This window comes from Gloeocapsopsis crepidinum LEGE 06123 (assembly GCF_015207655.1).
In the GTDB taxonomy this organism is placed as follows: Bacteria; Cyanobacteriota; Cyanobacteriia; order Cyanobacteriales; family Chroococcidiopsidaceae; genus Gloeocapsopsis; species Gloeocapsopsis crepidinum.
The window spans coordinates 56,746-113,337 of record NZ_JADEWN010000009.1 but is presented as its reverse complement, the minus strand read 5'-3'; the positions used below and the strand labels follow the sequence as shown (position 1 = coordinate 113,337).

The window sequence follows — 56,592 nt, the reverse complement described above, 5'->3', positions numbered from 1 at the left end:
TTGAAACGCTTCTAACTCATTACCATCTGGCGCAGACACCCCAGCCGATGTCAGCATTCCGCCTAACCAAGAAAATTCACTCACCAAAATAGTATTTGCACCGCGACGCGCTGAAGAAATAGCCGCAGCAGTTCCACCAGTACTACCCCCTACTACCAACACATCAGCTGTCAATATCTGCATCACTGTTTTGGATATTGCGTGTATAGATGACGATATGCGATCGCACTCAAATTATTATGTTAAGCCACAACGCTCAAACAGATAAAAGCAATTATGGAAGTACCTGATGAACTAGTTGCAGTAATGACACATCCATACAAAGTATTGATTGATTAGTTGTACGCTGCTCAATAGTGTTAAATCTAAGATCGTTGAGTGGTAAAGTGGCATGAAAGCACAGGTATATCGCGGCGTTAAACAGCTAAGTTATGAGGAATTGCCAGTACCTACTCTAGAAGCTGATGAGGTGTTGGTACAAGTGCGTGTTGTGGGCTTGTGTCAGTCGGATATCAAAAAGATTCTTTATCCTTTATATGAACCGCCACGGATTTTTGGACATGAAACAGCAGGAGTGATTGCAGCAGTTGGAGAAGACGTGAAAAACTGGCAAGTGGGGACGCGCGTAGTTGTGATGCACCACATTCCTTGTATGCGCTGCGGTTACTGTCTCAACGACAATTTCTCCATGTGTGATATGTATAAAAATATTTGCACAACGGCTGGATTTGCCCCAAGTGGCGGTGGCTTCGCAGAGTATGTTAAGGTTCCTAGTCATATTGTCCGTAATGGTGGGTTAATTCCAATTCCAGACGATGTGAGTTTTGAAATTGCCAGTTTTGTTGAACCGACAAATTGTTGTCTTAAAGCCGTAAAAAAAGCTCAAATTGCACCAGGACAAACTGTCTTAGTGACAGGTGCAGGACCAATTGGGTTAATGTTTATTATGTTAGTGAAGTATTTCGGTGCCAGAGCGATCGCTACTGATTTACTTCCTTCTAGAATTGCGAAAGCTTTGAGTGTTGGTGCAGAAGCTGCGTTTGATGCACGCGATGCAGAATTAGTAGCAAAAATTCATGCCGTTACAAATGGCATGGGTGTTGATACGACACTACTTGCAGTTCCTAGCGATAAAGCCTTTTTTCAAGCTTTAGACTGTACGCGCAAAGGTGGTAAAATTTTGTTTTTTGCAGAATTTCCCGATGAAGTCGAAATTCCACTTAATCCTAATATTCTTTACCGTCGCGAAATTGACTTGATTGGTAGCTACAGTTCTTCGTTTCGGTTGCAAAGTCTTGCTGCGGATATTGTATTTAATTCTCGGATCGACGTTGCTGCATTGATTAGCGATCGCTACCCTTTACATGAATTATCTCTGGCAGTGGAACGCGCGATCGCCCCTACTCAAGAAACTTACAAGATCTTGATTTATCCCTCACCTGAATGCTGAATGCCACACTGATTTTTCACCCAAAGCTCTTCTATTAAGAGTATAGTTGAATTTGTGTGATTATCTCGTTAGGTAATTCAACACCCTGAGGGTAGATTTTTTCATCTAATTAACTTACTTATCTTCATCTAATAATCATGGATTCTTCTATTCCTACGCGTGGGCAAATTGAACGTACTTTATCCCAGCGAATTCAAGCTTTATACCGTCATCAATTAGAGCATCAACCCAGCCGCATCACTTGTCAGATTTTTGATGAAAAAGTCGCGATTATTTTGGAAGACTCAATTACGCAACCTGAGCAACTTCTAGTAAGTACTGGTCAAGAAGAGTTAGCCCAAGAAGTCCGTTCTGAGATTGATGAGGCATTAAAACCCCAAATTAAGTCAATTATAGAGGAGATTGTTGGAGTTAGTGTGATAGATTTGTTGAGTAATGCAAAACTCGATACGGGTCGTACTGCAACTGTAGCTATTTTGGCTGAAACACCCAAGCTCCGAAACATGGTTTGAATAGCTTATCTCTACGCTCTTGATTTTGTTTTTAAATCAGTTATTGTGAATTTATTATTTAACATTAAAACTTTAACTTTTGTATGATTGAATTGTTTGTGCCTAGTCAATAATCACTAAGTATTATAATTGCCAATCATTAACAGACTCTTGATCTTAATAAAGATTAGCTAAGCAAGACAACGACGAATCGTTGCTTCTAACTCTTCAATAATGTAAGGTTTTTTGATATATTCCTTGCATCCTGCTAGCAAAAATCGTTGTTGATCCTCTACTCTTGCCATTGCAGTGACAGCAACAATAGGAATGTCCATTGTTTCTGGATCTTGTTTTAAGCGACAGACAACCTCAATTCCATCTAAATCTGGCAGCATCATATCCAGCAAAATTAAATTTGGTTGATAATTTTGCGCCATAAGTACTGCTGTATGACCGTCGGTTGCAGTGATGTGAGAACATTCAATCAACATCAATAGTTGAGCCAGTAGCTGCAAGTTGTCTTCATTATCGTCCACAGCTAAGACTAAAGGTTGTCTCAGCCTATCTTGCTGAGGACTACTAGAACTTTGCAAATTCATATTCATAGCTTAGAAAAAGTCGCAAAAGCGTATAACCAATTTATGTGACCGCTTGAATGAGGCTTTCCCCAAGTGGTGTAGACGACAGCACTTGTAGTGGACTGGCTCGTAAATCCACCAATTTATTAATTTGTGTTCATCGTTGGCGGAGAACATGCAACATAGCAAAGAAAATCTGACTTTTTCAATTTTACAATACTCTTATCAAGAAATACATCTTTAGATATAAAAAAAACACTACTAGGGTAGGATTGACATTAATTTATAGTTTTATTTCATGCTTTTGCTAGAGACAGGGCTGGAGTTTCTCAACTTACAGAGAACTTATGAAATTAACTATCTGTCTTTAGGGTGTTTGAAGAGGATAAAAGAATCTGATACCTTGTTTAGGCACTCTGTATATTAACACCCCTTAATCTACTGATAAGTTTATGGAGGAAAAAATACCAGCTAGTTTTACTTCTTTAGAAGAGACTTTGTCACAACAAATTCATGCACTATATACTAGTCAGTTGGGGCACTCCCCACAAAAAGTTATTTGCAATTTGTTAGACAAGAGTTTAACAATTGTAGTTGAACATCCAACTACCCCACCCGAACGACTTTTGATTGAAAGTCATAAAAATGATTTAGCAGAAGAAGTCAGCTGGAATTTGTACAAAGCTATTGAGCCATATATGAAAGCAATCATTGAGGCTGTAGTGAGAGTTCCTGTGGTAGATTTAATCGGAACCTCAAGTATTGATTCAGACCGCACTAGTATAGTTGCAGTCTTAGCTGATAAACCTCAGTAATATTAGTAATAACAGAAATAGATAGTCTTCTTCCAAGCTACGCTGTAGCTGCTGTGTGGCATAAATGACTAAACATAACGTCTTCTAGATCGTCCAACATATAAGGTTTGGTGATGTAACCGTCACATCCAGCCCCCATAATCTGATGGTAATCTTCTTCTTTCGCTAATGCTGTTACTGCAACAATGGGAATTAACTGCGTTTGAGGACTTCTTCTCAAGTGATGTACAACTTCTATGCCATTTAAATCAGGTAACAGTATATCCAGTAAAATTAAATCTGGCTGATACCGTTGCGCTAAGGACAAAGCATTTTTACTGTTTTTTGCTGTAATACATGCGAAATTGTTTCCTCTGACTACTTCTGTCAACAAAAATAAGCTATCTTCATCATCATCTACTGCGAGGATAAGCGGCTGATTAATTGCCTGCTTGCTAGTTGCTAAGAGTGCTTCCAACTTTCTACTCCATCCAGGAAGGTCTTCAATCTGTGAGAGAGTCCTCACACGAATATTAAGATCGAGGCATTCCCTAAGCGGCGATTAACGGCGCTTACAGCGGACTGGCTCGTAGATAACTAACCTCATTATGTTATTTTCTGCGCTATGAGTTGAGGAAAAGCGGGATAAGTCAATACGACTTTAGAGTTTTGTCTTCTTAAGCTCAGTTTAAATCGAATTGGTGGCTAGAATGAGAACATTGTAAACTAACTCAACACATCCTACTGAGACATCAAAACTTGTGTAAATCGTATACTTGAACACTTTTTACTAAATTACATAAGTTTTTTTCTTTACATCTTGTTACTGTATTTAACAATTATTTAATATCTTACATTCTACATAGTCTTTTTGCAACCGCACAAGCACATATAAAAAATATGTTATGCGTCAGCCGCGATCGCCAAATCATCAAAGTTGTACTCAATTTTGTAAGCAAAATTACTTATAAGTGTTCAGCAGTCCTTTACAAAATCTTTTTATAATTCAAGCTGTAAAAAGAAGCGATAATTGAAGTAAGAAAAGTAATAATTTCGGGAGCAAAATTTAAAAAACATCCCGCGATTGAATTGATTAAAGAGGTCAGGTAATGGGTATCGCTACAATTAATCCCGCAACAGGGGAAACGCTCGAAACGTTTCAGCCGCTGACCGATGCCGAAATTGCAGCTAAACTGGAACAAGCACAAACAACATTTGAAAAATATCGTTGGTTGTCAATTGCAGAACGATCGCATTTTATGCAAACTGCAGCAGATATTTTAGAAAAACAAAAAGCAAAATACGCTGAATTGATGACCCTAGAAATGGGGAAACCATTACAAAGTGCGATCGCTGAAGTTGAAAAGTGTGCGCTAGTATGTCGCTATTACGCAGAACATGCGGCAGAGTTTCTTGCAGATGTAGGCGTTAAAACTGACGCGAGTCAGAGTTTCATCCGCTATCAACCGCTAGGAATTATCCTAGCAGTGATGCCGTGGAATTTTCCCTTCTGGCAAGTTTTCCGGTTTGCTGCACCAGCGTTGATGGCAGGCAATGTTGGCTTACTCAAACATGCTTCTAACGTACCGCAATGCGCGTTAGCAATTCAAGAAATTATCCAAAGTGCGGGTTTTCCCACAGGAGTCTTTCAAGCTTTGTTGGTAGGTGCTGACAAAGTCCCCGCATTAATTGCCGATGAAAGAATCAAAGCAGCAACTTTGACAGGAAGCGAACCCGCAGGCGCAAGTTTAGCAGCCGCTGCTGGGAAACAGATCAAAAAAACGGTACTTGAATTAGGCGGAAGCGATCCATTCATTGTGTTAGCAAGTGCTGACATTGAGACATCTGCTAAAACAGCAACAACAGCCCGAATGCTAAACAACGGTCAATCGTGTATTGCCGCCAAACGCTTTATTGCTGAAGAAGCGATCGCTAACCAATTTGAGAAACTGCTGATAGAAAACTTCCAAGCATTAAAAGTAGGCGATCCGATGGATCTCAATACAAATATTGGGCCATTAGCAACGCCACAGATTCTGCAAGATTTAGATCAGCAAGTCCAAAATTGTATTGCCAGTGGAGCAAAAGTTCTGGTGGGTGGAAAACCATTATCACGTCCTGGAAACTACTATCCACCAACGATTTTGAGTGAAATTCCTGCAGGTTCAGCAGCGTATAACGAAGAATTTTTTGGTCCTGTAGCACTGTTATTTCGCGTTCCCCATATCGATGCGGCAATTGAACTAGCCAACAGCACACCTTTTGGCTTGGGTGCAAGTGCATGGACTACAGACGAACAACAACGCGATCGCTTAATTTCAGAATTAGAAGCTGGAGCCGTCTTTATTAACAGTTTAGTTAAATCTGATCCGCGTATGCCTTTTGGGGGAATTAAACGCTCTGGTTATGGCAGAGAGTTGGGAATTCAAGGCATACATGAGTTCGTCAATGTTAAAACAGTGTGGGTGAAGTAGAGGTATGGCACTACCATACCTGTTAGGGAGGAAATTTCAATGAATACAGCAGAATTATTAGTGCAATGCCTAGAAAACGAAGGCGTGCGCTACGTTTTTGGCTTGCCAGGAGAAGAGAATTTACATGTATTAGAAGCACTTAAAAATTCTTCTATCCAATTTATCACCACGCGGCACGAACAAGGTGCAGCGTTCATGGCAGACGTATATGGACGCCTAACCGGAAAAGCAGGGGTGTGTCTTTCGACATTAGGTCCTGGTGCAACAAATTTGATGACAGGAGTCGCTGATGCCAACTTAGACGGTGCGCCATTGGTAGCAATTACCGGACAAGTGGGAACGGATCAAATGCATATTGAAGCCCACCAGTATTTAGATTTAGTGGCAATGTTTGCTCCCGTTACAAAGTGGAATACCCAAATTGTTCGTCCTAGTAATACTCCAGAAATTATCAGAAAAGCTTTTAAGCGATCGCAAAGTGAAAAACCTGGTGCAGTTCACATTGATCTACCCGAAAATATTGCTGCAATGCCCGCTACAGGTCATCCTTTAAGAACCGATAAGTTAGAAAGAACTTATGCGGCATTTCACAGCATCACCGAAGCAGCAACCGTGATTTCACAAGCTACTAACCCGATTATTCTTGTCGGTAATGGAGCAATTCGTGCTGATGCAAGCGAAGCAGTAACTGAGTTTGCAACACAGCTTAACATTCCTGTTGCTAATACATTTATGGGAAAAGGCGTAATTCCTTATAAACATTCATTGGCATTATGGTCAGTTGGATTGCAACAACGCGATTATATTAATTGTGGTTTTGATAATACCGATTTAGTGATTGCAATTGGCTATGATTTAATTGAGTATTCCCCGAAAAAATGGAATCCCGATGGCAAAATTCCTATTATTCATATTGGGGAAACTCCTGCAGAAATTGATAGTAGTTACATTCCTACTGTTGAAGTTGTTGGTGATATTTCGGATTCATTATACGAAATTTTAAAACGAGCAGACCGCGACGACAAAGCTACTCCTTATGCTTTGGAATTACGCTCAGATATTCGCACAGACTATGAGCAATATGCTACTGATGATGGATTTCCCATTAAGCCACAAAAACTGATTTATGACTTACGACAGGTGATGGGACCTGAAGATATTGTGATTTCTGATGTTGGAGCGCATAAAATGTGGATTGCTCGACATTATCATTGCGATCGCCCAAATACTTGTCTCATCTCTAATGGGTTTGCCGCAATGGGAATTGCTATTCCTGGGGCAGTAGCGGCGAAACTAGTTTATCCTAACCGGAAAGTTGTTGCTGCTACTGGTGATGGTGGTTTTATGATGAATTGCCAGGAATTAGAAACAGCTTTGCGAGTTGGTACGCCATTCGTTACGTTGATTTTTAATGATGGCGGTTATGGGTTAATTGAGTGGAAGCAACGTAACCAATTTGGCAGATCTTCTTATGTCCATTTTGGTAATCCAGATTTCGTGAAATTAGCTGAAAGTATGGGACTAAAAGGCTATCGTGTAGAAGCGACAACTGATTTCATTCCTATTTTGAAAACAGCTTTAGCTCAGGATGTACCTGCAGTCATTGATTGTCCGGTTGACTATCAGGAAAACTATCGGTTTACACAACGGTCTGGTGATTTGAATTGTATTGTGTAGGAAGTTTGACGGAGGGTGAACAGACTAGTTCAGATGCAGAGAACACAGAGGAATAAAGAGGGTCTTCTGGTATTGGCTATATGTTTTTGCTGTAGTTGACGAGCATTAATTGAGCAAAAGTATTTTTTAATACATTTTCTCGGATAAGTTTGTATCAAAAATAAAGCCGATAAGTAAAAGTGTAGGCAACAAAATTGTGCAATTTGTTGTTTAGAACGGCTTTGTGGATGGTGTGGGCAAATGAGGAATAATGTAGGGTTGCGGTTTAAGATCAAAAGAGTCTTGGAAAGATTAGTTCATAAATGGCAGGTAGTAGGAGTTGTCGCAGGAATAGGGTTACTTTTGTGTAGTTTGAGTGGGATAGCTTGGTCTTCACCTACAGCTACACCCTTACGAACGCATCGCATTATGTCTACTCCGGACAATGTAATCTGGGGAGAATTATTTAAGCCTGACTCTCGTCCGATTGCGCGGGTGCGTTCAGGCGATCGCATCATCATGCAAACGGTGTCGCATGAAGGAATATTACCCGATCAAGGAGATACTGCTGCCTTTTTTAATCAAGGTGGAATTCCGCAAAATACCAAAAGTAAAGTGACTCAAAATAAGATTTTACCAGACCAACTTAAAGTAAAATCTGCAGTCAAGAAAACAGGTCCTGGTCCTCACGTCATTACAGGTCCAATTTATGTAGAAGGTGCGCAACCAGGAGATACTTTAGAAATCAAAACGCTGGCAATTGACTACCGCGTTCCTTACGGTGTCATTTCTAATCGTCACAGTAGAGGCGCACTACCTGGAGAATATCCCCTAAATAATGCTCCCATTTATTCGCGAGTAATCCCTTTAGATATCAAGCGTGAAATAGGGATTTTTCAGCCAGAAAACAACTTGCCTCCAATTCAACTACCTCTAGATCCTTTTATGGGTATTATGGGCGTCGTTCCTGCTGATCGAGAAGAAGCTGTAAACTCTGTACCCCCAGGTAACTACGGTGGCAATATTGACATCAAGTTGCTTGGTCGTGGTTCGAGTTTATATTTGCCAGTTCAAGTACCTGGAGCTTTATTTTATGCAGGAGATCCCCACTGCGCGCAAGCTAACGGTGAAGTTGCTTTAACGGCAATTGAATGTTCTTTAACTCCCACATTTGAGCTTGTTTTACATAAAAATATGAAGTTAAATGCACCAATGGGAGAAACTAAAGATGCTTGGATTGCAGTTGGATTGGATGAAGATTTAAATGAGGCAATGAAGAAATCTGTCCGCGAATATTTAGACATTGCTAATAGTAAGTATGGCATAACAAAGCAAGATGCTTTATTAATTGGTAGTGCAGCAATTGACTTTGAAGTTTCACAAGTTGTTGATATTGTGAAGGGAATTCATGGCGTAGTTCCTAAAGAACTATTTCGCGATGTTAAACCTAAATAGTTAACTAAGATATCTTTTGTCTCCTTGATTCTGTCCATTTCAAGCGAGTGCTGTACTTGAATCATCGTTCATGTCCTCATGTATATTAGAATACGACTTGGTTAAATGGTATCAAGTAAAAGCCTACTCAACAGCAGCAGTATTATCTTGGCTTAAGCGTTATTAATTTCCATCACACCTTTCTTAGTTCATAGACTAGAGGTGTGATTTCTTGTATTGTTTGTTTATTATTTATGCTGTTGTAAGGAGAATAAGATGCCTAATGACACGGAAATAAATATTGTTGAAGCAGCTTCTCCAACAAATGATAGTGCTAAAGAAGTATTAGTCGAAATTCTGCTCAATGGGGGATTTCGGTATCAAATTAAAGTCAAATCGGATAATCCATTACTTCGTAGCTTGATTGCAGCTTTCCTAGCGCGAACCCAAGGAAAACAAGACAGCTTTTTATTTCAAATTCCAATTGAAGAAAATAAATCGAGTCTTTGCTTCACTAGCGATCATCTTGTAGGATTGATCACACAGCCGCCAATTTTACTACGCAGAAAGCAGGAATTAGAAATTGAATAATAATTAATCGGTAAATATAAATGTAACTTAAAGATTGGAAACTAGAGTCATGTTCTTACCCAGTCACCAAATCATACAGTTTCCTTGTCCTCCCGTTTCTCGGTTGAGAAACGTGCGATACATAAATTATGCGCACCGAATTAAATAATCTGTAATCTAGTCCCAATGGTGTGGCAGACTAATAGGCTAAAGATAGCTCGTGCTTATTGCAAATTACTTGATGCAAATTGCCACTTGGAACGTTAACTCAATCCGGACTCGTCAAGAACACGTTGTTGCTTGGTTGCAGCAAAACCCCGTTGATGTACTGTGTTTGCAAGAAACTAAAGTTGTCGATGCAGATTTTCCGCGATCGCCTTTTGAGCAACTTAACTATCACGTTTATGTCTCAGGACAAAAATCTTATAATGGTGTAGCGATTCTCAGTCGTTCCCCTTTAACGGATGTCAGTACAGGTTTTACACCAATTTTAGGTGAGGCGATTGCCACATCACTTTCAGAAATTGATACGCAAAAACGCCTGATTACTGGTGTTATTGCAGGTATTCGCATTATTAACCTCTACGTACCGAATGGTGCAGCGGTAGGCGGTGAAAAATACGAATATAAATTGCGCTGGTTGCAAGTGTTGCGCGAATACTTACAGTCACTTTTAATTGTATCAGCTAACATTTGTATTTGTGGTGACTTCAATATTGCACTCGAAGACTGCGATCTGCACGACCCTGTTAACCTTACAGGAAATATTATGGCATCAGAACTGGAGCGGCAAGCACTGCGCGAAATCTTAGCACTAGGTTTTAGTGACGCTTTTCGTAAGTTTACTTCTGAAGCAGGACACTATAGTTGGTGGGACTATCGTGGTGGAGCTTTTCGGCGTAACTTAGGTTGGAGAATCGACCATCATTATCTCACTGCTGATCTATACAAACAAGCAAAAAGCTGCTTTATTGATATCACGCCACGAAAGTTATCCAAACCGAGCGATCATGCTCCCGTAGTTGTTGAAGTTTAAATTTTAGCTTTTAAATTTGAGATTAAGCTTGCAGGTGGTATCTATTATCCAAAATCTTCAGGGAAAATGCGGCTATGTTTCTAGTCACAGGAGCAACAGGACAAATTGGTCGAAGAGTGGTACGATTGCTGCGACAACAAGAACTACCCGTACGTGCTTTTGTCCGCCTCAATTCTCGCTACGGTGAGTTAGAACACCGAGGTGCAGAAATTTTTATTGGTGACTTGCGCCAAGAAAAAGATATTCAAAAAGCTTGTCAAGGAGTGCAGTACATCATCAGCACTCATGGTTCAGATGGCGATCCTCTGGCGCTTGATTATCGTGCAAATATTGAGTTGATTGATCGTGCCCTAGCACAACAAGGAAGGCATTTTGTGTTTATTTCGGTGTTAGGTGCAGATCGCGGCTACGAAGATGCTCCTACATTTAAAGCAAAACGAGCAGTAGAACAATATCTTCAAAGCAGTGGTCTAAATTATACAATCTTTCGCCCCGCTGGATTGTCTTCAAATCTGCTATCACTTGCAGAACGATTTCGCCAAACAAGAATGTATTTATTAATTGGCGATCCCAAAAACCGCACATCAATTGTTAGTACAGACGATTTAGCCCAAATGGTAGTAAATTCGATTTCAGTTTTTGGAGCAAAAAACCAAGTTTTATCAGTGGGAGGACCAGAAATTTTACAGAGGGAAGACATTCCCCGCATTTTTGGTCGCGTTTTTAATCAAGAGCCTATTATTATTAATTCACCTTTATTAGTTGTTGATGGTTTGCGGACAGTATTAGGATTGTTAAATCCTTCAGTGCAAAAAACTCTGGGTACTTTTCGCACTTTACTTGCTAATGAGTTTTTCTGTACGCATGATGAAATTGCACACTTGGAGTCAGTGTTTAATTTAAAACTAGAAACTTTGGAAAGTTTCTTAAGGCGCTATTTAGCAGTTTAAAATAATCCATTAAATCGATGGCGGATAATGTTGATTCCAACTTAAAATCATCGAAGCTAAGCGCAATTGTCTTAGCTGGTGGGAAAAGTTCGCGCATGGGTAAAGATAAAGCCTTGATCCTCATTCAGGGTGTCCCGTTGTTGCAATTAATCTGTGATATTGCTGGTACTTTATGCAACGCAGTTTATGTGGTGACACCAACACCAGAAAACTATCAGCATTTATCTTTCAAGCATTGCCAATTTGTTCGTGAAGTACCGCTGCCTCAAGAAACTGTAGGTAACTCGTCTTCAACCAAAATAACTTTACCGTTACCGCATGGTCCATTAGTTGGGTTCGCTCAAGGACTCGCTGTCGTGCAAACTGATTGGATTTTGTTACTGGCTTGCGATTTACCAAAATTGCAAGTCGAAGTGTTACAAGACTGGGCAAGAGAACTAGAAACTATTCCTCAAAATGCGATCGCTGCTTTACCTCGTCATGCAAAAGGCTGGGAACCTTTATGCGGCTTCTACCGCCGTAGTTGTTTACCTCTGTTAAATGATTTTATTGCCCAAGGAGGGCGATCGTTTCAAGCTTGGTTAGCGCAACACCCTGTACGCGTTTTACCTTTATCAGCAACGGAAATGCTCTTTAACTGCAATACACCGGATGACTTAGCTTTTGTCATCGATGATAAACAGTCATAGGAGAGAAGCATGAATGAAGTATTTAAGGCGCCTTGGGCGATATCGCTTATTGCTATCACCACGGTAATTTCTGCACTGCTGCTGGGAGTTATTCTAGTTGGGCTGTTGAGTGGTCCTCGTAGTGATATTGCATGGATAGTGGCGATGGTTGTGATTCCTTTGGTGATTCTGTTGACGTCTGTATTCTTCAGTATTCGTGGCTATGCGATCGCCGACGATACACTTTATATTCAGCGCATTGGTTGGAACACAAAAATTGATTTAAGGAACTTAACTGCCGCTGAGGTAAATCCACAAGCAATGCGAAACTCGCTACGTAAGTGGGGAAATGGTGGGTTATTTAGTTACTCTGGAAAGTTCTACAACCGGAAATTGGGCAATTACCAAGCTTATGCGACAGATCCGAGTAAAGCAGTAGTTCTGAAGTTGCGCGATCGCACAATTATTGTTACTCCAGAACATCCAGAAAGATTTGTATCTCAAATTTTAGCGATATCTAGTAAATAGTGTTGTTCTAAACTCTTGTCATTCAGTACATTTTCACTATCAAATTAAAGAATTGAAGAACAAAGGCAAAGTAATACGTATAGAACTAATTTTTCTATACATAATCTTCAATTTACAAATTAATAATTAGCTGTATATAAACCTAAATGAAACCCTCCTCTTTTTGCGAATAATCTATTCAAAATTTTGTAGGGAAAACGCGCTATAAATATGTGTAAAAACCGCTCCAGTTATCGTTTTAAAGTAAAGTTTTATTGAAGGATAATAGATATATGTGAAAGAAAGATTATTTGATTAAATTAAATGAGAATACAATCATCAGTATTAGTACATCTTGGCTTTGGAAAATACGTGCGATCGGATCAAGTAACAGCAGTTATTCCTATTGAAGAAGAACGCGGACCAGGACGACGTACGTTTATACATCTCCAAGGACAAACAGATCCTATTGTTGCTTCTCGTGCTGAAGACTCAATCGTCCGCGACTTAGTGCAAGAACCGCGTGAAGTCACTCAATCACGTCAACAGCAGGAGATTCTACACGATTTACTTATGGATTTAAGTAATGTTAATCCAACAGTACGTAGAATTGCTCGTGACGAGGGTGGACTTGACTTAGAACGCTTAGAACAGCGAATTCGCGAGGTTGTAGAAGAGTAGTCATACTAGGGATGCTATAACTAGCATCCCTGTTTAGTTTAAACTTTAGATTAATTGATTCAGCTAGCTAGGGCTATGAATCACAGATGCCCCGCGATTGAAGTCGGTACTACCTAAACAAAGTGTTAAGAGTCGTGAAGTGTTGAGTTTTGAGTTCTAAATTGTGTTTGTGCAGTGTGCTGGAGGCATTTATTTTAAGTTTTGAATTTTGAATTTTGAATTATGAGTTATGAGAAGACCTTGATGGCATTCTTAACTTAACACTTCACGACTCTCTTAAACTCAACACTCAACACTTCACGACTCATAACTCTAAATTGGTGGATGAGGTTTGTTTAGCTGCGAATTTATGCGCCAAGCACTCAAATTTCCAAGAAATTGTCAATCATTACCCCGATAATGAATAGAGTTTAGTATCAGAGTAAATTATTATGAGTAGTGCCACTGTTCTCCAAAACTACATTAATGGCGAATGGTGTGAGTCTAGTGCTACTACGTATTTGGATGTAACTAATCCTGCAACAGCAGAAATACTGGCTAAGGTTCCCATAGGAATAGCAGCAGACGTAGAACAAGCAGCAAAAGCCGCAGCCACAGCATTTGGCATCTGGCGGCGCACTCCGCCTGGGGAACGAGTGCAGTATTTATTTAAACTTAAAGCACTGTTAGAAGAGAACTTTGAGGACTTAGCAACAACAATTACACAAGAGTGCGGTAAGACTTTAGCAGAATCAAAAGGGGAACTGCAACGGGCAATTGAAAATGTAGAAGTTGCCTGCGGAATTCCAATTTTGATGCAAGGCTACAACTCGGAAGATATCGCTAAAGGGATTGATGAAATTTTAATTCGACAACCTGTAGGAGTTGCAGCAGTTATTGCGCCATTTAACTTTCCAGGGATGATTCCCTTTTGGTTTATGCCGTATGCGATCGCCTGTGGTAACACGTACATTATTAAACCCTCCGAGAAAGTGCCACTAACGATGCAAAAAGTGATGCAGCTTTTGGCACAAACAGGATTACCAAAAGGAGTTGTCAATCTCGTTAATGGCGCTAAAGAAGTGGTCGATGCAATTCTCGATCATCCAGCAATTCGTGCAATTAGCTTTGTCGGTTCGACTCCTGTAGCGCGTTATGTTTATAGTCGGGCGACAGCAAATGGTAAACGCGCTCAATGTCAAGGTGGTGCTAAAAATCCGGTCATTGTACTACCTGATGCTGATATGGCAATGACAACTCGTATTGTTGCTGATAGTGCCTTCGGTTGCGCTGGACAACGTTGTTTAGCAGCTTCCTTAGCGGTGACAGTTGGAGAAGCACGTCAAACATTTACCGCAGCGATCGCCGAGGCGGCGTCTACTCGCGTTGTTGGTTACGGATTGGATCAAGGCGTACAAATGGGACCTGTCATTACAGATGAAAGTCAAGCCAGAATAGAACAATTGATTCAGCAGGGAATCGCTGAGGGTGCAACGCCGCTTGTTGATGGTCGGCAAACAAAAATTACTGACTATCCTAAAGGTTATTTTATTCGACCAACGCTACTTGAGAATATCGAGCCTACCAGTACAATTGCCCAGACTGAAGTTTTTGGTCCTGTATTAGGATTAATTCATCTCGATACAGTTGATGATGCGATCGCTTTTGTAAACAGCGGTCAATACGGTAATATGGCGTGTTTATTTACCTCAAGTGGGGCTGCTGCACGGAAATTTCGCTACGAAGCTGAAGTTGGTAATCTTGGAATTAACATTGGCGTTGCTGCACCGATGGCTTTCTTCCCTTTTAGCGGCTGGAAGGAAAGTTTCTTTGGCGATTTGCACGGACAAGGACATCACGCCGTTGAATTTTTTACCCAAACGAAAGTTGTTGTTGAGCGTTGGTTTCAAGATTGGTCAAGACAATTTTAGCCTTGGCTAAATTGTCGGCATGAGCGAATAAATTCGCGGCTAAACAAACAAAGTCCACCTGCGTGGACTAGCTAACAAGCTATAGTTTTATTCCCTCAACACTTTTAACTCTAGTGTGCGGAGGCACACTTGGTTTAAATAGCCCCGACTTCAGTCGTAGGGCATCCGCTATTTATACAGATTCGCTGAATTTAGCTCTTATAGTTTCAACTCGACGCCGATTGACTCCCAAATCGCCCTCGCCTAACCGCGAAGCTGAACGAACATGAATCACTTTGGCATTTTTGTCAAGCAGAAATTCAACATCATCAACAAATCCAACAACAGGAATTGTAAATTCGCTATAAATGTAATCTTCTGTTTGGGCGATCGCTTTTACGCGTCGAAAAGATTGCAGCACTGTTTTGAGGTGAGCCATTGCCGCTTGATCAGTTGAGTTGTAAGTTAAAGGTAAAATTTGATGTGCTGCATCCTGGCTTTGACTATTGACACAGTTAGGAGTACTAGGACAAGGTGCTAATTGACCAGCATGAACACCAATGTTATCAGGGCGCGTTCCAGCAAATAATTGCGGTTCTCCAGAAAAGGCAATTTTTGTACCTAATGCACAGATAGTGACGAAAAGTAATGCAATGAAGGTAAAAAGAACTCGTTGGAATACAGAACTTGATTTTGTCTCAACTGTTGACATGATTTCAAACCTTATTGCATTTGGCATTAACCAAAGACGATTGTACTGTTCTTTGCTAGTGTAGTCCCCCTGATCTCTACATATAGACAATATGCCTTTAACTCACTTGATCTTTTTAGTAGTTGGTATCGGACTCGTCTGGATAAGTCTAAAATTCAAAGACGATGTCTATCGCCTAGCAACAGCAATATCAGGCGCAATCTTCATTGTGTGGGGGTTTGCCCTAACCCCCTTGCAGTTTCAACTGCCAATAGAAGCACTTGTGCTGATTTTAGTTTTTCCTCTTTGCTTGCGTTGCCTCAGAGAATAAAGATAAAATCGAGAAATCAAGCAGATAACGGTGCATCGGTAGCGCTAACACTCTTTTGTTGTTGTGCTTTAGTAGAAGACCAAGGTGCAGGATTTAAACTAATAGCTTCTGTAGTCCGAGGATGTCGTGTGGGCATTGTCTGCCGAAACATCTGATAGTAGTCCTTGCGCGATTCTTCAAATAAATAGCGTAGTTCCGCAATCGGGTTGTTATGGTGATCGACGCGCAGATCGAGATAAGGATAGACATCTTGATTGACAACATAAATAGCTGCCGATTGACGACCCCGTTTATCACCACCCGCAGCTTCCCCAGCTTCTAAAGCTTGCAGTAACCGTTCAGAAAACTCCATACCTTCTTTTGCCTGATATGCTTCTGCCATTGCCAGCAAGGTTTGTTCGCCGACAAGCATATTACCAGCTACCGAGAAGTAGGGAAACGTAAAATGTCCTGCCCAATCGATGCACTCTTTCCCCGTCCAAGCCGCAGTGTGACCGTTATGATCGACTAAATGTAATTGCCGATGGTCGCGATCTTTGTCGTCTTTAAGCAACAGGTAAATAATATCTTCGACAGAAATTTCGTCAAGAGTCCCTTCGCTAATTGCTCGTTGTTCTAGTAATTGAATACCCCCAATTCCCAACAGCGGGTTGGTTTGTGCTTGAGTTGCGATCGCCCCAATTGTTGCTTTGGCATGAGGCACTAATGCCCCTACTGCTAGATGCTTTGTTGCGACTGCAACCCCTGTCATTTGCGTTGTTGAATCCCAAGCCACAATTGAGAATGTCATGATTCCCTGTATTTACCTAATGAGTCCTGTATAGAAACATTATTTTTCTATATCATTTATGTACTGGTGTGTACTGTCGTGTATTTAACTATTCCCAAGAATCTCGCATTGCTAACATCAGCTGCAATCTGAATTAAATTGTTGCTGAATAAGAGCAGTTATCTCATGTTGTAAGCCAAGGTATTGTTATGTGCGGTATTGGTGGCGTCATGCACCACGATCCGGCTCGTCCCGTGAATCCAGATTTTCTAGTGGCGATGGCGGCAATTCAGTATCATCGCGGTCCAGATGGATTCGGTGTCAAAATTATGAGCGATTGCGGTGTTGGCTTCACCCATGCCCGATTATCAATTATCGACCTCAATCCAGAACGCGGACGTCAGCCGTTTGTTTCCGCCGACGGGCAGTACATGATTGCCCACAATGGCGAGTTTTACGACTACAAGCGCATCCGTGCCGAACTGACTTCGCTGGGTTATCGCTTTCGCAGCAAGAGCGATACGGAACTGACAATGCACTTAACAGATCGCTACGGGTTAGAAGGTGCGTTACCACATCTACGCGGCGAGTTTGCCTTTGCGCTTTACGAACGTTCCAAAGATCGACTGACGCTAGTGCGCGATCGCTTTGGTGTCAAACCTTTGTATTGGACAATGACGCCCGAAGGTCTAGTCTTTGGTTCAGAAATTAAAGTACTACTTGCACATCCAGCAGTCCAGCGCCGCTTTTCCTCTGAAGGACTTTATCATCAACTGATGCAATTGATTGTACCAGGAACATCGGCATTTGAGGGAATTTACGCAGTTGAACCTGGGCAAATGGTCATTGTTGAGCGTCATGATGGACAACTACAGGTTAAAACCAAACAATACTGGGATTTGAACTTCCCGCGTCAATCTGAACGCGGAGCAAGATTAGCAGATGAAGAGTACATCGAAGAACTACGCAGCCGTTTTATTGAAGCTGTCCAATTGCGACTTGAAGCTGATGTTCCTGTAGCGTGTTACTTATCTGGCGGTATCGACTCGTGTACGATTATGGGTATTGCCGCTGCAAGTCAGCAATCACCTGTCAAAGCCTTTACGATTGGATTTGACGATCGCGACTACGACGAAACTGCGATCGCCCGCGAAATGGCGCAAGCAACAGGTGCAGACCAAGATGTCTTGATGGTCGATGGCAATCAGCTTTACGACCACTTTGCCCGTACGCTATGGCACACAGAACGCAGTATTTATAACACTTTTACTGTTGCTAAGTTGTTGATGAGCGAACACGTCAACAAAGCCGGTTACAAAGTGGTTGTTACGGGGGAAGGATCGGATGAACTGTTTGCTGGGTATCCGCAACTGCGACTTGATATGATTTTGCACGGTATGGATGATGCCTCACCGGAAGAACGCGCCGATTTGGAAGATTGGCTGGCAGAAAGTAATCGCCTGTTTAAAGGCAATCTCTTAGCGGAAAAAGCTTTAGACGATCCAGCACTCACAAGCTTAGTGGGCTTTACGCCAAGTTGCCTGCAATCGTGGTTATCCGCATCTGCCTATGTTCCGAGTTTACTTCATCCCGATCGCCGTGCTGCACTGCAAAATTACTCGCCAGGGGAAGCTGTTGCCAATGCCCTTGATGCTGACCAAATTGAGGGACGTCATCCCCTTGACAAAGTGCAATATATATGGATAAAAACTCAGTTTGAGTCACAAGTTCTCGGCTGGGCAGGCGATCGCGTCGATATGGCAAACTCGATGGAAGCACGTCCGCCGTTTCTCGATCATCCCTTAGTCGAATTCGCCGTCACGCTACCGCAAAATATGCGCTTACGGGGACGTAAAGATAAATATATCCTACGCGAAACAATGCGCGAGCTTTTACCAAAAGCACTTTACGAGCGACAAAAGTTTGCGTTCATGGCTCCACCATCGCATACCGATCCGGTTAAACAACGGGCGATGCAGGCGTTATCGGCAACTTATTTATCAAAACAAGCGATCGAAGAAGCAGGGTTACTCGATGTTGCAGGCGTACAAAAGATTCTGCAACGTCACAGCGATGCAAATACACCAGTGTCAGACCGAGTGCAACTCGATGCGATTATTAATCATATGCTCAGCGTGCAAATGCTGCACAAGCATTTTGTCGGCAACGATGTTCCTGTAGTAGCACGCGATCGCGCTCAAGAACGCGGTTGGTATGCTAAAGATCAACTTGTTGTGGTAGCTTAGCAGTTGAAACTGACAAAACCTGCCTTCACAGGTTTCTAATTTTCTTATGAGTCCACGAAGGTGGACTTAGTTTATGTAGCTGCGACTTCAGTCGCCAAGCGCCGGATCGAATTTCCCCAATGCATCAACAAGATGACACGCGACATAGTGCCCATCGCCTACATCGCGAAATTCTGGTTCTATTTGATGACAGCGTTCAATTGCCCAAGGACAGCGCGTGTGGAAACGACAGCCACTCGGAGGATTTGTCGGACTAGGAACATCGCCTTCTAAAACAATTCGCTGGCGCTTTGCTTCTACAGTAGGATCGGGAATCGGAATTGCAGAGAGTAAAGCTTGCGTATACGGATGCAGCGGATTCTCGTATAGCGATACGCGATCGGCAAGTTCGACAATTTTACCAAGATACATCACCGCAATGCGATCCGAGATATGCCGAACAACGCTCAGATCGTGCGCAATAAACAAATAAGTAAGTCCTAATTCGCGTTGGAGTGACTGCACTAAATTAATGACTTGCGCTTGAACCGAGACATCTAATGCGGCGATTGGTTCATCACATACTAAAAAATCAGGGTTAACAGCTAACGCCCGTGCGATCGCAACTCTTTGGCGTTGTCCCCCAGAAAATTCGTGCGGATAACGATAAGTAAACTCTGGACTTAAGCCGACGACTGCTAAAAGGTACTGAACTCGCGCTTGTTTCTCGCGCCCTGCGGCTAAACCAAAAATTTCCAGTGGTTCGCTAATCACATCACCAATCGTCATGCGGGGATTGAGCGATGCATATGGATCTTGGAAAACCATTTGCATCCGTCGGCGCATTTGGCGTAACGGTTCGCCGGATAATGCCGTCAGTTCAGTTTCCTCAAAATAAACCTGTCCTGCACTTGGTTGTTCGATTTGCAGAATCGCGCGTCCTGTCGTACTTTTACCGCATCCAGATTCTCCTACCAAGCCCAAAGTTTCGCCGCGTTTGATATCAAAAGATAGCCCATCGACGGCTTTTACCGCCCCTACTTGTCGTTGGAGTAACCCGCGTAGAATCGGAAAATGTACTTTAAGGTCGCGCACGCGCAATAAAGTGTCGTTTCGCTGTTGCGTTTGAGGTTGCACCATGAATTTTGTTGCTCGACATTAGGCGGTTGCTGATTGAGATGCTTGCAGAATGTCTGCGCCTTCAGGTTTTACCCAACACGCGACTTGGTGGTTCACTCCCACCGGTTCTAGCGGTGGATCTTCACTATGGCATTTGGCGATCGCAAACTCGCAACGCGGCGCGAACGGACATCCTTGCGGATAGTTGACTAAACTGGGGGGTAATCCATCGATTGATTTGAGGTGTTCTTGTCGCTGTTCGTCTAAACGCAGAATACTTTGCAGTAGCCCAATTGTATACGGATGACGTGGATGGTGATACAGTGCGTGTAGTGGCGCTTGTTCCACAATTTGCCCTGCGTACATCACTAAGATGCGATCGGCTAAACCTGCAAGTAGTGATAAATCGTGCGTAATCCAAATAACCGCCATTCCACGTTCTTCTTTTAGTTGCTTGACAATTTCAACAATTTGTGCATGAATTGTCACATCAAGCGCCGTCGTTGGTTCATCGGCAATCAGTAAATCAGGATTACACGCTAGTCCCATCGCAATCATCACGCGTTGGCGCATCCCTCCAGAAAATTGGTGCGGGTAGTTGCGAATACGATCGCGCGCCCCAGGAATTCCAACTTGCTCTAAAAGTTCAACTGCTCTTGCTTTAGCCTCGGATCTTGCCATACCTAAATGCAGTTGAATTGCTTCGGTCATTTGCTTTTCCACCCGCAGCACCGGATTGAGCGATGTCATCGGGTCTTGAAAAATCATCGAGAGACGATTTCCCCGCAGCGATCGCATTTCGCGCACACTCAACTTGAGCAAATCGCGTCCCTGAAACATCACCTCACCACCCACAATTTTGCCAGGAGGCGATGGAATCAACCGCATTGCCGATAACATAGTGATACTTTTACCCGAACCTGACTCGCCAACAATACCCACAGTTTCCTGCGCATTGACATGAAACGAGACATCATTAACCGCATGAACGACACCATTTTGAGTAAAAAAGCGCGTTTTCAGGTTTTGAACATCAAGCAATCGAGCCATAATACTGTTTTGCTTTAAGTTTGGTACGTATGGGTCAGCAGAGGAAGCAGAGGAGAAAATATTTAATTAAGAGCGCTTAAACAAACCTCTGACCTCCGACCTCCGAACCCTGACCTCTTCATCAAGACCGTCGTTGTTGTGGATCGAGGGCTTCGCGTAATCCATCACCGAGGAGATTGAAACCTAAGACTGTAATTGCGATCGCCAAACCAGGAAACGTTGTCACCCAAGGCGCACGGCGAAAGTAATCGCGTCCTGCGGCTAAAATTGCTCCCCATTCGGGTGAGGGGGGTTGCGCGCCTAATCCGAGAAATGACAGCGCGGATGCCGAAAGAACTGCTACCGAGACTCCTACAGTTGCCACAACAATAATTGGTGAAAGAATATTGGGTAAGATGTGACGGAAGATTAGGCGAAAGTGCTTTGCACCCACAGCTTGAGCGGCTTTAAAATATTCCTTATTTTTCTCTACCAGCACAGCACCGTAGGTAACACGCGCATAGAAAGGAATAGAACTAATTCCGACAGCGATCGTTGCATTAGTTAAGCTAGGACCAAGTACTGCTACGGCTGCGAGTGCAATCAGCGTTTCGGTAAAAGAGAACAAAACATCGACGCCCCGCATTAAAACGGCTTCGACCCAACCTCCGGCGTAGCCTGCAACCATCCCCAGCAAAACTCCCGCCGTCATTGAGATAAAAACGGCAACGAGTCCAATCCGTAATGTTAGACGACTACCGTAAACGATGCGGCTAAACAAATCGCGTCCAAAATCATCCGTACCAAACCAATGTTCCGCACTCGGAGGTTGCAGCGTCGAACCAACTCCCATTTCCAGAGGATCAAAAGGTGCGATCGCCGGAGCAAAAATCGCAACGATCGTCGTTACTAGTAGAATAACGCCGCCAATCTTAGCACCAGGGCTGCGAAACAGAACCTGTAGAAACCGCCGAAATTCCCTATTTTTAGATGGAAGTGGCGCAACAGGTGGTGTTGGTGTGGTAATTTGCTGAGTCATCAGTTATATGTAATTCGAGGATCAATCCAGGCGTAAAGTAAATCCAAGACGATAGAAACGATGACAACAACAGTAGCGAAAATCAGAATAAAGCCTTGAATTGTCGGATAGTCGCGCTGAAAAATCGACTGAATTGCCAAACGTCCAATACCATTCCAGGCAAACACATTTTCTACAACAATCGCACCGCCCATCATGTAGGTAAACTGTAGCCCTAACATATTGACGACATTGATCATGCCATTGCGAAACGCATGACGCGACAGCACCAGAGTTTCTGCTAATCCTTTCGCCCTTGCAGTCCGCATATAATCTTGCGACAGCACATCAAGCATTGAAGACCGCGTTAAACGCGATACCGATGCAGCATTAGCCAATCCTAACGTCAGTGCAGGTAAAACGAGATTATTCAAATTTGTCCCTGAAACAGGAAACCATCCTAGCCGCACAGAAAAAATCGAGATCAGCATTAACCCCAGCCAAAAGCTAGGAACTGAAATCCCAACAATTGCACCCGTCATCAACGTCGTATCAATCCAAGTACCGCGCTTATACGCTGCAAAAAAACCCGCCGTCACGCCGACAACCATCGTAATAATCAAGCTAGTTACAGCAAGCAACAACGTATTTGGTAGCCGCACAAGCAATAAATCCAACACGGGCTGATTACCCCGAATCGTAGTCCCGAAATCTCCCTGCAACACCCGCCCCATATACATGATGTACTGTTCATAAATTGGGCGATCGAGTCCCAGATTGCGGCGAATTTGTTCAATTTGTTCCGGCGTTGTCGATTGCGACTGCGCATACATAATTTGTACCGGATCGCCAGGCACAAGATGAATCAACAGCGTCACCGCGATCGTCGTAATCCAAATCGTAAACAAACCACCCAGTAGCCGTTTAATAAAATAACGTGTCATCAGTCCGTACGATAAAACTCCTCAAAATTGCAACTCCCCATCTCTTCTCTTTGCGACCTACTCTACGAGAAGCCGCCCTACGGGCGTCTATGCGCCTTTGTGGTTCGTTTCAAAAACTCCCACCAAAAATGTATCTATTGCAGCCTCACATCATTAAACACAGGTCGATTAAAAGGACCAATCTTAAAGCCTTGCACCTGCGATCGCGTCGCATAAACCCACAATGATCCTGGTGTATACAGTGGAATGTGTACAGCATTCGACAGCAAATATTCCATCACATCATTAACAGCTTCTCGCCGCTGAGTTGCATCAACCGTCGTGCGCGTTCGCTCCAATAATTTATCCAATTCTGGCGATTGATAGCCGCTGTACGCCCCAGGCGAATGCCAAAGTTGATAAAGAATATCCGGATCGAACCATGCCCAATCCATCATGTCAAACGTACTAATCCCAGAAGTTCTTTCATTTTCTTGTTTGACACGAGCATTGAGCGTACCAATGTCCATCGTTTCAATTTTGGCGTTAATCCCGACTTGCGCCAATTGACTTTGAAAAACTTGTACCATGCGTTCGCGGTTGTCACCCGTCGAAGTCATCAAAATCACTTCCATCGGTCGATTCGCACTATAACCCATTTCCGCTAACAGTTGTCTGGCGCGATCGGGATTATGTTCATAGCTATATTGTCCGCAAAACTCTTGATCGTTACCAAAAACACCACGGCTGATGGGACAGCGTTCGCGTTCTACCAACCCTTCATCAAAAGCGACTCGCAATGCAGCATCAATATCGATTGCATAGGCAACGGCTTGACGCGCGCGGATATCATTAAATGGCGGACGAGAAACAGTAAATTCAAAGAAAAAGTTCTGTCCGGTATTTTCTGCAACGTGCAATTCTAAGTTAGAGTTGCCACGTATCGCATCTAAGTCATCGAGTGGTGGGTTAACAATGAGCTGTACTTCTCCAGTTTGTAAACCTGCAAGTCGGGTTTGGGCTTCAGGAATTTGCCGCACCACAAGTCTATCTAAATAAGCTGCACCCTCATTTTGTACTGGACGACCATATCGAACGTAGTCGGGATTTTTATCTAACACAATTTCATCACCGCGCGTCCAACTGACAAGCTGCCAAGGACCGGTACCAACTGCTTGCGAAACACCAAACTGATCGCCCAATTCTTGATTGCTATCGCAAATCATACTTGCGAAAGGATCTGCCATAAAGGAAACAAAAGCGGCAAACGGCGATTGAAACCTAAATCGAACTGTCTGTGGATCGACAACATCCACAGCTTCAATTGGACCCCATGCACCGCGCGTTACGCTAGGATTCTGACTATCAATGGCGCGATCGGCAGTGTATTTTACATCATTCGCGTCAAACGGCGTACCATCGTGACACGTCATTCCTTCATTGAGAACAAATGTAACTTCTGTGCCATCATCGCTTACTTGCCACTCGCGAGCAAGGTTAGGCACAATCTCACCACTGTCATTAAATGCTAGTAGCGTGTCGTAAATCTGGTCAAAAATTTGCCACGATAGCGTTGTTGTTGTGCGATGCGGGTCGAGGGAATCAGCATCTCCATATCGTGCCCAGATTAGTGTTCCACCCTCTGTTGCTGTTGTACCTGGAGATGGACTAGTAGTAGTAGTAGTCTGCTGATTATTACCACAAGCACTGACTAGAATTGCTGTTAATGCTACGCCTAATAGCGATCGCCTTTGGCGCTGCGCTGTTCTCTTTGTCAGTTTAAATTGCCAAAACATTAATTACCTTCGGTCTCAACAGTGCCCTAAATGTTATGAAAGCAAGATATTCATTACTACGAAATAGCTCTGATGATGTTTTGTGAAAAGCTGATTATTCCTCGTGAATTGAGTGTTCGGCATACAGATGTTCAGTCGTAGAAAGTTAAACCAAGACACCTTTAGCTAAATAAAACATTGCTGAAAGTGCTTTCCCCAGCTTGCTTTTAGGCGTAATCTACTCAGAATCATCATAAAAAATGAGAGCTAACAAAGTTTACTCATAAAGTAGAGAATGCTTTTATGACGTCATCTTACATAGCTTATATTAAAGGGCAATTGTGATTTGAAATACAAAAAATTTAGGAAAGTTTAGGTAAACATTCTCACGGCAAGTATCTAAAATAGCGAATTAATGAGTTTTTAAGCCACTAATTAACATCAAACAACTTACAGCCGTAATTGATCTACTAATGGGTAGCAAATTGAATAATCAAAAGCTGTTATTTGGAATACTACTCTAGAAAACTGCAAAAATATCGAGCGATCGCTTAAATCAACTTTAAACTGCTTTATAGTTTGAGCCATTCACAGACTTGATAAATAGCTGAGATAATTCATGCAGCTTCCTTCTTGCCTAAACTTTGACTAAAAACAAAGGAAGATTTCGCTACAAAATAGCGGTAAACAACTTATGCTGACGTACGAGCAATCTGCTCAACAGATAGTACTTGAACATCTACGTATTGGCACAAGCTAGTAAGTTTAGGAATTACCTCACCATGCAGCAGCATTCCCTCCAAGTGAAACGCGATCGCCTCTTGTATCTGTTGTAAAGTCTCCTCTACGGTTTGACCTGTCGCGACACATCCAGGTAAGTCAGGAACGTAGGCACAATATAGTAGTTACCTTCTGCTTTTTCAACACGATTGCGTATTTCATAACTTCAACCTTTTAATGCAGCTTGTCTCAAAAACTATTTAGCAATCCAGAGGATAAATCATGAGATGGCTTTCGAGGTATCGTAACCGTTTCAAGCTTCTTTGAATGATGGTACTGTCAGTGACTTCCTCTGGTACGTGTACTAGTACCCAAGCATCAGCCTCTATGAGCTTGATGACCTCACGTACCTTCAACAGATTCTCCTATCTTGAATATTGTCACCATAGCGATTGCTCGCGTCATAATATTTCTTGCCTAAAATTAGAGTAAAAACTTACCCTGAATGAGCAATAATCAACTCAAAGCAATGGTAATACTTCAAACGGCAGTAATCATGAAAAGCTTACAACACCGACTTTTTAATGCTTTGATGTATGATAAAAAATGGCTCAAGGCAGATTTGAACTGCCGACCTTGGGCTTATGAGTCCCCTGCTCTAACCAACTGAGCTACTGAGCCAAGTATTAGACAACGATTTATAAGTATAGCATACACTATAAGCGATCGCTAGCCTTACTGAAATTAAACAGAAACAGCACAATTCTAGTCAAAGGTGAGTATTCACCAGAGAAAATGTGAGATTTCCTAATTTTTACCTGATTTACATCAGCGACGGAATTCCCTTAAGGCAGTAGCATATTGATTTATATAGCGATCGTGCTTGTGTAATTATTCCCAGTAAGGGTTGAATTATTATAGATGAACCTGTACGGATTTCTCCAATCCCTCGGCATTGCCAACCCTAGCGGAACCGGCTGGCTAGCGGTAATCTTTACCTTTATATTAGCCTGGGTAGTCACCTGGCGATTGACTCCGCCAGTGCGATCGTTTGCGTTACAAGTTGGTTGGGCAGATCAACCCAACGAAAGGCGGCTGAATCGAGAACCTTTGCCTAATGCTGGAGGTTTAGTAATTTACTTCGGAGTGCTTGCCGCACTAGTACTGGCTACTCTCTTACGACCAATTGTGATTGAAGGTGTACTTGCTGAAGTACTCACAATCTTACTGGGAGGGTCAATACTAGTACTTGTAGGTTTTATTGACGATCAATTTGGCTTACCGCCGTGGGTACGTTTATTAACTCAAATTCTGACAGCACTGCTATTGATTAGCAGTGGAATCAAAATAGAAGCACCTTTGGGAACTCCGATTGACTCACTACTTGCGATATGTCTAACTGTGCTGTGGGTAGTTGGAATTACTAATGCTATTAATTTGATGGATGGAATGGATGGCTTAGCAGGAGGGGTAAGTTTTATTACTGCTATGAGCTTACTTGCAGTTTCTGCTCAATTTGAGACACGGGCAGCAGCAACTTTGCTTTTAGCTGCATTAGGAGGAGGCGCACTGGGATTTTTACGCCACAACTTTCATCCTTCACGGATCATTATGGGTGATGCTGGAGCCTATTTTTTTGGATACGTTTTAGCTGCGACAACTATTTTAGGTAATCTAAAAGTAACAACGGTGTTTGCTCTAGTGCCGCCTGTCTTGTTTCTGCTCTTGCCAGTCATCGATACGACTCAAGTATTCGTATTACGGTTGATGGCAGGAAAAAATCCTTTGAGTAATCCTGGAAAAGACCATTTGCACCACCGTTTACTAGCTTGGGGCTTTTCTCAAAGGCATACAGCAATCACGTTATGGACTGTCACAATTGTTTCTAACTGGCTAGCTATGCAGCTACAAGGAATGAGTGCAATGGCAGCATTAGTTACAATTGCGAGTGTTGTTGCTCTATTAAGCTTTACAATTTGGCGCAGAATTAGATCCCTGTGACACATTGCTAGTTAAGCAAGGAGCTAAGTTCAGCGATCCTGTTGCCTTTCATTCTCGCTCATTTGAGTTTTAGCTCACAAGAACGAGTAGTTGGCGTGTAGTTCACTGCATCTGCCGCTGAATACGACAACTTAAAGTGCTGTGCTTTGAAGCTAAGCGAGCTTTTCCTGCCGCAGCCCATTCTTGGAGAAACTCGATTTGCTCTTGCGCTGTCCTTGCCAAAGGAATAATTTGACTAGCGGCTTCTAAAATGTCATCCGTAGTAAAGTCACGGTTTTGACTAAAACCAATATGCATTGCTTCAATGAGCGTTTGCTCAATTTCTGCACCGGAAAAGTCTGGTGTTTCGTAAGCTAATCGTTCGATGTCATAGTTTTTGACGTTGTGAGGACGCAGTCGCAATAGATGAACTGTAAAAATGGCTTTGCGTTCTTCTTGGGTGGGTAATCCAACAAAGAAAATTTCATCAAGACGCCCTTTGCGCAGCATTTCTGGTGGTAACGACTGAATATCATTAGCAGTAGCTACAACAAATACTGGTGATGTTTTTTCTGCTAGCCAGGTGATGAACGTACCAAACACGCGGCTTGTCGTACCAGCGTCACCTTTGCCACCAATACCAGAAAATGCTTTATCAATTTCATCAATCCAAAGAATGCATGGAGATAAAGCTTCAGCAACTTGAATCATTTGTCTCGTACGCGATTCAGATTCACCGACTAAGCCGCCAAACAATCGTCCGACATCTAACCGCAGTAAAGGTAAATGCCAATGATGTGCGATCGCTTTTGCAGTCAGTGACTTGCCTGTTCCTTGAATTCCTACTAACAATAAGCCTCTTGGGTGCGGTAAGCCATAGCTGCGGGCGCGTTCAGTAAATGCCCCACCTCGCCGTAATAACCAGTCTTTAAGATTATCTAATCCACCAATATCAGAGATCTTTTCCGTAGCAGGGTAAAAGTCGAGAATTTGAGTTTGGCGAATTGTTTGCCGTTTTTCCTGTAATACGAGTTCGACATCTTCAGGTTGAATTTGTCCGTGGGTTGCGATCGCCCTCGCCAAAACTCGCCGAATACGCTCCATTGATAGTCCTTGGCACGAACGAACTAATTCATCAAGTACCTTTCCTGTCAGTGATTGCCCTGTTGCTGCTAGTAACCGCTCGATTTCTGCTTTAATTTCTGGTGCTGCAGGTAGAGGAAACTCCAAGACGGTTAAAACTTCACTCAAGTCTTCAGGAATCGCTACTTTTGGCGAAAGAATAACTATATTTTTTGGTTGAGACTTTAACAGCTTTGCTAAATTACGCAATTTACGGCAAACGGACACATCTTCCAAAAATCGGTGGAAGTCGCGCAAAATAAATACTGCTGGTGCTGACACAGGCAGTTTTTCAATTAATTCCAGCGCCTGTAGCGGGTTACGACGACCAAAACCCGTATCATTAGGATTACTTGTGTATCCATCGACAAAGTCCCAAGTATAAATTGCCCGATTTCCTTGACGCTGTGCAACTTCCCGAACTGCTAGTTCTACTCGTTCTTCTTCAAATGTTGGGATGTAAACTAGTGAATAGCGGGCGCGGAGTAGCAGTTCAAATTCATCATGGAAGCTCATGGTAGTATTGGGGGCTAGACGCTATTAAGGACTCGTTTGCATTTTAACTATTAGAGTTGTTTTTGAGCGATTGCAGAGAAGCCCAGCGCTTGTCAATAAGTCCAGCTGAAGCATCGTTATTGTCCGTTTGAATTCCGAGACATTCAGTGTCACACAGTTGCCTTTGCGGAATTTCTAAACACAACTGCTCGTAAAGCCACTGGGTAGGATTGAAGAAACCGCGAGGTGGTAATGTTTCTATCAAGTCTTCCAAAGCTAGTTCTCGCTCAACCAAAGGCGTATCTGTTTGTTGTGCATCGTCTAACCAAATAATTTCTGAGGTATCGACGACCAAACGATGATTATATTGTTGCAAGCAGCGATGGCAAGTTAATGTGATGATTGTTTCGGCAGTTGCTGAAACTTCTAAATAGTTGCCGCAGTGTTTAACTTTTATCCAGCCGCGAACGGGTGTCAGGGTTTCTAAATCTGGTAAAAACTCCTGAACTTGAATTGCCTCAGTTTTCTCCGGCGCTTTAATTAGCTGCGGAATATAAATTGCTTCCATCATAATTTTGCGCCACCCTTTTAAACACAAGTATTTCCGGCACAGGTTAGTATTTCAATAACAGTCTAGCTGTTGCTATCACTTGTTAGCTATCAATTATGTAAGAGGGGCGCAATAACGCCCCTAGACTCTACACTAATTTTATGGCAACTGCCGCACAACTAAATGACGGTGCGGCTCTTTACCTCTACTAAAAGTTTCTAAATCTGAGAAACCTTTCAAAAACGTGTGGACTTGACGGCGTTCTGCTGACGACAGAGACTTGATTTCAACTTCTTGACCTGAAGCACGGACTTGTTCTGCTGCAGAGGAGGCGATCGCTTGCACTTCTGCTTGGCGACGTATGCGATAACCGTCTAGTTCTACAGTATATGATGCTTGTTCGCCTTGTGATTGATGTAAATTGAGTGTCGCATTAGCCAAATACTGAATTGCGTCAAGTACGTTGCCTTCGGAACCAATGAGAGTTTTTATTTGTTCTGAGCTAAGTTTAGTTTCATCAACTGTCAACCAGTAGTTGTCAGGCTCTTGAGCAGCACCATCTTGAATTTGACTTGCTTCTAAGTGTGCTTCTACATTTGTAGACACACTCATAAGTTTGAGCAGCGATTCCAACCAAGTTTGACCCCGCTGCATTCGCGTATCTTCTGTCATACTTATCCTGAAGCTTTTTTCTTAGAACGTCCTGGCTCGAAAGGAAGTGCTTCACGTCCTTTGGCTTCTGACTCTTTCGTCTCTGATGCTGCGACAATCTTTTGGAGATTTTCAGGCAGTGGTTCGCGGGAAACAACAAAAGTTTGCAATGTTTGGAAGATATTAGCAATGAGCATGTACATCAGGACTCCAGCAGGTAACGGGAAAAACAAAAACATCCCCGAAAAAATGACTGGAGTAATTTTGTTAACTGTATCTTGTTGAGGATTACCTGAGGCACCTTGACCAGAAAGAACTTGGCTAAGATATAAACTTAAACCGAAGCCGATCACCATTGCCACGATATCCCAGTGAATTTTGCCATCGGCATCAAACGCGCCAACTCTACCTAAAGCATCAATAAACAGAAAGCCTTTGTCCGCAGCGATTCCTGGAATCGTCCCTTGAATTGTTGCTTCACCTGGTTGCAAGGCTTCAATATTGCCTGCTTCATCTATCTGTATCCGCTCTTGACCTTTGGTGATGCTCCAACGTGGCTTGATACTAGTTTCTGGATGTTCAGCCACTAATTCTTTGAGTGGCTTACCCTCGACTGTTTGAAATTCAAACTTTGTTTTTTCTCCAACAGCTAAGCTATTACCACTAGGTACAATTGCGCTAATGCGATAATGCTCTCCATCGGCAATGTAGATATTTTGAGGTGAAGTCGCAAAGGCTTTTGGTTGAACTCGTTCGATTTGTTCCTGGGGTACAATTTGCAGGTTGACAGTATAGTTGATATCAGAAAACGGCGAACCGCGCAGCGTCGCAAATAAAGCAAACAGTACTGGCATTTGCAACAGTACTGGTAAACATCCAGCTAACGGATTACCAAATTCTTTGTATACTCCGCTCATTTCTTCCTGCAACTTTGCAGGATTATCTTTGTGTCGTTCTTGAATTTCTTTAACCCGCTTTTGCATTAAAGGCTGCGTAATTCGCGTGCGCCGCATATTGCGAATTGAGCCAGCACTAAGAGGGTAGACTGCAAGGCGAATGACGAGTGTTAGCGCCACGATCGCTAATCCATAGCTGGGCACGATCCCATAGAAGAAATCCAGGATCGGCAGCATTACGTTGTTAGAAAGAAACCCGATACCAAAATCCATTGGTGTTAAGTCAACCTGAACTACTCTAATTTGTCTGAATCTAATGTATCCGAACTAAGGGTCAGGCGTTGCGAGCAGAGAACGGAGGATTGATGTTTTTCGTCATTTTACTAACACATCGATGTTCAAAATTCGTTCATATTATGAAATACTACGCTAGCATTTCATAGCAAAACCAGAAGCCTGCCCTCATATCGTTATCAGACTATGATGTTGCACCAACTTTCTTGGCAGCTACTTGCTCGTTGATATAGTCGTAAATCTCGCGAAACTTTGGAACTGCACGTAGTTCCAAGCGACTACCATCTCTAAGTGTAAGAACCATATCTCCCCACATGCCAAGACCACGAGGAACTTTTACAATCTTGACAATTTCTGCGTAGATAATATCAGTGCGATCACGCCCTTGCCATCCTCCTGTTACTGTAATTCTACGATTTGTGACGCGATAGCGTAACCACAAGGCTCTGACAATTGCGCCAACACTCAGTGGTAAACCGATTAGCGTTAATCCAATTAGCAAGTTAATAATAAGGTCTCCAATATGCGGTCCACCTTCAAAAAACACTTCTTCACGAATGCCCATCGATTACCTCAGCTTCTGTCAACAACTGCTCTAATTCTTGCAGAAATTGATCGTAATCGCACTTAGCTTGCACAACTGAAGGTTTTACGATAACCACTAATAGCCATCCAGGCGATATCTGAGGTAACAAACTGCGAAAAGCTGCTCGGATCTGACGCTTGATCCGATTGCGCACTACAGCCCGTTTACTCACCTTTGTACTAATCGAAATACCAATTTTAGTTGCCACCTCCAACTCAAAGTTTTCTGGCTCCACCTTAGAATTATTAACAATCGGTTTCGCTTTTTTGTGTAAGGCTCTCAGTGTGAGATGAGATCCATGACAGCGGATACCTTCTCGAAACACTGCTCGGAAATCGTACCGACTTTGAAGTCTATTTGAGCTATGCACTACGTTTCGTTGATTTTGAATGTCTCAACGCTAAACGGTTAACCGATGACGTCCTTTTCTTCTGCGGGCTTTAATCACGTTTTGTCCATCTGGAGTGCGCATTCTAGCGCGAAAGCCAGATGTTCTTTTTCTTTTGCGGTTAGTTCCTTCTAGAGTGCGTTTCATGAGTTTTCTTCCTTACTCAGCTGTTTCAAAAAATCACAATCTCTTATCATATCACCAAACTTGCAACTGATTGACCTGAATAGCAGCTTCTCAGGAAGATAGACTGACTGCTAGCTCAACTAATACTCAGAATCCACGTTCCTACATAGCGCAGTAGGGGTACATCACCAGGAGTTTGAATCTGGCAATTGAAATAGTACATCCCGCCAAAGGTAGGATTTCTAACATTAGAAAACACTATTTCAGTACGCGTGTTTGCTGGCACAGGTTCGGCAGGAAAAATTTCCACTACGCGGTTTTCTTGATCCCATCTCACTTCTTGTAGGGGTACGCTTTTTCCTCTTACACGTACTTCAATGTTATCTGGATCAAATTTGCCTCGATAGTTTTCTGGATAGGAAACTGTGAATTGAGCAGCAGCTAAATTTAGCCTATTTCCTGGAATGCGCAAGCGGTAGCGATCCCAACCATTAGCTTGCCCACCAAAGTCCAAGCGAAAAGGCAACTGATTTTCGCGTTTTACACCGCTAAATATTGTAAAACCAGGTAAAGACTGGGCGGTAGAAATGACAGGAAACGCAGCAATCAAACAACCACTAACAGCTAAAGCAGAAATTACGCGACGCATAGATACTTTTGTGGCTACCATCGGTCTGTATACCTAAAAAATTACTAGGTGTTTTTACTAAACTTTATCAGAAAGGGGCGAGGAGCTAGGGATGAGAGACGAGGGCACAGAAGAATCTCGTGTGAATCAGGTTTGAGGTTTAATGCTCTAGCACTAACGGCATGGAGAAGCTAGAAATTGTGTGGAGAGGAAGTAGCCCGACACACAAATCGCAATTCAATCCGCTAAATGCCTATTAAGGGGTGAGAGAACCCCTTACTCATCGCTCCTCGCTCCTGTGAGGTTAGACGTGCTGTAGTTGAAAAAAGTGCCATTTTCTTAAGATTTTGTTGAGCATATCTTAGATCAAAGAAGCTAGAGCAGGCTCAGTTTAAGTTACTCTCATCTTAGGTAATGTGCTTGACTTTGTTGATAAATGTGTACCAGTGTATCTATATCTTGGGTTTTCGTTATAAAAGTTGAGACATTTTGCCACACAAGTGCCTATCAGGTAAGCTACATTCATCAAGACATTTCCCAAAATTGTTAAATATGCTTTCTGTATGACGAAAAAAGTCAATGTTACTACGTGTAACATATAGGCTATTTTTTGTAGCTCAATTTATAAAAGAAGCTAAAGATTAGAATTTAACATTTGGGGATCGCAATAAGATGTGCAGAATTAAGTATAAGTAAGTTTTGAAAAGTATTAAATTGCAATTGCCACAATGAAGCCTCCGATAGCAACAAAGCGGATAACACGCTGCTTTGCCTTGTCCATGCAAAACTTAGGAGGAGTAAGGAGCTTTCAATTGGCTGTAGAGGGAGCTAGTAACACACATAGTTTTAAATTGCGTGATTGAGATTATCAAGAAGGAGATTGAATGAAATTAGCAGTTGCAAAAGAAATTGAAGTTGGTGAGCGTCGTGTTGCCTTAATTCCAGATACAGTTGCTCGACTAGTTAAGAAGGGAATCGAAATTTGGGTAGAAGCAGGTGCCGGAGAAAGTTCCTTTTTTACGGATACAGACTACGAAACAGCAGGGGCGAAAATTATAACTGATACAGATGCCTTGTGGCGTGAAGCTGATATCCTGCTCAAAGTAGGGATACCTAGAGAGCGCGAAGATGGGCGTTTGGAAGTAGATTTATTGCGTGAAGGCGCAGTTTTAATTAGCTTCTTAAATCCATTAGGTGAACCTGAGATCGCCCAACGTTTGGCGCAGCGACAGATTACAGCGCTGAGTATGGAAATGATCCCACGCACAACAAGAGCGCAAAGTATGGATGCTTTATCATCACAAGCATCGATTGCAGGGTATAAAGCTGTGTTAATTGCCGCAGCAGCACTACCAAAATACTTTCCTATGTTAACGACTGCGGCAGGAACAATCGCTCCAGCCAAGGTATTTATTATGGGTGCAGGTGTCGCTGGATTACAAGCGATCGCGACTGCAAGACGCCTAGGCGCTGTGGTAGAAGCTTTTGATATTCGCCCTGCAGTCAAAGAAGAAGTTCAAAGCTTGGGAGCAAAGTTTGTTGAGGTACAACTCAACGAAGATACTGTTGCCGACGGCGGATACGCTAAAGAAGTTTCAGAAGCAGCCAAGCAACGCACGCAAGAAGTTGTTGCTGAACACATCAAGCAATCTGACGTAGTCATTACAACAGCACAAGTTCCCGGTAAAAAAGCACCACTTCTCGTCACAGAAGAAATGGTTGCCCAAATGAAACCAGGTTCAGTTGTTGTCGATCTTGCTGCTGAACAAGGTGGCAACTGTGCTTGTACTGAACCAGGTAAAGATGTACAGCGCAATGGCGTGACAATTATTGGTCCAATTAATCTACCTTCATCAATGCCAGTTCACGCGAGTCAACTGTATGCAAAAAACCTTTTTTCACTCATCCAACTGCTAATCAAAGATGGCAATCTGGACGTGAATTTTGCAGATGATATTGTTAATGCTGCTTGCATCACGCACGCGGGTGAAATTCGCAATCAACGCGTGAAAGAAGCTTTAGCAACTTTAAGTAGTGCGACAGCTGGGTAAGAGGTGACAGGTAATCAAGTAATTACCAAAAATGGAGATTTTTCAATGACAGAAGCACTCATAGCGGCTTTGTTTGTATTTGTTTTGGCATCTTTTGCGGGATTTGAGGTAATCAATAAAGTTCCGCCAACATTACATACACCTTTAATGTCTGGTGCAAACGCGATTTCCGGCATTGCGGTGATTGGCGCGATTCTCGTTTCGGGTGCTAATGAGGGACAGGTATCTGTCATTTTAGGCTTAATTGCCGTCGTGCTAGCGACCATTAACGTTGTAGGTGGTTTCCTGGTGACAGATCGGATGTTGCAAATGTTTAAGAAAAAAGAGGTGAAAGCGTGAGTGAATTTCTACCAACAGGAATTCAGTTAACTTATTTAGTAGCTGCTTCGTTATTTATCGTTGGTTTAAAAAAATTAGGTTCGCCTGCTAGCGCACGTCAAGGTAATTTCTTAGCAGCAGTCGGGATGTTGCTTGCTGTAGTCGCAACGCTGCTCGATCGGCAAGTGCTAAGCTATGAAATGATTTTAGTTGGTTTGGCAGTTGGTTCGTTGATTGGTGCGATCGCTGCGCAAAAAGTCGCCATGACAGCCATGCCACAGATGGTAGGCTTGTTAAACGGACTTGGTGGTGCGGCTTCTGCACTCGTTGCAGTAGCAGAGTTTTGGCGATTAATGGGAACTTCGCAAGCTATTCCCCTCGATGCCAATATTTCCATGCTGTTGGATGTGTTTATTGGTGGTGTCACTTTTACTGGCAGTATGATTGCCTTTGCCAAGTTGCAAGGTTTAATCAGCGGTTCTCCAGTGACATTTCCATTACAGCAACCAATTAATGCCTTACTTTTAGTTGGTTTTGTTGTTGGTAGCGGATATTTATTAGTCGCCCCCGAAAATTTACCAATATTCTTGGCAGTAGTGGGTGTTTCCCTACTCCTCGGCGTATTATTTGTCCTACCAATTGGTGGTGGCGATATGCCTGTCGTGATTTCGCTGTTGAACTCGTTATCAGGTTTAGCGGCGAGTGCTGCTGGTTTTGTCGTAATGAATAATATGCTAATTATTGCGGGTGCTTTAGTAGGTGCATCTGGATTGATTTTGACGCAGATCATGTGCAAAGCAATGAACCGCTCTTTGGTAAGCGTGTTGTTTGGCTCGTTTGGCAAAGCAGGTGTCTCAGGCGGTGGTGGTACAGAAGATAAAACTGTACACAGCATTGATCCCGAAGAAGGCGCAATGATGTTGGGTTATGCGCGATCGGTAGTTATTGTTCCTGGATATGGAATGGCAGTAGCGCAAGCACAGCACAGCGTTCGCGAATTAGCAGATCAACTTGAAAAAATGGGCGTTGATGTTAAGTATGCCATTCATCCTGTCGCAGGAAGAATGCCAGGGCATATGAATGTGTTACTTGCAGAAGCGAATGTCCCGTATCCCCAGTTGCATGATATGGAGGATATTAATCCCCAATTTGAGCAAACAGATGTCGCTTTGGTGATCGGGGCAAATGATGTCGTGAACCCAGCAGCCCGTAGTGATGCCGCTAGCCCAATTTATGGAATGCCAATTTTAGAAGTAGATCGCGCCAAGCACACAATTGTGATTAAGCGGGGCATGAGTACTGGTTTTGCTGGTGTGGATAACGATCTGTTCTACAAAGATAAAACTATGATGCTCTTTGGTAGCGCTAAAGATGTCGTAGGCAAGTTGGTTTCTGAGGTGAAGCAGTTATAAAAAGCGCTCTCAATCACAACTGACAAATTTCTAAGCTTGCTTTGAGGAATTAGTGCTCTTAAGGCAAGTTTTTTTATGCTGTGGGCAGGCAAGAGATTGACTTACATCATTTGGTTAGCCTATATACAAATTCATCAAAGTTAAGTCAACTTTAACACTACCTTGATGAGCAGTTAATACGTACTTGCTACTTTCTTGTTGCATTGGATGAAGCTTGACACTATTAGTTGAGCTTCTCAAGGCTAAAAAAATACAAGAGGAGCAAACACATGACTCGCTGGGATTTTAACCGTTTGCTGTTAACTCAGATGCAGCGGCGGCGCTTGCTTATAGGTGTGAGTGGATTGACAAGTTTGGCGATCGCAAGTCAATTTTCGCGGCGAGTTGTTGCCCAACCAAGATTTTCTGATTATCCCTTTAAACTCGGTGTCGCTTCAGGAGAACCATTACCCGATGGTTTTGTGATTTGGACGCGGTTAGCACCTCAACCACTCAACGGTGGGGGAATGCCAAACCAAGATGTTGAAGTGCGCTGGCAAGTGGCACGAGATCCCAAAATGCAGCAAGTTATCCAAAAAGGAACGGTGATCGCCACTCCTGAACTCGCGCATTCAGTTCATGTAGAAGTTCAAGGATTAGAACCAAATCGCTGGTATTGGTATCAATTCAAAGCAGGTAATGACACAAGTCGCATCGGGAGAACACGCACTGCACCCGCACGGGGCGAGCGCTTACAACAACTAACTTTTGCCTTTGCTTCGTGTCAAGACTGGCAAAATGGCTTTTATTCTGCCTACCGCAACATGGCGCAGGAAGAACTCGATTTTGTCGTACATCTTGGCGATTATATTTACGAATACGGACCTGATTTCAGCAAGCCACGTCAACACAATAGCCCTGAAATTGTTAGTCTTGCTGACTACCGCAACCGTCATGCTTTGTACAAAACCGGATTTCATTTACAAGCGGTTCATGCAAAATTTCCTTGGATTGTCACCTGGGACGACCATGAAGTTGATAATAATTATGCCAACTTAATTCCTGAAGACAATCAAACACGGGAGGAATTTATTAAACGCCGTGCAAACGCTTATCAAGCTTACTACGAGCATATGCCATTGCGTTTATCTTCCTTACCCAAGGGTCCAAATCTGCAACTTTACCGGCGTTTGACTTTTGGGGACTTAGCTGAGTTTTTTGTATTGGATACTCGTCAGTATCGCACTAACCAACCGTGTGATGATGGATTAAAACCTCGGTGTGCGGAAGCTTTAGCTGAAGAGGCGACAATGACAGGCAAAGAGCAAGAACGTTGGTTATTTAGAGGATTAGAGCGATCGCAAGCGCGTTGGAATGTTATAGCCCAACAAACAATGATGGCTCAATTTGACTTTGACGCACGTTCAGATAGTGAAACATTTAACGTCGATCAATGGGATGGTTATGTTGCGGCACGCAATCGCCTGTTTAACTTCATCCAACAACGCAAAGAAGTAGCTAACCCTGTTGTCATTACAGGTGATATTCATTCAAGCTGGGTACACGATCTCAAAACCGACTTTAAAAATCCTGCTTCACCTACCATTGGTACAGAATTTGTCGGAACTTCGATTACTTCAGATTTTCCCGCGCAGTTTATTGCCCCAGTGACTGCAGCTTTAGCCAATAATCCACATACAAAGTTCTTTGATGGTGCTTTTCGAGGCTATGTCCGCTGTCAACTTACACCCAAACAATGGCGTAGCGATTATCGAGTTGTTTCGACGATTCTCGATCCGCAAGCTCCAGCAAGTACGCTGGCGTCTTTTATTGTTGAAAATGGACAACCAGGCGCTCAAAGAGCATAAAAATACTCTTTTGTCAATATAAAATTTCAAAGTTTTGAGTTTTGAGTTTAATCCGTCATTCAAAACTCAAAACTCAAAATTCACAACTCCGCGAAGCGGTAAATTACTTCTTGCGTTTATATCTACCCTGGACGCGATTTTCGCGGTTTTCTTTGTCTTGGCGACGGCGATCGCGCCAATCTGCAACTGTTAAGTACAAAACACCTCCGGTTACTGCAATCAGTAAACCAAAGGCGACTAGAACAAGAACATTGAGTGCTGTCGTCGTTTCCACTTGAGCTTTTACAGTCCGTTACGACCCCAAACTACCATTGCAATCGACCATGTGAAGGTAACAAGCAGTGTAACCCAACCGAGTGTCAAGATTTCCATAGCCGTGTATTAAGCATTCTGTAAAACAATCTTAAAATTTATCATACTGCAAGATCGGCACTAGAGGTAACGTTGGAAAAACCTGTGAAGATAAGTTGCGCTTGTGTAGCAGTGATTTCAATCGCTCAGCTGACATCAAATGCAACAAAATCAGGTTGACCGTACATCATTTGGCGATCGACGGCGGAGAGAATTTTATTATTCGCCTTTTCTGAATTGAGACAGCGACAGACAAGTTGGGCGACATCAGCGCGGTGAATTGTCCCAGCAACGCGCGGATCTTCAGTAAGAATGCCATTACCTGTTGCGGGTTCTGATTTCAAACCACCTGGTCGAATGATTGTATAAATGAGTCCGCTGTTAATCAAATGTTGTTCAGCTTTTTCTTTCTCGACTAACACAGACCCTAATGTTGCCAAAGCTTGAGGTGGTAAAGCTTGCGCACTATCACCGCTACCAATTGAAGAAATTAAAATAAATTTTTGCACTCCGGCTTTGACTGCTGCATCGATGAGATTTTTGTTTCCTAAATAGTCAGCGCGATCGCCATCTTTAGGTAAACCACCAATTGTGCTGATAACGGCTGCAATTCCTTCTGACAACATTGCGTTTTCTACATCACTGACACGCAAGGCGTCGCCTAAAACAACCTCAATCCCCATTGCTTCTAAATCCGCACGAGTCGCCTCGCTGCGTAGTAAAGCTTTTACCTTTAGCTGTTGTTGTCTCAAACAATGCGCGATTTCTCGACCGACGCCACGGCTGGCTCCCGCAAGAAAAATGTAGGATGGATTTGTCATGCTTAGTTAATTTTCTCCTTTGTTGGGTAATGGGTAATAGAAAGTTATGAATGTTGAGTGTTGAGTTATGAGTTAAGAAAACTCAAAGTTCAAAATTTTAATGCCTCCGGCACCTTTCTTCGCGAACAATTCAAAACGTGCTAAGGCACCGCTACGCTAACAAAACTTAAAACTATTAACCAATTACCAGTTTTTTAATGATGTTCGTTTTCACTCGCTTACTTATGAGTAGAAAAATTATTTTATGGGTGCTTTGGGCAGCATTTATAATCTATGTGCTGTTTTTTGCACCACCGTTGCATCTACAAGAAACCTTAACACTGTTAATCAATATTCTGACGTTGCAGTGGACAAAGGTGAATCCAGTGATTTTATCGTTGTTTTCGCTGATTGGTGTTTGGATATTCATTTATAGCTGCCTTTTATTCATCGATGGCAGAATGCAGAAGATTCCATTTTGGGCTTTTGCACTCGCGTCACTTGGTACAGGTGTGATTGGCTTAATCCCGTACTTGGCGTTGCGCGAAGCGAATCAAGAATTTACTGGTGCTAAAGATTCGTGGTTACAGTTGCTGGACTCGCGTAGTACTGGTGTCGCTGTGACGATCTTTACCATTGGTTTAGTCGCTTTTGGTTTATTTGCTGGCGATTGGGGAGATTTTGTGCAGCAATTCTTAAGCGATCGCTTTATTCACGGTATGAGTTTAGCGTTTTGTGTGTTTGCTGTCTTGTTTCCTACCGTACTTGGTGACGATATGGCGCGTCGCGGTTATTCTAGCGATTCACAACTTTTTTGGTTGTTTGCGCTTATTCCTTTATTTGGTCCCCTTGCATACCTTTGCTGGCGTCCGCCTTTACCGCCTTTTGGGCGGAGTGTTGAGTTATGAATGTTGAGTTAAGAAAGTTCTTTTAATTCAAAACTCAAAACTTTTTAGTACTTGTGTACTATTGAAATAGAAGTCAGGGAGAACATCACATATGGCAATTGCAGATTTACGCAAAAGCGACATGATGGCGCATCTACTAGATGCTTTAGATGCAGGTAAGGATATTGGTCATTACGGTAGATTAGTCTTTGCGATGGTAGCGCGGCACTTTTTAAGCGAAAAAGAGTTAATCGAATACCTACAAAAAGATCGCGATTTTAGTGAAGAAGACGCGCGATCGCTTTATAAACAAGTACAAGGTAAAGACTATAACCCCCCACGTCGCGAACGAGTATTGGAATGGCAACAACATCAAGATTTTCCGATTTGCCCCAATCCTGACGATCCTGATGCTTGTAATGTTTACAAAGATTTACAGTTTCCTGAGGAAATTTACGATCAAATCTCAGAATATCACGAACAAAAAGGAAGTTAAGTAGCTAGGGTTATTACAAAGAGTGGGTTTCCCGTATTGAACCGTAGATGAAAAGTTATCCGCAGGGAATCGCACTCCCATTGCAGCAAAGCTTGCGACAAATATTAGCAATATTTCGTTATAGTGGACGGGCTATCGAACTTGTGTGGACGACTAGCCGCGTTCTTACAGTAGTTCTAGCAGTATTTACTTTAACAGCAGGTTTACTTCCTGGGGCGATCGCCTATATTGGTAAGTTGATTGTTGATGCCGTAGTAGCAGCCTCGCAATCAGGATTAGAAAGCAATCGCGCTGCATTAGGCTATTTAACACTAGAAGCTATACTAGTCGCCTTACTCGCGGGTAGTCAACGGGGATTGAGTATCTGCCAATCACTATTACGAGTGCTATTAGGGCAACGAGTTAATGTCTTAATTTTAGAAAAGGCTTTAACCTTAGATCTTGCTCATTTTGAAGATTCTGAATTTTACGATAAGATGACGCGGGCGCGGCGCGAAGCCTCAAGTCGTCCTTTATCACTCGTTAGTCGGACGTTTGGTATTGTTCAGGATAGTCTTTCACTCGTTACATACGGTGGTTTACTGCTGCAATTTTCGCTGTGGGCTTTGTTAGCACTCGTTTTAACTGCAATCCCTGCATTCGTTGCTGAAACAAAATTTGCCGGAGAAGCCTTTCGCTTGTTTCGCTGGCGCGCACCAGAAACGCGAGAACAGCACTATCTAGAAACATTAATTGCGCGTGAAGATTTTGCGATGGAGGTGCAGTTATATCAACTTGGATCAATGTTGCTACAACGCTACCACAATATTTTTAATCGCTTATACCGTGAAGATCGCAACTTAACTTTACGCCGAGGTGTGTGGGGTTATGGGTTGGGTTTACTAAGTAGTGCGGCATTTTATGCTGCGTATGCTTGGATTGTTGTAGAAGCGATCGCCGGACGAATTTCTCTTGGTGATATGACAATGTATCTTGTTGTGTTTCGCCAAGGACAAACAACTTTTTCTTCTGCACTCACTTCGCTGGGGGGAATGTACGAAGATCAGTTGTATTTATCTAATCTCTATGAGTTTCTCGAACAAGACATTCCCCAGCCACGCGGTAATGTTACCAAAGGAATCTCACCACAAGATGGTATTCGGTTTGAAAATGTGACATTTACCTATCCAGGAAGCTTGCAACCTGCAGTAAAAAACTTGTCGTTGCATCTTAAACCAGGTGAGAAACTGGCGATCGTAGGTGAAAATGGTTCCGGAAAAACGACTTTAATTAAGTTATTAACGCGCCTTTACTCTCCAGATTCAGGACGAATTCTGCTTGATGGCTTAGATTTACAACAATGGGATATTGAAGTGTTGCATCGGCGGATTGGCGTAATTTTCCAAAATTTTGTCCGTTATCAATTCACTGTTGGTGAGAACATTGGTGTTGGAGATGTTCAACACTTGGTTGAAGAACCACACTGGCATATTGCCGCAGATAAAGGCATGGCACAACCTTTTATCGAGCAAATGGCTGATAAATTTTACACGCAGTTAGGGCGTTGGTTTAAAGGTGGTCAAGAACTCTCTGGCGGACAATGGCAAAAAATTGCACTTTCGCGGGCTTTCATGCGGACACAAGCAGATATTCTTGTTTTGGATGAACCTACTGCAGCAATGGATGCAGAGGCTGAAGTATTAATTTTCCAACGATTTCGCACTCTCAGCAAAGATAAAATGGCAATTTTAATCTCGCATCGCTTTTCCACTGTCCGTATGGCAGATAAGATCGTTGTTCTCTCAGGTGGAGAATTAATTGAACAAGGAACACACGAGGAATTACTTCAAGCTAAAGGACGCTACGCCCGACTTTTCTCGCTACAAGCTGCAGGATATCGGTGAAAGAAGTAGAAGAGTAAGAGGGTAGGCGGGTAGTTGGGTAAGCGGGTAAGAGGGTAGGCGGGTAGTAGAGTAGTAGGGTAAGAGGGTAGTAAAGAACAATAATCATCAAATCTCTCCCACTAGCCACTCGTTCATCCAAAAGTAAAGAATTTCTAAGAAGACTGACATCTTAACTATGTTGGAGTCAAAATCAATGGCAAGTCTTTTGATGTTGCCATGATGGATAATCCTGCGCAAAACTCGAATCAACCAGCAGAAGTGCTAATAACGGCGGCGGAACAGGATCTTATTGAACAAATTCAATCTGAGTTAATATCGTTGACTCGTGTGACTTCTGATGAAACGATGGATTGGCAGCAATTTCCGTTTGGGGCTAACTGGAGTAGTACGTGGGAAGGGGAAATTTACCGTAACCTTTGGTAGCAGTCTGCAAGCATTAGAATAGACAAAGCTTATATTTCAGAGAGGTGAGGAAACAGTAGCTTAAAAGCATGGGATTGAAACAAAGAATTATTTTTATTCCCCTCACTCCTCACCCCTCGCCCCTCACCCCTTCTTCAATTTTGTCTTGGCTAAACAACGACTTGATACGCTACTTGTAGACTTAGAACTTTGTTCCTCTAGACAACAAGCGCAACGTTTGATTCGCGCTGGTGAAGTTTTTGTTAATCAACAAATTATCGATAAGCCTGGTACTGAGGTTGAGACAACACTACCAATTCATATTAAAGCGCGATCGCCTTATGTTTCACGCGGCGGAGAAAAGCTTTTCAAAGCTTTAACTGAATTTGAGATTTCGGTTGCTGGGCGTGTTTGCTTAGATGGTGGAATATCCACTGGCGGTTTTACAGATTGTCTTTTGCAAGCTGGTGCAAAACGCGTTTACGGAATTGATGTTGGCTACGGACAAGTTGACTGGGGTTTACGCAACGATCCGCGTGTCATTTTAAAAGAACGGACTAATTTACGCTATCTGCAACCGGAGCAACTATACAAAGAGGGTGACGCTGCTGCTGATTTTGCGGTAGTTGATGTATCGTTTATTTCTTTAACAAAGATTCTACCTGCTTTGTGGGAGTTACTACAGCTTCCGCGAGAAGCAGTTTTACTCGTCAAACCACAATTTGAAGTAGGGCGATCGCAAGTTGGCAAAAAAGGCGTAGTCCGCGATCCTGAAGCACAAGCTGAGGCAATTTTTCAGGTGTTACAAGCTGCACAACAACTAAATTGGCAATATCGTGGCTTAACCGTTTCTCCATTGCTTGGTCCTGCTGGTAATATCGAATACTTATTGTGGTTAGGAATCGATAGTTACATTGCAACACCTAATTTTTCTCAGATTATTCAGTTTGCCCAAACAGTCCGCGAACAATTCACTAGCAACTAAATCTGCTTTCTTTTTATCTACTAAATACCAATTTATATCTAAGTTTTGTATATAAATCACAATAATGTCATTGCTTAACTGCTTGTTATGAACATTTTTGTCATGAAATTTGAATATCTGGGCAGTGAATTTAAGTCAAGCTTTAGTTACCTCGTAATATTTAAACCACTATAATTTTCAGTAAATTACAGTAATACTTTTGGCACGTTTATAATCTTCACTTATTATTGTGTTTATTCATTAGTGTTAGGTATAAATTGTAAAAGCTTTGAATTGTTAATTAAATATTTTTTCTGAATAAAAATTATTTTTATTACGTTATTAATTGGAAGAGCGATAGAACTACAAGCAATGGAAGTCATCAGAATCTCAGCACTTTATGATAATTACATCTTTTTACTGCATGAACCCATGCAAAATATAGCTGCGGTTGTAGACCCAGCAGAGGCGGAACCAGTACTACAGCAATTAGAGCAACTAAGCGCAAAGCTAGTGACAATCTTTAATACGCATCATCATAATGACCATGTGGGTGGTAATCGCAAGTTGATGCAGCATTTTGGTAATGTCACAGTGTATGGTGGAGAAAAAGATCGCGGGAGAATACCAGGACAGCAAGTTTTCTTAAAAGAAGGAGATCGCGTTTACTTTGGCGATCGCACTGCTGAAGTCATTTTTGTCCCTGGACACACTCGCGCCCACATTGCTTACTACTTTCCACCAGAAACACCAGGGGCGCTTGGAGATTTGTTTTGTGGTGATACATTATTTGCTGGAGGTTGCGGTCGCTTGTTTGAAGGTACTCCAGCCCAAATGATGGATTCTTTGAGTAAATTAAAAGCTTTACCGGATAATACACGAGTGTGGTGTGCCCACGAATATACTTTAAAGAACCTGCAGTTTGCGCTTACAGTGGATGGTGGAAACCCTGAGTTACAAGCTCGTTTTGCTACTGTTAAAGCAGCACGCAATCGTTTTGCAGCTACTATCCCTTCGATGTTAAGTATCGAAAAGCGTACTAATCCTTTTTTGCGTTGGCATCAACCAGAATTACAGTTAGCAGTCCAAAGTAACGATCCATTGCAAACTTTTGCACGGTTGCGCGGCATGAAAGATCAGTTCTAACTTCCAGTAGTTTTTTCTAGAATAAATCACAGCATCAACAAGATTGCTGTAAATTAACTGCACGCAGTATGATAGGTAGTTGCGATCGCTTGCTGCATTTCGTTAGGATTATAAATTCTGACCCTTTTTACAACGTAGTTTCATCCTTCTACTGCAAAGACACCACAGCAATTAAATCACGACAGGAAAATCATGGCAAAACGCGTGCAATTAGTTCTCAATCAGGATATTAGTAAGTTAGGACGATCTGGAGACTTAGTTGAAGTTGCACCAGGCTACGCTCGCAATTATTTGCTGCCCCAAAATTTAGCGGTGCAGGCAACTCCAGGTATTCTCAAGCAAGCTGAACGCAAGCGTGAAAAAGAACGTCAACGTCAAGAAGAATTAAAGCAACAAGCTTTAGCCCAAAAAGCAGCATTAGATAAAGTTGGGCAATTGACTATTGCTAAGCAAGTTGGTGAAAAAGACGCAATCTTTGGTACTGTAACTGCTCCCGAAGTCGCAGCTTTAGTTCAAGAAGCCATTGGGCAAGAGGTAGATCGGCGCGGGATTACTTTACCTGATATTGGTCAAACAGGAACTTACACCGCTGAAATTAAGCTGCATCCAGAGGTAACAGCAGAAGTCCAAATTCAGGTCGTACCAGAGTAATGCCTGTTCGATAAAAAAAAAAAGACAGATGCCCTCCGACTAGAGTCAGGGCTATCTAAACAAAAGATTATTGGCAGTAATTCTACGGAGGTGACTTTGTTTGTGTAGCAGCGAATTTAATCACACTCGCATTCGTACAAGAAGTCTAACAATAGGAAGAGGAAAGAGAGATAATAAATACAGTATCTAATTCTTCTAGCCTTCTTTGTGTTTATCCTCCGCTTTTCTCTATGACTCAACAACTGAGTTTTCAAGATAATATAGGCAGCTTACCTCCACAGAATGTTGATGCAGAAGAAGCCATTTTAGGAGGTATTCTACTCGATCCTGAAGCGATTAGCCGTGTGAGCGATCGCCTCATTAAAGATGCTTTTTACATCAACGCCCATAAAGAAATTTACGAAGCTGCCTTGAAACTCCACAATCAGGGTAAGCCAACAGATCTTTTAAGTGTTTCAGCGTGGTTAGCAGATCGCGATTTACTTGCACGTATTGGCGGGAGAAGTAAATTAACTCAACTTGTAGACCGTACTGTATCAGCAGTCAATATTGACGTGCTAGCAATGCTAGTGATGGATAAATACCTGCGGCGCAAGTTGATCGAATCGGGTAATGAAATTGTACAGCTAGGCTATCAAACTGATGTGGAGTTAGCAACAGTTTTAGATCGTGCTGAGCAAAAAGTTTTCAGTATCACGCAAGAACGCCCGCAACAAGGTCTTGTCTCGATTTCAGATACGCTCGTTGATACTTTTCAAGAACTTGAAAATCGCGATCAGGGGCAAACTCTACCAGGATTATTGTGCGATTTTTACGATCTGGATGCTCTTACAGGTGGTTTCCAGCGTTCTGACTTGGTAATTTTGGCAGGACGTCCAGCAATGGGAAAAACTGCTTTAGCATTAAATATTGCTAAAAATATTGCTGCTCGTTATGAACAATCCGTTGCGGTTTTTAGCTTAGAGATGTCTAAAGAGCAATTGGTGCAACGATTATTAGCTAGTGAAGCAGGAATCGAAAGCCATCGGATGCGGGCAGGACGCATTAGCCAAAACGAGTGGGAACAACTAAGCCGCGCATTTGGAAATTTATCGGAATTACCGATTTATATTGACGACACCGCAAATATGACAGTAATGGAAATGCGATCGCAAGCGCGACGCCTACAAGCTGAGAAGGGTACAGAGTTAGCGCTGATTTTAATTGATTACTTACAGTTGATGGAAGGCAGTAGTAGTGATAACCGCGTTCAAGAATTATCGCGAATTACGCGATCGCTTAAAGGCTTGGCAAGAGAATTAAAGGTTCCCATCATTGCTTTGTCTCAGTTGAGTCGTCAAGTCGAAGCGCGGACTAACAAACGACCTCTACTATCAGATTTACGCGAATCAGGTTCACTAGAGCAAGATTCAGATTTAGTTTTAATGATTTATCGCGATGATTACTACAATAACGATACTCCTGATCGCGGTATTGCCGAAATTATTGCAGCCAAGCACCGCAATGGTCCTACAGGTACGGTAAAGCTATTATTCGACCCGCAATATACGAAGTTTAAGAATTTAGCTAAGCCTCCAAGTTACTGATATTGAAGTTTTTGTGAGTTACAGAGAATTTAAGAATCGAATTAAAGCATCGCGATCGCTTTGAGACATCTTGATAAAGATCTCTTTTGATTGTGCAGCTTCTCCTCCATGCCATAAAATAGCTTCTGCTAATGTCCGCGCCCGACCGTCATGGAGATAGCCAGAATAAGGTAATACAGTTTGAGTCAAGCCTAAACCCCACAAGGGTGGCGTGCGCCATTCTGTTCCGGTTGCAGCAAAGTCAGGTCTGCGATCGGCTAATTCTGATCCCATGTCGTGTAATAACAAATCGCTGTAAGGATAGATTGTTTGATGTGCCAAAGCAGGAATTTCATAGTTTGCAGTACGTAATTGTGCCACATGACACGCAGCACAATTGGCTTGATTAAATAATTTTTCACCCTGCTTGACTATTGGGTCATCGATCATTGTGCGTGCTGGAACAGCCAGCGTTTGCGTGTAAAAGGTTGCTGTTTTTAGTGTACGATCGTCAATATCACTAGAGTCATCTTTTTCAGGAAATAAAGGATTAGTCACACCCATATCATTGACATAGGCAGAAGCAGATTGCTGTAAAAGGTCAGGAATATTTGCTTTATGCCCAAAACGACCTAATACTACTTTTTGGGCAGTTGTATCCCATACCATGTTCGGACGACCAGAAATGCCATCTTTATTGGTATCTTCTGGATCAGCTAAAGCTAAGATGGTTTGATCGGCGATCGCTTCGAGTAAACCGCGACCAAATATGGGTGTAGGAATCCGCAGTGAGGTTAAAACTTCTGGAGGTAAAGGTTGACCATTGGGAAGCGTAATTTGAGCAACAGGCGATCGCAGTTCGTAGGTTGTCCCATCTGCATAGTTATCAAAAGACTTTTGCCACGAAATTTCTACTTCTGCTTCGGGTTGATAACCATACACAGCTTGATCCTGAATTTGCGTACCAATTCCTGGAACAGGTGGTGCATTTCCTAAAGTAACTGATGCTTCAGGATGCGATTCAAAGATGACTTCTTGATCTTCTTGAGGTATAGGGTATCCTGGTGGTAAACTGACTCGGACAAGCATTTGTCCTTTCACAGGCATCCCTCTTCCATCACGGATGTGACAACCTGCACAAGAAGCATTATTAAATAATGGTCCCAATCCTGAATTCACAGGCGCTGGCGGTGTGACAAAAACAGCTTCAAATGCGCGATCGCCTTCTAAATGATCTTGTAACTCAGCTTCACTTAAATTTGGTGCAGGCTGTTCAAAACCACGTGAAGTCCGATTAATGACGGTTGTAGCGCCTCCTGACATTGGCGATCGCGGTAAAGACCAATCTTGACCCCAGAAAATTGATAAAGCAATTCCTGCGGCGATCGCTACAGCAAAAATCACTAGAAATTTTAGTTGTTTTCTGTGAATATGCACTGAGGAGTTCATACTATTACAGCTTAGTTCTGTACTAATGGCAAAACTTCTTGTCTCATAGTTTGTTGAAGACTATCAATTGCAGTTTGTGCGGCTTGAATTTGTGGTACTGCTTGCGGATTAGCCATTGCAGTTTCTAAAGGTGCAGGAATTTTCTCTAACGCTGTCATTGATGACTGAAATTGACTTTTAATTCTGGCGTCTAAGTCAGGGTTAACCTGGGCAATAAAATTACTAATTCCCTTCCCATTGGTATTAGCATCTGAAAAACGACCTAAATAAACGTTTTCTGCACCTTTGACGTTGCTTTTTAAGTCTTCAAGGGTATGAAAGCTAAATCGACTTTCGAGTAATTTAGTGTCTTTTTGCGCTAATGGTTCACCGATCTTCTCATTAGCAACTTCATCCAAGCTGTCGATCATTCCTTGAGTAATTTCTGCTGCTCCAGAAGGTAATGTTGGATAGTTGCTATTACTACTTTCACCCGCAGTAGCAAGTACTTCTCGGTACGCAGGTTGACCTTCAACTCCTGTTGTCCAACTAGCAACTAATTCATTCGCCACGCGGCTAAAGTCTTGACCTAAAGCTTGTAAGTATTCGAGTTCTCGTTGGTTGAAATCACTGATTTGTTTGTTGTTTTCTGTACCAAAGAGTAAAAACTCGATCGCATGAAATCCTTTTTCTGTATCTTGACGCTTTTGAATTGTTTCTACAGTTAAAGGGTCATTACTTTGCAGTACAGCCGTTAAGTCGGTTTCGTTGACTGGCCATGAATCTAAGGCTGCATCGTATCCTAAAGAATCTGCTGGTCCAAAAGTAAAGCTTTCACTCTGTTCCCAAGGCGATCGCGCATCGCGCCAAGCATTCCGTGCTGCTGCAAGCGTTTGCTCATTGGGATTTCGCACAAAAGTGTCAATTGCTTTTGATAGTTGTGCTGCTTTTTGAGCAAATAACTGATTAGTAGGAATCACAACTTGATCGGCAAAGTCGCTGACAATCTGGCGATCGCTAAATTGACTAGTACTCGCTGCTGAAGTCGTATTGGAGGAGGTTGTGTTTGCTATTGTTGAAGTTTGATTTTGACAAGCACTCGCACTCAAGAGTATCCCCGCGAAGACTGCTACCCACGTCCTTTGCTGCAAATGAAAACGCATTGCTCACCTGTTTATTGCAAGTAAAAATCAACTAACACTCATTATTGATCGACTTACTTGCTTTTTGTTTTAAGTAAATCTTGAGATTTTTTAGGATAGAATGAGAAAGTTTTGCAAAATAAACAAGTTACAGCAACAGCGCTAATCTAGAAAATAGCGCGTTCAGAACAATACATACTTAAAATACTTATGAAAGAGCTTGACCAAGAAAAGGCGATTCACTTGCTAAACACCATTATGGAGTTTGAACTTGCCGGTGTAGTGCGTTATACACATTATTCACTCATGGTTACAGGACCAAATCGAATTCCGATCGTGGATTTTTTTAAAGCACAGGCAAACGAATCGCTACTCCACGCCCAACAAGTTGGGGAAATTCTGACTGGCTTAGAAGGACACCCCAGTCTGCGGATTGCACCAATGGAAGAGACTTACAAGCACACAGTGCGAGATATTTTAGAAGAAAGCTTGAATCACGAAAAAAAAGCTTTGGAATTATATAAAACCCTTCTAGAAACAGTGAACGATGCAAGTATCTATTTAGAAGAATTTGCCCGCACTATGATCGGACAAGAAGAATTACACAATATTGAAATTAAAAAGATGTTGCGCGACTTTAGTGGTAGTGCCATCTAAAAAACATTTATGAGTATTAGTGCTGCGATACCAACTTTTGTGATTACCCTCCGCGAAGGCGTTGAAGCGGCTTTAGTCGTAGGAATTGTACTAGCGTGTCTCAAAAAAGCACAGCAAACTCAATTGAATTCTTGGGTTTATGCAGGTGTAGGCGCGGGAATTGGTGCGAGTGCGTTGGTAGGTTTGCTGTTTAGTTGGATTATTCCTGTTATCAGTAACGCAAATCCTGAATATACGCCTGTGATTAAACCCCTCATGGAAGGGATATTTAGCGCGATCGCAATTGTCATGCTGAGTTGGATGCTGATTTGGATGACACAACAGGCGAAGCATCTCAAAGCAGATATTGAAGGGACACTAACTGACACGTTGCAACAAAACCAAGCTGCGGGTTGGGGAGTTTTTAGCTTAATTTTTATCGCAGTTCTCCGTGAGGGCTTTGAAACAGTTATTTTTATTGCTGCTAATTTTCAACAAGGTTTATTTCCTGCTTTAGGTGCAGCATTCGGCTTGGTCGGTGCTGTTTTGATTGGCGTGATGCTATTTAAATGGGGTGTCAAGTTTAATATCCGCCGCTTTTTCCAAGTGATGGGAGTTCTATTACTTTTAATTGTTGCAGGTTTAGTGGTATCTGCATTAAAGCATTTTGATGCTGCTGTTGCTGCCCTTGCAAGTATAAATCCCGCCTCAGAGTCGTTGTGTTTCTATCACGAACAGTTTGTCAGAAATCCTTCTTGTATTTTAGGACCAAGAGTGTGGGATACTTCACAGATTTTGCCTGACAATCGCTTTCCTGGAATTATTCTCAAAGCTTTGTTTGGCTACCGACAAAACCTCTTTTTGGTGCAAGCTGTAGCGTACATCGCATTTTTATTGATGATTGGTAGCGTTTATTTTCGCAGTTTAGGTTGGGGTCAAAAAATGAGTGCTACAGTGCAAAAACCAGCTAGTTCGCAGCAAGATTAGTTTGCAGTAACACTCCCTCAATTTAACGATCAGGGAACAGGAGGTAAACCACGGGACTGGCGGACAGCATTAATACAAATTAAACAGTCACAGCCAAATAACCTAACTGCGGTATCGCTTTCTTCATCGGTGAACTCAAGCATCGGAACTTCGTCAGATTGTTGAGTAGGTTCAACAGTAGTTGAGATCGTCGTAAACCTAGAACCGTTAGATGTCTGGGAAACTCTCTGACAAGTTAAAGGCTGTGTATAAGAAGTCCGTTGACATTCTAATCTCGTCACCTGGGTAACAGGTTCAGTAGCATTAGCGACATTAACACTAAGTAGGAAAGATAATGCAGAACTAAGAATTGTAGGACTTCAGAGGAAAGTCAGTAGAAGTTTGCTCATTGAATTCTACCGTGAGAAGTTTTTGCACGCTTAGAGTATCAATTAACTTCGTTAATTACAGCAAAGTTAACGATTTTTATCAAATGATTGAGAAAACTTAAAAAAGTTCCTCCACAGATCCTGAATTCTCATTGTTTATACGATCTCCGGTTAAATAACCAGACTATCAGTATCGTTACGCTTTTGTTAGTGGTTAGTCACCAGTCACTAGTTACTCTTTACCATTTCTATCATCACTAATCAAGCAGATTAAATATTAGTGTTCAAAAATATCTTTGAATTGTAGTAAGTCAAGCGTGACAATTGTTGGCAAACACTCAAAACAGGCTTGTGCTAACTCTAATCTGTCTTCGCGCTCAAGCATTGTAATGAGTTTCTGTTGTGCAGAAAGTAAATAGCGGACATCGTTGGCTGCATAGCGGAGTTGTTGTTCGCTTAATGAAGCAGCGTTTCCCCAATCAGAACTTTGGGCGCTTTTATCGAGTTCAACTTGCTCCAGTTCTTGGATTAAGTCTTTTAGCCCGTGTCGGTTTGTATAAGTACGGGCTAGTTTACTAGCAATTTTAGTACAAAAAATTGGCGATACCTGAATATCAAGATGATAACTTAAAGTAGCAATATCAAACCGTGCAAAGTGAAAAACTTTTAGAATGCTACTTGCTTCCAATAAAGTTTGTAAGTTTAGAGCAGATTCTTGTCCTTTGGTAATCCGAATTGCGGTTACGCGCCCTTGAGGATCGCACAGTTGCACAAGACACAAGCGATCGCGCCAGGGTAACAAACCCATTGTTTCGGTATCTACGGCGATCGCCTCCGCATTCATATATTCTGCTAAGATTTCATCGCTGATGTCGCGATCGCAAACTTGAAAATCGGTTAATTCCATATTAGGGTTCAGGGGTCAGGGTAGACTCAGAATAATTGATTTTGATATTAGCGGCTGCGAATGAAGATTTGAGTGAAGTAATATTCGCCTTTAGAGTTTCGACTAATACCAATACCAGTTAAGTCATATTGGCCTTCGATATTAACGCGATGTCCTGCACTTTTAATCCAACCCTGGACAGCTTGCACGTCTGGATTACTATAGCCTTGATTAAATGCAACATTTTCAGCTGCTGCACGATATGGTATGCTACGGCGAATGATTTGAACCCGCTGATCGAAACCATCGTGGCTAAAAGGTACTTTACCACTTGCCATTGCTTGACTATGAGCTAGTGCTTGGGCGCTGATTTGGGAATTGAGAGTTAATGGTGGTAAGTTGCGCGATCGCCGATACTCGTTAATTTGCTTGTGGATAGATTGTTCCAAAGTTGCAAAGCTGGAACTTGATGCAGGAGATGATGGTGTGCGTGACATTTCTTGTTCCGGTACAATTCTTTCCGCAATCGATACAGCATCACAACTAATAATTCCACCCCCGACAAGCAAGCTTAAAGCTATGCTTGAAAAATGGTTTTGCATTTTAGCAATTACTGTTTAATAACCTCTAAACAAGCAATTTCTCATGAGTAATTAATATGTCCTCTTAAAAGCTATTACCAATTACCTATTACCCATCACCTCAATCTTGAAGATGCTTCGCAACAGTTTGCACGTCTTTATCACCGCGCCCTGAACAGTTAATCACTATTCGCGGACTACCTTCGAGTTGGGGGCATAAAGTATCGAGATAAGCGATCGCATGAGCAGTTTCAAGTGCAGGTATAATTCCCTCTAGCTGCGCTGTGCGTTTAAATGCTGCTAAAGCTTCTTCATCAGTAACACTGTAATATTCCGCCCGTTGCTGATCTTTTAAGTAGCTATGTTCGGGCCCCACCCCAGGGTAATCTAGCCCTGCACTAATCGAGTGTGCCTCTAAAACTTGACCATCATCGTTTTGTAAGAGATAACTCATCGCCCCGTGTAAGACACCAACACGTCCTTGAGTTAGTGTAGCTGCGTGTTTTTCAGTATTGACGCCTTCCCCTGCTGCTTCAACACCAATCAACCTCACAGATGGTTCATTCACAAACTCATGGAATAAACCCATTGCATTAGAACCACCACCGACACACGCCAGAAGAATATCAGGTAATCCGCCCCACTTTTCTAAACACTGGGCGCGAGTTTCAATTCCAATTACAGCATGAAAGTCACGTACAATCATCGGATACGGGTGCGGTCCTGCAACAGAACCTAAAATGTAGTGAGTATTTTCAACATTCGTCACCCAATCGCGAATTGCTTCGGAGGTTGCATCTTTAAGTGTTCCTGTTCCCGTCGATACAGGGCTGACTTCTGCACCCATTAACCGCATCCGAAACACATTAAGACTTTGACGTTCCATATCCTGAACGCCCATGTAGATGACGCATTTTAATCCAAATCTCGCGCAGACTGTAGCTGTTGCAACACCGTGTTGTCCTGCACCTGTTTCAGCAATGATCCTTTGCTTACCCATGCGTTTCGCTAATAATACTTGCGCCAGGGCATTATTGATTTTGTGTGCGCCGGTATGATTCAAATCCTCGCGCTTTAGATAAATTTGTGCGCCTGTGCCATCTGGACGAGCATAATGCGCTGTGAGGCGTTCTGCGAAATACAACGGTGTAGCCCTTCCTACATAATCCCGTAGCAGTTGTTGTAATTCAGCAATAAATTCTGGATCGTTGCGATACTGCTGATATGCTGCTTCTAATTGACTCAAAGCAGGCATCAACGTTTCAGGAACATATTTACCACCAAAGCGCCCAAAGCGTCCGAGGGTGTCGGGGCGTTGTTCAGCTTGAGATTGTGTAGGTAAAGGAGTAGTAGTCACAGACTGGCTAAAATAACAGAATACAGTTAACTAATTATAAATTAAACTCAGGCTTTCAACTTTCACTATGGCTGCTGCAAATCGTAAATCTTCTGATAGTCCTTTTGTTTACCGCGAGTTTGGCGGCGATAATTCTCCAGCCCTAGAACGCGGAATTCAAGACTTACCGCCTGCGCAACAAAATCTCCGCGTCCAAGCTTCGCGTAAAGGACGTAAGGGTAAAACAGTGACTGTAATTAGTGGTTTTCAATCCACACCAGAGACTTTAACAGCTTTGGTAAAACAACTCAAATCACAGTGCGGTAGTGGCGGAACTGTTAAAGACAACGAAATTGAAATTCAAGGCGATCATAAGCAAAAAATTATTGAAATTCTTACTCAACAAGGTTACAAAGCAAAAATTAGTGGTGGCTAAGCTCTGTGTTAGCATAGATACACATAATTAAGACTTTCTTAAGGAATCAGCTTCTACTGTTATTAATAATTGAGCTGATAAATTGTTGTTAAATCAAAAGAGAAAATGGATATTCTTCGCCTAATATGCGCAATCTTTTTGCCACCTCTTGGTGTATTTTTGCAAGTAGGTTTTGGTAGAGACTTTTGGATCAATGTGCTTTTAACTTTACTTGGCTACATTCCAGGAATTGTTCATGCGGTTTGGATTATTCTTTCTAAATAAGTCGCCTGCACAAACATCAAACAGCACTTAGTAGGAAAAGACACTATAATTAGATTGAAGTTGGGTACTCAGTTTTAGTTTCGTGTCCGAAATCTATGTCTGCTCAATACCTTTCTGTGAAAGAAGCTTCGGAAGTGTTGAATTGCTCTGAGCAATATGTTCGCAAATTGCTCCGCTACGGTGACATCAGCGGAGAAAGGATTAGCAGCCGATGGATTGTTGCTGCGGAATCTGTTGATGAGTATCGATCTAAAGAGGAGG

Annotated in this window: 60 protein-coding genes, 1 tRNA gene and 1 pseudogene (2 of these 62 cut by a window edge); 33 read left to right on the top strand and 29 right to left on the bottom strand. The window is 42.5% G+C overall.

Annotated elements, in window-relative coordinates; genetic code table 11:
• Window positions 1–183: the 5' end (the start) of an FAD-dependent oxidoreductase gene (locus IQ230_RS05810; protein ID WP_193931108.1), read on the bottom strand. It extends 1,527 nt beyond the left edge of the window; the window shows 183 of its 1,710 coding nt (coding positions 1–183); it begins with the start codon at window positions 181–183; its stop codon lies off the left edge, out of view.
• A gap of 208 nt (window positions 184–391) precedes the next feature.
• On the opposite strand from IQ230_RS05810, the gene IQ230_RS05805 reads away from it, so the two are divergent.
• Both IQ230_RS05805 and IQ230_RS05800 read left to right on the top strand, forming a co-directional pair.
• Window positions 392–1,450, top strand: a complete 1,059-nt coding sequence (locus IQ230_RS05805; RefSeq protein WP_193931107.1) for a zinc-dependent dehydrogenase — start codon at window positions 392–394, stop codon at window positions 1,448–1,450.
• Between the two features lie 137 nt (window positions 1,451–1,587).
• A complete protein-coding gene (locus IQ230_RS05800; protein WP_193931106.1) occupies window positions 1,588–1,962 on the top strand; it encodes a DUF2294 domain-containing protein in 375 nt (124 codons plus the stop codon).
• Between the two features lie 170 nt (window positions 1,963–2,132).
• Here the strand turns inward: IQ230_RS05800 and IQ230_RS05795 are convergent, their stop codons facing one another.
• Entirely contained in the window at window positions 2,133–2,540 is a 408-nt protein-coding gene (locus IQ230_RS05795; protein ID WP_228054620.1) for a response regulator, read from the bottom strand.
• A gap of 431 nt (window positions 2,541–2,971) precedes the next feature.
• On the opposite strand from IQ230_RS05795, the gene IQ230_RS05790 reads away from it, so the two are divergent.
• The gene (locus tag IQ230_RS05790; protein WP_193931104.1) at window positions 2,972–3,334 is read left to right on the top strand and encodes a DUF2294 domain-containing protein; all 363 of its coding nucleotides are present in this window, start codon (window positions 2,972–2,974) and stop codon (window positions 3,332–3,334) included.
• Between the two features lie 37 nt (window positions 3,335–3,371).
• Here the strand turns inward: IQ230_RS05790 and IQ230_RS05785 are convergent, their stop codons facing one another.
• On the bottom strand, window positions 3,372–3,791 hold the full coding sequence (locus IQ230_RS05785; protein ID WP_193931103.1) for a response regulator: 420 nt from the start codon (window positions 3,789–3,791) through the stop codon (window positions 3,372–3,374).
• A 631-nt stretch (window positions 3,792–4,422) separates the two neighbouring features.
• Here IQ230_RS05785 and IQ230_RS05780 point away from each other — a divergent pair.
• The 10 genes from IQ230_RS05780 (at window position 4,423) to IQ230_RS05735 (ending at window position 15,199) form a co-directional block, all read left to right on the top strand.
• Window positions 4,423–5,787 carry an NAD-dependent succinate-semialdehyde dehydrogenase gene (locus tag IQ230_RS05780; protein ID WP_193931102.1) on the top strand — a complete coding sequence of 455 codons (1,365 nt, stop codon included), beginning with the start codon at window positions 4,423–4,425 and terminating at the stop codon, window positions 5,785–5,787.
• 39 nt (window positions 5,788–5,826) lie between these two features.
• Window positions 5,827–7,464, top strand: coding sequence for an acetolactate synthase large subunit (locus IQ230_RS05775; protein WP_193931101.1), 1,638 nt, complete (start codon window positions 5,827–5,829; stop codon window positions 7,462–7,464).
• 240 nt (window positions 7,465–7,704) lie between these two features.
• A complete protein-coding gene (locus IQ230_RS05770; protein ID WP_193931100.1) occupies window positions 7,705–8,898 on the top strand; it encodes an acetamidase/formamidase family protein in 1,194 nt (397 codons plus the stop codon).
• A 255-nt stretch (window positions 8,899–9,153) separates the two neighbouring features.
• Window positions 9,154–9,468, top strand: a complete 315-nt coding sequence (locus tag IQ230_RS05765) for a hypothetical protein (protein WP_099703702.1) — start codon at window positions 9,154–9,156, stop codon at window positions 9,466–9,468.
• Window positions 9,469–9,688: 220 nt separating this feature from the next.
• Window positions 9,689–10,483, top strand: a complete 795-nt coding sequence (xth, locus tag IQ230_RS05760) for an exodeoxyribonuclease III (RefSeq protein ID WP_193931099.1) — start codon at window positions 9,689–9,691, stop codon at window positions 10,481–10,483.
• A gap of 74 nt (window positions 10,484–10,557) precedes the next feature.
• Window positions 10,558–11,433 carry an SDR family oxidoreductase gene (locus tag IQ230_RS05755; protein WP_193931098.1) on the top strand — a complete coding sequence of 292 codons (876 nt, stop codon included), beginning with the start codon at window positions 10,558–10,560 and terminating at the stop codon, window positions 11,431–11,433.
• A 17-nt stretch (window positions 11,434–11,450) separates the two neighbouring features.
• Complete coding sequence (locus tag IQ230_RS05750; protein WP_193931097.1) at window positions 11,451–12,122, top strand: molybdenum cofactor guanylyltransferase; 672 nt, start codon at window positions 11,451–11,453, stop codon at window positions 12,120–12,122.
• A 9-nt stretch (window positions 12,123–12,131) separates the two neighbouring features.
• Window positions 12,132–12,629 carry a PH domain-containing protein gene (locus IQ230_RS05745; RefSeq protein ID WP_193931096.1) on the top strand — a complete coding sequence of 166 codons (498 nt, stop codon included), beginning with the start codon at window positions 12,132–12,134 and terminating at the stop codon, window positions 12,627–12,629.
• A 303-nt stretch (window positions 12,630–12,932) separates the two neighbouring features.
• Complete coding sequence (locus IQ230_RS05740; protein WP_099703706.1) at window positions 12,933–13,289, top strand: hypothetical protein; 357 nt, start codon at window positions 12,933–12,935, stop codon at window positions 13,287–13,289.
• 431 nt (window positions 13,290–13,720) lie between these two features.
• On the top strand, window positions 13,721–15,199 hold the full coding sequence (locus tag IQ230_RS05735) for a CoA-acylating methylmalonate-semialdehyde dehydrogenase (protein ID WP_193931095.1): 1,479 nt from the start codon (window positions 13,721–13,723) through the stop codon (window positions 15,197–15,199).
• A 172-nt stretch (window positions 15,200–15,371) separates the two neighbouring features.
• On the opposite strand, the gene IQ230_RS05730 is transcribed toward IQ230_RS05735, so the two are convergent.
• Window positions 15,372–15,890 carry a DUF1499 domain-containing protein gene (locus tag IQ230_RS05730; protein WP_193931094.1) on the bottom strand — a complete coding sequence of 173 codons (519 nt, stop codon included), beginning with the start codon at window positions 15,888–15,890 and terminating at the stop codon, window positions 15,372–15,374.
• Window positions 15,891–15,981: 91 nt separating this feature from the next.
• Between IQ230_RS05730 and IQ230_RS05725 the strand changes: the two genes are divergently transcribed.
• Window positions 15,982–16,200, top strand: a complete 219-nt coding sequence (locus IQ230_RS05725) for a hypothetical protein (protein WP_193931093.1) — start codon at window positions 15,982–15,984, stop codon at window positions 16,198–16,200.
• A 16-nt stretch (window positions 16,201–16,216) separates the two neighbouring features.
• Here IQ230_RS05725 and IQ230_RS05720 read toward each other — a convergent pair whose 3' ends face one another.
• On the bottom strand, window positions 16,217–16,990 hold the full coding sequence (locus tag IQ230_RS05720; protein ID WP_193931092.1) for a DUF1028 domain-containing protein: 774 nt from the start codon (window positions 16,988–16,990) through the stop codon (window positions 16,217–16,219).
• Window positions 16,991–17,178: 188 nt separating this feature from the next.
• Between IQ230_RS05720 and asnB the strand changes: the two genes are divergently transcribed.
• Window positions 17,179–19,215 carry an asparagine synthase (glutamine-hydrolyzing) gene (gene asnB / locus IQ230_RS05715; protein ID WP_193931091.1) on the top strand — a complete coding sequence of 679 codons (2,037 nt, stop codon included), beginning with the start codon at window positions 17,179–17,181 and terminating at the stop codon, window positions 19,213–19,215.
• Between the two features lie 87 nt (window positions 19,216–19,302).
• Here asnB and IQ230_RS05710 read toward each other — a convergent pair whose 3' ends face one another.
• The 7 genes and pseudogenes from IQ230_RS05710 to IQ230_RS05680 form a co-directional block, all read right to left on the bottom strand.
• Complete coding sequence (locus IQ230_RS05710) at window positions 19,303–20,334, bottom strand: ABC transporter ATP-binding protein (protein ID WP_193931090.1); 1,032 nt, start codon at window positions 20,332–20,334, stop codon at window positions 19,303–19,305.
• A gap of 18 nt (window positions 20,335–20,352) precedes the next feature.
• The gene (locus IQ230_RS05705; protein ID WP_193931089.1) at window positions 20,353–21,363 is read right to left on the bottom strand and encodes an ABC transporter ATP-binding protein; all 1,011 of its coding nucleotides are present in this window, start codon (window positions 21,361–21,363) and stop codon (window positions 20,353–20,355) included.
• Between the two features lie 121 nt (window positions 21,364–21,484).
• Window positions 21,485–22,381: a nickel transporter permease gene (nikC, locus tag IQ230_RS05700; RefSeq protein ID WP_193931088.1), complete on the bottom strand. Its 897-nt coding sequence runs from the start codon at window positions 22,379–22,381 to the stop codon at window positions 21,485–21,487.
• Window positions 22,381–23,304 carry an ABC transporter permease gene (locus IQ230_RS05695; protein WP_193931087.1) on the bottom strand — a complete coding sequence of 308 codons (924 nt, stop codon included), beginning with the start codon at window positions 23,302–23,304 and terminating at the stop codon, window positions 22,381–22,383. Before IQ230_RS05695 ends, nikC begins: the two co-directional genes overlap by 1 nt.
• Window positions 23,305–23,438: 134 nt before the next feature.
• A complete protein-coding gene (locus IQ230_RS05690; protein ID WP_193931086.1) occupies window positions 23,439–25,079 on the bottom strand; it encodes an ABC transporter substrate-binding protein in 1,641 nt (546 codons plus the stop codon).
• A 671-nt stretch (window positions 25,080–25,750) separates the two neighbouring features.
• Window positions 25,751–26,000: pseudogene (locus IQ230_RS27855) on the bottom strand (type II toxin-antitoxin system HicB family antitoxin).
• 385 nt (window positions 26,001–26,385) lie between these two features.
• A tRNA-Met gene (locus IQ230_RS05680) sits at window positions 26,386–26,459 on the bottom strand.
• A gap of 240 nt (window positions 26,460–26,699) precedes the next feature.
• Between IQ230_RS05680 and IQ230_RS05675 the strand changes: the two genes are divergently transcribed.
• Window positions 26,700–27,779, top strand: a complete 1,080-nt coding sequence (locus tag IQ230_RS05675; protein WP_193931085.1) for an MraY family glycosyltransferase — start codon at window positions 26,700–26,702, stop codon at window positions 27,777–27,779.
• Between the two features lie 102 nt (window positions 27,780–27,881).
• On the opposite strand, the gene IQ230_RS05670 is transcribed toward IQ230_RS05675, so the two are convergent.
• The 8 genes from IQ230_RS05670 to IQ230_RS05635 form a co-directional block, all read right to left on the bottom strand.
• Window positions 27,882–29,396, bottom strand: coding sequence for an AAA family ATPase (locus IQ230_RS05670; RefSeq protein WP_193931084.1), 1,515 nt, complete (start codon window positions 29,394–29,396; stop codon window positions 27,882–27,884).
• Window positions 29,397–29,439: 43 nt separating this feature from the next.
• Complete coding sequence (locus tag IQ230_RS05665; RefSeq protein ID WP_193931124.1) at window positions 29,440–29,943, bottom strand: YceD family protein; 504 nt, start codon at window positions 29,941–29,943, stop codon at window positions 29,440–29,442.
• Between the two features lie 141 nt (window positions 29,944–30,084).
• The gene (locus tag IQ230_RS05660) at window positions 30,085–30,597 is read right to left on the bottom strand and encodes a Jag family protein (RefSeq protein ID WP_193931083.1); all 513 of its coding nucleotides are present in this window, start codon (window positions 30,595–30,597) and stop codon (window positions 30,085–30,087) included.
• Between the two features lie 2 nt (window positions 30,598–30,599).
• Complete coding sequence (gene yidC / locus IQ230_RS05655; RefSeq protein WP_193931082.1) at window positions 30,600–31,745, bottom strand: membrane protein insertase YidC; 1,146 nt, start codon at window positions 31,743–31,745, stop codon at window positions 30,600–30,602.
• Between the two features lie 205 nt (window positions 31,746–31,950).
• The gene (locus tag IQ230_RS05650) at window positions 31,951–32,331 is read right to left on the bottom strand and encodes a PH domain-containing protein (protein ID WP_193931081.1); all 381 of its coding nucleotides are present in this window, start codon (window positions 32,329–32,331) and stop codon (window positions 31,951–31,953) included.
• Complete coding sequence (gene rnpA, locus IQ230_RS05645) at window positions 32,318–32,722, bottom strand: ribonuclease P protein component (RefSeq protein WP_193931080.1); 405 nt, start codon at window positions 32,720–32,722, stop codon at window positions 32,318–32,320. The genes IQ230_RS05650 and rnpA overlap by 14 nt, the downstream gene beginning before the upstream one ends.
• A 30-nt stretch (window positions 32,723–32,752) precedes the next feature.
• Window positions 32,753–32,887 carry a 50S ribosomal protein L34 gene (rpmH, locus tag IQ230_RS05640; RefSeq protein WP_015189368.1) on the bottom strand — a complete coding sequence of 45 codons (135 nt, stop codon included), beginning with the start codon at window positions 32,885–32,887 and terminating at the stop codon, window positions 32,753–32,755.
• 115 nt (window positions 32,888–33,002) lie between these two features.
• Window positions 33,003–33,536 (bottom strand): DUF2808 domain-containing protein, encoded by a 534-nt coding sequence (locus IQ230_RS05635; RefSeq protein WP_228054619.1) that lies wholly within the window; start codon window positions 33,534–33,536, stop codon window positions 33,003–33,005.
• Between the two features lie 842 nt (window positions 33,537–34,378).
• Here IQ230_RS05635 and IQ230_RS05630 point away from each other — a divergent pair.
• From IQ230_RS05630 to IQ230_RS05615, 4 genes are all read left to right on the top strand, one after another.
• The gene (locus tag IQ230_RS05630) at window positions 34,379–35,545 is read left to right on the top strand and encodes a Re/Si-specific NAD(P)(+) transhydrogenase subunit alpha (RefSeq protein ID WP_193931079.1); all 1,167 of its coding nucleotides are present in this window, start codon (window positions 34,379–34,381) and stop codon (window positions 35,543–35,545) included.
• Between the two features lie 45 nt (window positions 35,546–35,590).
• Window positions 35,591–35,884, top strand: a complete 294-nt coding sequence (locus tag IQ230_RS05625; RefSeq protein ID WP_193931122.1) for an NAD(P) transhydrogenase subunit alpha — start codon at window positions 35,591–35,593, stop codon at window positions 35,882–35,884.
• The gene (locus IQ230_RS05620; RefSeq protein ID WP_193931078.1) at window positions 35,881–37,275 is read left to right on the top strand and encodes an NAD(P)(+) transhydrogenase (Re/Si-specific) subunit beta; all 1,395 of its coding nucleotides are present in this window, start codon (window positions 35,881–35,883) and stop codon (window positions 37,273–37,275) included. Before IQ230_RS05625 ends, IQ230_RS05620 begins: the two co-directional genes overlap by 4 nt.
• Window positions 37,276–37,544: 269 nt before the next feature.
• Complete coding sequence (locus tag IQ230_RS05615) at window positions 37,545–39,122, top strand: alkaline phosphatase D family protein (RefSeq protein ID WP_193931077.1); 1,578 nt, start codon at window positions 37,545–37,547, stop codon at window positions 39,120–39,122.
• Window positions 39,123–39,225: 103 nt separating this feature from the next.
• Here IQ230_RS05615 and IQ230_RS05610 read toward each other — a convergent pair whose 3' ends face one another.
• The 3 genes from IQ230_RS05610 to IQ230_RS05600 all read right to left on the bottom strand — a co-directional run bounded on the left by IQ230_RS05610 (window position 39,226) and on the right by IQ230_RS05600 (window position 40,294).
• The gene (locus tag IQ230_RS05610) at window positions 39,226–39,396 is read right to left on the bottom strand and encodes a hypothetical protein (protein WP_193931076.1); all 171 of its coding nucleotides are present in this window, start codon (window positions 39,394–39,396) and stop codon (window positions 39,226–39,228) included.
• An 8-nt stretch (window positions 39,397–39,404) separates the two neighbouring features.
• Window positions 39,405–39,494, bottom strand: a complete 90-nt coding sequence (petN, locus tag IQ230_RS05605) for a cytochrome b6-f complex subunit PetN (protein ID WP_015189376.1) — start codon at window positions 39,492–39,494, stop codon at window positions 39,405–39,407.
• A 125-nt stretch (window positions 39,495–39,619) separates the two neighbouring features.
• A complete protein-coding gene (locus IQ230_RS05600; RefSeq protein WP_193931075.1) occupies window positions 39,620–40,294 on the bottom strand; it encodes an SDR family oxidoreductase in 675 nt (224 codons plus the stop codon).
• A gap of 224 nt (window positions 40,295–40,518) precedes the next feature.
• On the opposite strand from IQ230_RS05600, the gene IQ230_RS05595 reads away from it, so the two are divergent.
• The 8 genes from IQ230_RS05595 (at window position 40,519) to dnaB (ending at window position 48,288) form a co-directional block, all read left to right on the top strand.
• Complete coding sequence (locus IQ230_RS05595; protein WP_193931074.1) at window positions 40,519–41,181, top strand: hypothetical protein; 663 nt, start codon at window positions 40,519–40,521, stop codon at window positions 41,179–41,181.
• 91 nt (window positions 41,182–41,272) lie between these two features.
• Window positions 41,273–41,656, top strand: a complete 384-nt coding sequence (locus IQ230_RS05590; protein WP_193931073.1) for a hypothetical protein — start codon at window positions 41,273–41,275, stop codon at window positions 41,654–41,656.
• A 47-nt stretch (window positions 41,657–41,703) separates the two neighbouring features.
• The gene (locus IQ230_RS05585; protein ID WP_193931072.1) at window positions 41,704–43,539 is read left to right on the top strand and encodes an ABC transporter ATP-binding protein; all 1,836 of its coding nucleotides are present in this window, start codon (window positions 41,704–41,706) and stop codon (window positions 43,537–43,539) included.
• A gap of 216 nt (window positions 43,540–43,755) precedes the next feature.
• Window positions 43,756–43,962, top strand: coding sequence for a hypothetical protein (locus IQ230_RS05580; protein WP_193931071.1), 207 nt, complete (start codon window positions 43,756–43,758; stop codon window positions 43,960–43,962).
• A gap of 145 nt (window positions 43,963–44,107) precedes the next feature.
• Window positions 44,108–44,926, top strand: coding sequence for a TlyA family RNA methyltransferase (locus IQ230_RS05575; RefSeq protein WP_193931070.1), 819 nt, complete (start codon window positions 44,108–44,110; stop codon window positions 44,924–44,926).
• A gap of 351 nt (window positions 44,927–45,277) precedes the next feature.
• Window positions 45,278–46,051, top strand: coding sequence for a hydroxyacylglutathione hydrolase (gene gloB, locus IQ230_RS05570; RefSeq protein WP_193931069.1), 774 nt, complete (start codon window positions 45,278–45,280; stop codon window positions 46,049–46,051).
• Between the two features lie 192 nt (window positions 46,052–46,243).
• Entirely contained in the window at window positions 46,244–46,702 is a 459-nt protein-coding gene (rplI, locus tag IQ230_RS05565) for a 50S ribosomal protein L9 (protein ID WP_193931068.1), read from the top strand.
• 230 nt (window positions 46,703–46,932) lie between these two features.
• On the top strand, window positions 46,933–48,288 hold the full coding sequence (dnaB, locus tag IQ230_RS05560; protein WP_193931067.1) for a replicative DNA helicase: 1,356 nt from the start codon (window positions 46,933–46,935) through the stop codon (window positions 48,286–48,288).
• A gap of 18 nt (window positions 48,289–48,306) precedes the next feature.
• Here the strand turns inward: dnaB and IQ230_RS05555 are convergent, their stop codons facing one another.
• Together IQ230_RS05555 and IQ230_RS05550 are read right to left on the bottom strand one after the other, a co-directional pair.
• Window positions 48,307–49,671: a di-heme oxidoreductase family protein gene (locus IQ230_RS05555; protein ID WP_322742289.1), complete on the bottom strand. Its 1,365-nt coding sequence runs from the start codon at window positions 49,669–49,671 to the stop codon at window positions 48,307–48,309.
• A gap of 56 nt (window positions 49,672–49,727) precedes the next feature.
• On the bottom strand, window positions 49,728–50,858 hold the full coding sequence (locus IQ230_RS05550) for an imelysin family protein (protein ID WP_193931065.1): 1,131 nt from the start codon (window positions 50,856–50,858) through the stop codon (window positions 49,728–49,730).
• 189 nt (window positions 50,859–51,047) lie between these two features.
• On the opposite strand from IQ230_RS05550, the gene IQ230_RS05545 reads away from it, so the two are divergent.
• Both IQ230_RS05545 and IQ230_RS05540 read left to right on the top strand, forming a co-directional pair.
• The gene (locus IQ230_RS05545) at window positions 51,048–51,494 is read left to right on the top strand and encodes a ferritin-like domain-containing protein (RefSeq protein WP_193931064.1); all 447 of its coding nucleotides are present in this window, start codon (window positions 51,048–51,050) and stop codon (window positions 51,492–51,494) included.
• Window positions 51,495–51,503: 9 nt separating this feature from the next.
• Window positions 51,504–52,460: an FTR1 family iron permease gene (locus tag IQ230_RS05540; protein WP_193931063.1), complete on the top strand. Its 957-nt coding sequence runs from the start codon at window positions 51,504–51,506 to the stop codon at window positions 52,458–52,460.
• A 29-nt stretch (window positions 52,461–52,489) separates the two neighbouring features.
• Here the strand turns inward: IQ230_RS05540 and IQ230_RS05535 are convergent, their stop codons facing one another.
• From IQ230_RS05535 to trpB, 4 genes are all read right to left on the bottom strand, one after another.
• Window positions 52,490–52,741 carry a hypothetical protein gene (locus tag IQ230_RS05535; protein WP_193931062.1) on the bottom strand — a complete coding sequence of 84 codons (252 nt, stop codon included), beginning with the start codon at window positions 52,739–52,741 and terminating at the stop codon, window positions 52,490–52,492.
• A 364-nt stretch (window positions 52,742–53,105) separates the two neighbouring features.
• Window positions 53,106–53,735: a ribonuclease D gene (locus IQ230_RS05530; RefSeq protein WP_193931061.1), complete on the bottom strand. Its 630-nt coding sequence runs from the start codon at window positions 53,733–53,735 to the stop codon at window positions 53,106–53,108.
• Window positions 53,736–53,782: 47 nt separating this feature from the next.
• On the bottom strand, window positions 53,783–54,316 hold the full coding sequence (locus IQ230_RS05525; protein ID WP_193931060.1) for a CAP domain-containing protein: 534 nt from the start codon (window positions 54,314–54,316) through the stop codon (window positions 53,783–53,785).
• A 100-nt stretch (window positions 54,317–54,416) separates the two neighbouring features.
• Window positions 54,417–55,652: a tryptophan synthase subunit beta gene (gene trpB, locus IQ230_RS05520; RefSeq protein ID WP_193931059.1), complete on the bottom strand. Its 1,236-nt coding sequence runs from the start codon at window positions 55,650–55,652 to the stop codon at window positions 54,417–54,419.
• 67 nt (window positions 55,653–55,719) lie between these two features.
• Between trpB and IQ230_RS05515 the strand changes: the two genes are divergently transcribed.
• From IQ230_RS05515 to IQ230_RS05505, 3 genes are all read left to right on the top strand, one after another.
• Entirely contained in the window at window positions 55,720–56,067 is a 348-nt protein-coding gene (locus IQ230_RS05515) for a translation initiation factor (protein WP_193931058.1), read from the top strand.
• Between the two features lie 105 nt (window positions 56,068–56,172).
• Window positions 56,173–56,331 carry a YqaE/Pmp3 family membrane protein gene (locus tag IQ230_RS05510; RefSeq protein WP_099702392.1) on the top strand — a complete coding sequence of 53 codons (159 nt, stop codon included), beginning with the start codon at window positions 56,173–56,175 and terminating at the stop codon, window positions 56,329–56,331.
• A gap of 95 nt (window positions 56,332–56,426) precedes the next feature.
• On the top strand, window positions 56,427–56,592 hold the 5' end (the start) of the coding sequence (locus tag IQ230_RS05505; RefSeq protein ID WP_193931057.1) for a DNA cytosine methyltransferase. 1,262 nt of this gene lie beyond the right edge of the window; the window shows 166 of its 1,428 coding nt (coding positions 1–166); its start codon is at window positions 56,427–56,429; its stop codon lies beyond the right edge, outside the window.

What these genes read in the sequence shown, in the direction of transcription:
- IQ230_RS05805 (WP_193931107.1), top strand. Translation starts at nt 392, where the DNA reads ATGAAAGCACAGGTATATCGCGGCGTTAAACAGCTAAGTTATGAGGAA.
- IQ230_RS05800 (WP_193931106.1), top strand. Translation starts at nt 1,588, where the DNA reads ATGGATTCTTCTATTCCTACGCGTGGGCAAATTGAACGTACTTTATCC.
- IQ230_RS05795 (WP_228054620.1), bottom strand. Translation starts at nt 2,540, where the DNA reads ATGAATTTGCAAAGTTCTAGTAGTCCTCAGCAAGATAGGCTGAGACAA.
- IQ230_RS05790 (WP_193931104.1), top strand. Translation starts at nt 2,972, where the DNA reads ATGGAGGAAAAAATACCAGCTAGTTTTACTTCTTTAGAAGAGACTTTG.
- IQ230_RS05780 (WP_193931102.1), top strand. Translation starts at nt 4,423, where the DNA reads ATGGGTATCGCTACAATTAATCCCGCAACAGGGGAAACGCTCGAAACG.
- IQ230_RS05775 (WP_193931101.1), top strand. Translation starts at nt 5,827, where the DNA reads ATGAATACAGCAGAATTATTAGTGCAATGCCTAGAAAACGAAGGCGTG.
- IQ230_RS05770 (WP_193931100.1), top strand. Translation starts at nt 7,705, where the DNA reads ATGAGGAATAATGTAGGGTTGCGGTTTAAGATCAAAAGAGTCTTGGAA.
- IQ230_RS05765 (WP_099703702.1), top strand. Translation starts at nt 9,154, where the DNA reads ATGCCTAATGACACGGAAATAAATATTGTTGAAGCAGCTTCTCCAACA.
- xth (WP_193931099.1), top strand. Translation starts at nt 9,689, where the DNA reads ATGCAAATTGCCACTTGGAACGTTAACTCAATCCGGACTCGTCAAGAA.
- IQ230_RS05755 (WP_193931098.1), top strand. Translation starts at nt 10,558, where the DNA reads ATGTTTCTAGTCACAGGAGCAACAGGACAAATTGGTCGAAGAGTGGTA.
- IQ230_RS05750 (WP_193931097.1), top strand. Translation starts at nt 11,451, where the DNA reads ATGGCGGATAATGTTGATTCCAACTTAAAATCATCGAAGCTAAGCGCA.
- IQ230_RS05745 (WP_193931096.1), top strand. Translation starts at nt 12,132, where the DNA reads ATGAATGAAGTATTTAAGGCGCCTTGGGCGATATCGCTTATTGCTATC.
- IQ230_RS05740 (WP_099703706.1), top strand. Translation starts at nt 12,933, where the DNA reads ATGAGAATACAATCATCAGTATTAGTACATCTTGGCTTTGGAAAATAC.
- IQ230_RS05735 (WP_193931095.1), top strand. Translation starts at nt 13,721, where the DNA reads ATGAGTAGTGCCACTGTTCTCCAAAACTACATTAATGGCGAATGGTGT.
- IQ230_RS05730 (WP_193931094.1), bottom strand. Translation starts at nt 15,890, where the DNA reads ATGTCAACAGTTGAGACAAAATCAAGTTCTGTATTCCAACGAGTTCTT.
- IQ230_RS05725 (WP_193931093.1), top strand. Translation starts at nt 15,982, where the DNA reads ATGCCTTTAACTCACTTGATCTTTTTAGTAGTTGGTATCGGACTCGTC.
- IQ230_RS05720 (WP_193931092.1), bottom strand. Translation starts at nt 16,990, where the DNA reads ATGACATTCTCAATTGTGGCTTGGGATTCAACAACGCAAATGACAGGG.
- asnB (WP_193931091.1), top strand. Translation starts at nt 17,179, where the DNA reads ATGTGCGGTATTGGTGGCGTCATGCACCACGATCCGGCTCGTCCCGTG.
- IQ230_RS05710 (WP_193931090.1), bottom strand. Translation starts at nt 20,334, where the DNA reads ATGGTGCAACCTCAAACGCAACAGCGAAACGACACTTTATTGCGCGTG.
- IQ230_RS05705 (WP_193931089.1), bottom strand. Translation starts at nt 21,363, where the DNA reads ATGGCTCGATTGCTTGATGTTCAAAACCTGAAAACGCGCTTTTTTACT.
- nikC (WP_193931088.1), bottom strand. Translation starts at nt 22,381, where the DNA reads ATGACTCAGCAAATTACCACACCAACACCACCTGTTGCGCCACTTCCA.
- IQ230_RS05695 (WP_193931087.1), bottom strand. Translation starts at nt 23,304, where the DNA reads ATGACACGTTATTTTATTAAACGGCTACTGGGTGGTTTGTTTACGATT.
- IQ230_RS05690 (WP_193931086.1), bottom strand. Translation starts at nt 25,079, where the DNA reads ATGTTTTGGCAATTTAAACTGACAAAGAGAACAGCGCAGCGCCAAAGG.
- IQ230_RS05675 (WP_193931085.1), top strand. Translation starts at nt 26,700, where the DNA reads ATGAACCTGTACGGATTTCTCCAATCCCTCGGCATTGCCAACCCTAGC.
- IQ230_RS05670 (WP_193931084.1), bottom strand. Translation starts at nt 29,396, where the DNA reads ATGAGCTTCCATGATGAATTTGAACTGCTACTCCGCGCCCGCTATTCA.
- IQ230_RS05665 (WP_193931124.1), bottom strand. Translation starts at nt 29,943, where the DNA reads ATGGAAGCAATTTATATTCCGCAGCTAATTAAAGCGCCGGAGAAAACT.
- IQ230_RS05660 (WP_193931083.1), bottom strand. Translation starts at nt 30,597, where the DNA reads ATGACAGAAGATACGCGAATGCAGCGGGGTCAAACTTGGTTGGAATCG.
- yidC (WP_193931082.1), bottom strand. Translation starts at nt 31,745, where the DNA reads ATGGATTTTGGTATCGGGTTTCTTTCTAACAACGTAATGCTGCCGATC.
- IQ230_RS05650 (WP_193931081.1), bottom strand. Translation starts at nt 32,331, where the DNA reads ATGGGCATTCGTGAAGAAGTGTTTTTTGAAGGTGGACCGCATATTGGA.
- rpmH (WP_015189368.1), bottom strand. Translation starts at nt 32,887, where the DNA reads ATGAAACGCACTCTAGAAGGAACTAACCGCAAAAGAAAAAGAACATCT.
- IQ230_RS05635 (WP_228054619.1), bottom strand. Translation starts at nt 33,536, where the DNA reads ATGGTAGCCACAAAAGTATCTATGCGTCGCGTAATTTCTGCTTTAGCT.
- IQ230_RS05630 (WP_193931079.1), top strand. Translation starts at nt 34,379, where the DNA reads ATGAAATTAGCAGTTGCAAAAGAAATTGAAGTTGGTGAGCGTCGTGTT.
- IQ230_RS05625 (WP_193931122.1), top strand. Translation starts at nt 35,591, where the DNA reads ATGACAGAAGCACTCATAGCGGCTTTGTTTGTATTTGTTTTGGCATCT.
- IQ230_RS05615 (WP_193931077.1), top strand. Translation starts at nt 37,545, where the DNA reads ATGACTCGCTGGGATTTTAACCGTTTGCTGTTAACTCAGATGCAGCGG.
- petN (WP_015189376.1), bottom strand. Translation starts at nt 39,494, where the DNA reads ATGGAAATCTTGACACTCGGTTGGGTTACACTGCTTGTTACCTTCACA.
- IQ230_RS05600 (WP_193931075.1), bottom strand. Translation starts at nt 40,294, where the DNA reads ATGACAAATCCATCCTACATTTTTCTTGCGGGAGCCAGCCGTGGCGTC.
- IQ230_RS05595 (WP_193931074.1), top strand. Translation starts at nt 40,519, where the DNA reads ATGAGTAGAAAAATTATTTTATGGGTGCTTTGGGCAGCATTTATAATC.
- IQ230_RS05590 (WP_193931073.1), top strand. Translation starts at nt 41,273, where the DNA reads ATGGCAATTGCAGATTTACGCAAAAGCGACATGATGGCGCATCTACTA.
- IQ230_RS05585 (WP_193931072.1), top strand. Translation starts at nt 41,704, where the DNA reads ATGAAAAGTTATCCGCAGGGAATCGCACTCCCATTGCAGCAAAGCTTG.
- IQ230_RS05580 (WP_193931071.1), top strand. Translation starts at nt 43,756, where the DNA reads ATGATGGATAATCCTGCGCAAAACTCGAATCAACCAGCAGAAGTGCTA.
- gloB (WP_193931069.1), top strand. Translation starts at nt 45,278, where the DNA reads ATGGAAGTCATCAGAATCTCAGCACTTTATGATAATTACATCTTTTTA.
- rplI (WP_193931068.1), top strand. Translation starts at nt 46,244, where the DNA reads ATGGCAAAACGCGTGCAATTAGTTCTCAATCAGGATATTAGTAAGTTA.
- dnaB (WP_193931067.1), top strand. Translation starts at nt 46,933, where the DNA reads ATGACTCAACAACTGAGTTTTCAAGATAATATAGGCAGCTTACCTCCA.
- IQ230_RS05550 (WP_193931065.1), bottom strand. Translation starts at nt 50,858, where the DNA reads ATGCGTTTTCATTTGCAGCAAAGGACGTGGGTAGCAGTCTTCGCGGGG.
- IQ230_RS05545 (WP_193931064.1), top strand. Translation starts at nt 51,048, where the DNA reads ATGAAAGAGCTTGACCAAGAAAAGGCGATTCACTTGCTAAACACCATT.
- IQ230_RS05540 (WP_193931063.1), top strand. Translation starts at nt 51,504, where the DNA reads ATGAGTATTAGTGCTGCGATACCAACTTTTGTGATTACCCTCCGCGAA.
- IQ230_RS05530 (WP_193931061.1), bottom strand. Translation starts at nt 53,735, where the DNA reads ATGGAATTAACCGATTTTCAAGTTTGCGATCGCGACATCAGCGATGAA.
- IQ230_RS05525 (WP_193931060.1), bottom strand. Translation starts at nt 54,316, where the DNA reads ATGCAAAACCATTTTTCAAGCATAGCTTTAAGCTTGCTTGTCGGGGGT.
- IQ230_RS05515 (WP_193931058.1), top strand. Translation starts at nt 55,720, where the DNA reads ATGGCTGCTGCAAATCGTAAATCTTCTGATAGTCCTTTTGTTTACCGC.
- IQ230_RS05510 (WP_099702392.1), top strand. Translation starts at nt 56,173, where the DNA reads ATGGATATTCTTCGCCTAATATGCGCAATCTTTTTGCCACCTCTTGGT.